General features: G+C 60.6%; 53 protein-coding genes and 3 tRNA genes. 27 read left to right on the top strand and 29 right to left on the bottom strand.

The features are described 5' to 3' along the window. The 8 genes from AMM33_RS15795 to AMM33_RS15760 all read right to left on the bottom strand — a co-directional run. The coding region (locus AMM33_RS15795; RefSeq protein ID WP_194945497.1) for a transposase at positions 1–278 on the bottom strand (278 nt) is incomplete at its 3' end. A gap of 73 nt (positions 279–351) precedes the next feature. After that, on the bottom strand, positions 352–615 hold the full coding sequence (locus AMM33_RS22500) for a transposase domain-containing protein (protein ID WP_228768178.1): 264 nt from the start codon (positions 613–615) through the stop codon (positions 352–354). Between the two features lie 141 nt (positions 616–756). After that, the gene (locus AMM33_RS15785) at positions 757–999 is read right to left on the bottom strand and encodes a DUF2442 domain-containing protein (RefSeq protein ID WP_090142255.1); all 243 of its coding nucleotides are present in this window, start codon (positions 997–999) and stop codon (positions 757–759) included. Between the two features lie 11 nt (positions 1,000–1,010). Further along, positions 1,011–1,280 carry a DUF4160 domain-containing protein gene (locus AMM33_RS15780; RefSeq protein WP_090142254.1) on the bottom strand — a complete coding sequence of 90 codons (270 nt, stop codon included), beginning with the start codon at positions 1,278–1,280 and terminating at the stop codon, positions 1,011–1,013. A 213-nt stretch (positions 1,281–1,493) separates the two neighbouring features. Continuing rightward, positions 1,494–2,834: an argininosuccinate synthase gene (argG, locus tag AMM33_RS15775; RefSeq protein WP_090142253.1), complete on the bottom strand. Its 1,341-nt coding sequence runs from the start codon at positions 2,832–2,834 to the stop codon at positions 1,494–1,496. 7 nt (positions 2,835–2,841) lie between these two features. Continuing rightward, positions 2,842–3,159, bottom strand: coding sequence for a pyrimidine/purine nucleoside phosphorylase (locus tag AMM33_RS15770; RefSeq protein WP_090142252.1), 318 nt, complete (start codon positions 3,157–3,159; stop codon positions 2,842–2,844). A 122-nt stretch (positions 3,160–3,281) separates the two neighbouring features. Next, positions 3,282–3,935: a glycine zipper 2TM domain-containing protein gene (locus AMM33_RS15765; RefSeq protein WP_090142251.1), complete on the bottom strand. Its 654-nt coding sequence runs from the start codon at positions 3,933–3,935 to the stop codon at positions 3,282–3,284. A gap of 89 nt (positions 3,936–4,024) precedes the next feature. After that, the gene (locus AMM33_RS15760; RefSeq protein WP_090142261.1) at positions 4,025–4,369 is read right to left on the bottom strand and encodes a Spx/MgsR family RNA polymerase-binding regulatory protein; all 345 of its coding nucleotides are present in this window, start codon (positions 4,367–4,369) and stop codon (positions 4,025–4,027) included. A 51-nt stretch (positions 4,370–4,420) separates the two neighbouring features. Here AMM33_RS15760 and folC point away from each other — a divergent pair, with 51 nt between their 5' ends. The 9 genes from folC to AMM33_RS15715 all read left to right on the top strand — a co-directional run bounded on the left by folC (position 4,421) and on the right by AMM33_RS15715 (position 11,670). Next, complete coding sequence (gene folC, locus AMM33_RS15755; RefSeq protein ID WP_090142250.1) at positions 4,421–5,710, top strand: bifunctional tetrahydrofolate synthase/dihydrofolate synthase; 1,290 nt, start codon at positions 4,421–4,423, stop codon at positions 5,708–5,710. Between the two features lie 10 nt (positions 5,711–5,720). Then, positions 5,721–6,551, top strand: coding sequence for an SPOR domain-containing protein (locus tag AMM33_RS15750; RefSeq protein ID WP_090142249.1), 831 nt, complete (start codon positions 5,721–5,723; stop codon positions 6,549–6,551). Between the two features lie 2 nt (positions 6,552–6,553). Continuing rightward, positions 6,554–7,048, top strand: a complete 495-nt coding sequence (locus AMM33_RS15745) for a CvpA family protein (protein ID WP_369802452.1) — start codon at positions 6,554–6,556, stop codon at positions 7,046–7,048. Between the two features lie 38 nt (positions 7,049–7,086). Continuing rightward, a complete protein-coding gene (gene purF / locus AMM33_RS15740) occupies positions 7,087–8,601 on the top strand; it encodes an amidophosphoribosyltransferase (protein ID WP_090142248.1) in 1,515 nt (504 codons plus the stop codon). An 8-nt stretch (positions 8,602–8,609) separates the two neighbouring features. Continuing rightward, a complete protein-coding gene (locus AMM33_RS15735; protein ID WP_090142247.1) occupies positions 8,610–9,821 on the top strand; it encodes an O-succinylhomoserine sulfhydrylase in 1,212 nt (403 codons plus the stop codon). A 45-nt stretch (positions 9,822–9,866) separates the two neighbouring features. Further along, a complete protein-coding gene (gene gltX, locus AMM33_RS15730) occupies positions 9,867–11,279 on the top strand; it encodes a glutamate--tRNA ligase (RefSeq protein WP_090142246.1) in 1,413 nt (470 codons plus the stop codon). 75 nt (positions 11,280–11,354) lie between these two features. After that, positions 11,355–11,430 (top strand) — tRNA-Ala (locus tag AMM33_RS15725). Between the two features lie 38 nt (positions 11,431–11,468). After that, positions 11,469–11,544: transfer RNA gene (locus AMM33_RS15720), tRNA-Glu, on the top strand. A gap of 49 nt (positions 11,545–11,593) precedes the next feature. Further along, positions 11,594–11,670 (top strand) — tRNA-Asp (locus tag AMM33_RS15715). A 384-nt stretch (positions 11,671–12,054) separates the two neighbouring features. On the opposite strand, the gene AMM33_RS15710 is transcribed toward AMM33_RS15715, so the two are convergent. The 6 genes from AMM33_RS15710 to AMM33_RS15685 form a co-directional block, all read right to left on the bottom strand. Then, positions 12,055–12,900 (bottom strand): phytanoyl-CoA dioxygenase family protein, encoded by an 846-nt coding sequence (locus AMM33_RS15710; protein ID WP_090142245.1) that lies wholly within the window; start codon positions 12,898–12,900, stop codon positions 12,055–12,057. Between the two features lie 5 nt (positions 12,901–12,905). After that, the gene (locus AMM33_RS15705; RefSeq protein WP_090142244.1) at positions 12,906–13,136 is read right to left on the bottom strand and encodes a TA system antitoxin ParD family protein; all 231 of its coding nucleotides are present in this window, start codon (positions 13,134–13,136) and stop codon (positions 12,906–12,908) included. A gap of 93 nt (positions 13,137–13,229) precedes the next feature. After that, the gene (locus AMM33_RS15700; protein WP_090142243.1) at positions 13,230–14,495 is read right to left on the bottom strand and encodes a M20 family metallopeptidase; all 1,266 of its coding nucleotides are present in this window, start codon (positions 14,493–14,495) and stop codon (positions 13,230–13,232) included. Continuing rightward, a complete protein-coding gene (uraD, locus tag AMM33_RS15695; RefSeq protein ID WP_090142242.1) occupies positions 14,492–16,267 on the bottom strand; it encodes a 2-oxo-4-hydroxy-4-carboxy-5-ureidoimidazoline decarboxylase in 1,776 nt (591 codons plus the stop codon). Before uraD ends, AMM33_RS15700 begins: the two co-directional genes overlap by 4 nt. Before the next feature lie 2 nt (positions 16,268–16,269). Beyond that, complete coding sequence (gene puuE, locus AMM33_RS15690) at positions 16,270–17,220, bottom strand: allantoinase PuuE (protein ID WP_090142241.1); 951 nt, start codon at positions 17,218–17,220, stop codon at positions 16,270–16,272. A gap of 19 nt (positions 17,221–17,239) precedes the next feature. Beyond that, positions 17,240–17,905 (bottom strand): GntR family transcriptional regulator, encoded by a 666-nt coding sequence (locus tag AMM33_RS15685; RefSeq protein ID WP_090142259.1) that lies wholly within the window; start codon positions 17,903–17,905, stop codon positions 17,240–17,242. A gap of 170 nt (positions 17,906–18,075) precedes the next feature. Between AMM33_RS15685 and uraH the strand changes: the two genes are divergently transcribed. From uraH to AMM33_RS15635, 10 genes are all read left to right on the top strand, one after another. After that, entirely contained in the window at positions 18,076–18,429 is a 354-nt protein-coding gene (uraH, locus tag AMM33_RS15680; RefSeq protein WP_089952974.1) for a hydroxyisourate hydrolase, read from the top strand. A 60-nt stretch (positions 18,430–18,489) separates the two neighbouring features. Continuing rightward, the gene (locus tag AMM33_RS15675; protein WP_090142240.1) at positions 18,490–18,741 is read left to right on the top strand and encodes a DUF2442 domain-containing protein; all 252 of its coding nucleotides are present in this window, start codon (positions 18,490–18,492) and stop codon (positions 18,739–18,741) included. A gap of 79 nt (positions 18,742–18,820) precedes the next feature. Beyond that, positions 18,821–19,396: a thermonuclease family protein gene (locus AMM33_RS15670; RefSeq protein WP_090142239.1), complete on the top strand. Its 576-nt coding sequence runs from the start codon at positions 18,821–18,823 to the stop codon at positions 19,394–19,396. A 98-nt stretch (positions 19,397–19,494) separates the two neighbouring features. Beyond that, positions 19,495–20,967, top strand: coding sequence for a xanthine dehydrogenase small subunit (gene xdhA / locus AMM33_RS15665; protein WP_090142238.1), 1,473 nt, complete (start codon positions 19,495–19,497; stop codon positions 20,965–20,967). After that, a complete protein-coding gene (gene xdhB, locus AMM33_RS15660) occupies positions 20,968–23,328 on the top strand; it encodes a xanthine dehydrogenase molybdopterin binding subunit (protein WP_090142237.1) in 2,361 nt (786 codons plus the stop codon). A 75-nt stretch (positions 23,329–23,403) separates the two neighbouring features. Then, positions 23,404–23,586: a hypothetical protein gene (locus AMM33_RS15655; protein ID WP_090142236.1), complete on the top strand. Its 183-nt coding sequence runs from the start codon at positions 23,404–23,406 to the stop codon at positions 23,584–23,586. A 78-nt stretch (positions 23,587–23,664) separates the two neighbouring features. After that, positions 23,665–24,948 (top strand): MFS transporter, encoded by a 1,284-nt coding sequence (locus AMM33_RS15650; RefSeq protein ID WP_228768177.1) that lies wholly within the window; start codon positions 23,665–23,667, stop codon positions 24,946–24,948. Positions 24,949–25,060: 112 nt separating this feature from the next. Then, positions 25,061–26,287 (top strand): MFS transporter, encoded by a 1,227-nt coding sequence (locus AMM33_RS15645; protein ID WP_228768176.1) that lies wholly within the window; start codon positions 25,061–25,063, stop codon positions 26,285–26,287. A 213-nt stretch (positions 26,288–26,500) separates the two neighbouring features. After that, a complete protein-coding gene (locus AMM33_RS15640; protein WP_090142235.1) occupies positions 26,501–28,264 on the top strand; it encodes an AMP-binding protein in 1,764 nt (587 codons plus the stop codon). 20 nt (positions 28,265–28,284) lie between these two features. Further along, positions 28,285–29,196: a bile acid:sodium symporter family protein gene (locus tag AMM33_RS15635; protein ID WP_090142234.1), complete on the top strand. Its 912-nt coding sequence runs from the start codon at positions 28,285–28,287 to the stop codon at positions 29,194–29,196. A 55-nt stretch (positions 29,197–29,251) separates the two neighbouring features. Here the strand turns inward: AMM33_RS15635 and AMM33_RS15630 are convergent, their stop codons facing one another. Beyond that, positions 29,252–29,791, bottom strand: coding sequence for a hypothetical protein (locus AMM33_RS15630; RefSeq protein WP_228768175.1), 540 nt, complete (start codon positions 29,789–29,791; stop codon positions 29,252–29,254). Positions 29,792–29,906: 115 nt separating this feature from the next. On the opposite strand from AMM33_RS15630, the gene xdhC reads away from it, so the two are divergent. Together xdhC and AMM33_RS15620 are read left to right on the top strand one after the other, a co-directional pair. Next, positions 29,907–30,704: a xanthine dehydrogenase accessory protein XdhC gene (gene xdhC, locus AMM33_RS15625; protein ID WP_228768174.1), complete on the top strand. Its 798-nt coding sequence runs from the start codon at positions 29,907–29,909 to the stop codon at positions 30,702–30,704. A 175-nt stretch (positions 30,705–30,879) separates the two neighbouring features. Next, positions 30,880–32,091 carry a urate hydroxylase PuuD gene (locus AMM33_RS15620; protein ID WP_090142232.1) on the top strand — a complete coding sequence of 404 codons (1,212 nt, stop codon included), beginning with the start codon at positions 30,880–30,882 and terminating at the stop codon, positions 32,089–32,091. A gap of 84 nt (positions 32,092–32,175) precedes the next feature. On the opposite strand, the gene AMM33_RS15615 is transcribed toward AMM33_RS15620, so the two are convergent. The 7 genes from AMM33_RS15615 to AMM33_RS15585 form a co-directional block, all read right to left on the bottom strand. Next, positions 32,176–32,778 carry a lysophospholipid acyltransferase family protein gene (locus AMM33_RS15615; protein WP_090142231.1) on the bottom strand — a complete coding sequence of 201 codons (603 nt, stop codon included), beginning with the start codon at positions 32,776–32,778 and terminating at the stop codon, positions 32,176–32,178. Between the two features lie 121 nt (positions 32,779–32,899). Continuing rightward, complete coding sequence (locus AMM33_RS15610) at positions 32,900–33,628, bottom strand: LrgB family protein (protein ID WP_090142230.1); 729 nt, start codon at positions 33,626–33,628, stop codon at positions 32,900–32,902. Next, entirely contained in the window at positions 33,625–33,972 is a 348-nt protein-coding gene (locus tag AMM33_RS15605; protein ID WP_090142229.1) for a CidA/LrgA family protein, read from the bottom strand. The genes AMM33_RS15610 and AMM33_RS15605 overlap by 4 nt, the downstream gene beginning before the upstream one ends. 57 nt (positions 33,973–34,029) lie before the next feature. Next, on the bottom strand, positions 34,030–35,763 hold the full coding sequence (locus tag AMM33_RS15600; protein WP_090142228.1) for an aldehyde dehydrogenase family protein: 1,734 nt from the start codon (positions 35,761–35,763) through the stop codon (positions 34,030–34,032). Positions 35,764–35,802: 39 nt separating this feature from the next. Continuing rightward, complete coding sequence (locus AMM33_RS15595) at positions 35,803–36,849, bottom strand: alpha/beta fold hydrolase (RefSeq protein WP_090142227.1); 1,047 nt, start codon at positions 36,847–36,849, stop codon at positions 35,803–35,805. 14 nt (positions 36,850–36,863) lie between these two features. Continuing rightward, positions 36,864–38,504 (bottom strand): AMP-binding protein, encoded by a 1,641-nt coding sequence (locus tag AMM33_RS15590; RefSeq protein ID WP_090142226.1) that lies wholly within the window; start codon positions 38,502–38,504, stop codon positions 36,864–36,866. Positions 38,505–38,580: 76 nt separating this feature from the next. Next, complete coding sequence (locus tag AMM33_RS15585; RefSeq protein WP_090142225.1) at positions 38,581–40,182, bottom strand: GMC family oxidoreductase; 1,602 nt, start codon at positions 40,180–40,182, stop codon at positions 38,581–38,583. A 162-nt stretch (positions 40,183–40,344) separates the two neighbouring features. On the opposite strand from AMM33_RS15585, the gene AMM33_RS15580 reads away from it, so the two are divergent. The 4 genes from AMM33_RS15580 to AMM33_RS15565 all read left to right on the top strand — a co-directional run bounded on the left by AMM33_RS15580 (position 40,345) and on the right by AMM33_RS15565 (position 43,889). Beyond that, entirely contained in the window at positions 40,345–41,292 is a 948-nt protein-coding gene (locus tag AMM33_RS15580; RefSeq protein WP_090142224.1) for a helix-turn-helix transcriptional regulator, read from the top strand. Between the two features lie 181 nt (positions 41,293–41,473). Then, positions 41,474–42,313 (top strand): oxidoreductase, encoded by an 840-nt coding sequence (locus AMM33_RS15575; RefSeq protein WP_090142223.1) that lies wholly within the window; start codon positions 41,474–41,476, stop codon positions 42,311–42,313. A 37-nt stretch (positions 42,314–42,350) separates the two neighbouring features. Next, positions 42,351–43,367 carry a helix-turn-helix transcriptional regulator gene (locus AMM33_RS15570; RefSeq protein WP_090142222.1) on the top strand — a complete coding sequence of 339 codons (1,017 nt, stop codon included), beginning with the start codon at positions 42,351–42,353 and terminating at the stop codon, positions 43,365–43,367. A 12-nt stretch (positions 43,368–43,379) separates the two neighbouring features. Then, positions 43,380–43,889, top strand: a complete 510-nt coding sequence (locus AMM33_RS15565) for a hypothetical protein (RefSeq protein WP_090142221.1) — start codon at positions 43,380–43,382, stop codon at positions 43,887–43,889. Between the two features lie 185 nt (positions 43,890–44,074). Here AMM33_RS15565 and AMM33_RS15560 read toward each other — a convergent pair whose 3' ends face one another. From AMM33_RS15560 to modA, 5 genes are all read right to left on the bottom strand, one after another. Then, complete coding sequence (locus AMM33_RS15560) at positions 44,075–45,505, bottom strand: 8-oxoguanine deaminase (protein WP_090142220.1); 1,431 nt, start codon at positions 45,503–45,505, stop codon at positions 44,075–44,077. Between the two features lie 139 nt (positions 45,506–45,644). Further along, positions 45,645–46,838 (bottom strand): M20 aminoacylase family protein, encoded by a 1,194-nt coding sequence (locus AMM33_RS15555; RefSeq protein ID WP_090142219.1) that lies wholly within the window; start codon positions 46,836–46,838, stop codon positions 45,645–45,647. Between the two features lie 149 nt (positions 46,839–46,987). Then, on the bottom strand, positions 46,988–48,073 hold the full coding sequence (modC, locus tag AMM33_RS15550; protein ID WP_090142218.1) for a molybdenum ABC transporter ATP-binding protein: 1,086 nt from the start codon (positions 48,071–48,073) through the stop codon (positions 46,988–46,990). Beyond that, positions 48,070–48,759, bottom strand: a complete 690-nt coding sequence (gene modB / locus AMM33_RS15545; protein WP_090142217.1) for a molybdate ABC transporter permease subunit — start codon at positions 48,757–48,759, stop codon at positions 48,070–48,072. Before modB ends, modC begins: the two co-directional genes overlap by 4 nt. Further along, positions 48,756–49,496 (bottom strand): molybdate ABC transporter substrate-binding protein, encoded by a 741-nt coding sequence (gene modA / locus AMM33_RS15540; protein ID WP_369802454.1) that lies wholly within the window; start codon positions 49,494–49,496, stop codon positions 48,756–48,758. Before modA ends, modB begins: the two co-directional genes overlap by 4 nt. Before the next feature lie 134 nt (positions 49,497–49,630). Here modA and AMM33_RS15535 point away from each other — a divergent pair, with 134 nt between their 5' ends. Next, positions 49,631–50,401 (top strand): TOBE domain-containing protein, encoded by a 771-nt coding sequence (locus AMM33_RS15535; protein WP_090142215.1) that lies wholly within the window; start codon positions 49,631–49,633, stop codon positions 50,399–50,401. Positions 50,402–50,443: 42 nt separating this feature from the next. Here the strand turns inward: AMM33_RS15535 and AMM33_RS15530 are convergent, their stop codons facing one another. Together AMM33_RS15530 and AMM33_RS15525 are read right to left on the bottom strand one after the other, a co-directional pair. Beyond that, complete coding sequence (locus AMM33_RS15530; protein ID WP_090142214.1) at positions 50,444–51,520, bottom strand: XdhC family protein; 1,077 nt, start codon at positions 51,518–51,520, stop codon at positions 50,444–50,446. Between the two features lie 16 nt (positions 51,521–51,536). Next, the gene (locus tag AMM33_RS15525; RefSeq protein ID WP_090142213.1) at positions 51,537–52,106 is read right to left on the bottom strand and encodes a CoxG family protein; all 570 of its coding nucleotides are present in this window, start codon (positions 52,104–52,106) and stop codon (positions 51,537–51,539) included. 149 nt (positions 52,107–52,255) lie between these two features. Between AMM33_RS15525 and AMM33_RS15520 the strand changes: the two genes are divergently transcribed. After that, positions 52,256–52,759, top strand: a 504-nt coding sequence (locus AMM33_RS15520) for a transposase family protein (RefSeq protein ID WP_194945496.1), incomplete at its 3' end; no start/stop codon positions are given.

Here is a 52,759-nt window from a genome sequence, read left to right as displayed (position 1 = left end):
AAGAGCATGTTGTACTGAATTTGCTCCATGAGCATGCGCTCCGAGCGCACGCTGTAGAGCACCTGCAGCAGCATGGCGCGCAATAGCTTCTCGGGGGCAACGCTAGGGCGACCGCCTTTGATGTCAGCTTCATACATGTCCGCAAACAAGCCGTCCATGGCCACCAGTGCTTTATTGACCATCTCACGGATGGCTCGCAAAGGGTGTCCAGCAGGTACGAAATCATCCAGCCGTTTCATCAGAAACAAGCTCTCGGTAAAGGTGTCTGCGCCGCGCATGTCAAACTGTTTTTTTGTGATGCCTGAATTCTCGAACGCGCAGCTGAATTGACGCTTTCAGTGAGTCAGTATTTCAGCAGCCTGTTAAGGGTTGATTGTGCAACGTCAATTGCAGCTGCCTGGCCACGTCCCAGATGGGCTGATTGCGAAAAAGAGCCAATCCGATGACCAGCCAAATAACGTGTTCGGCAGGCAGCTTGCGTCGTCGTATGGAGGCTTTGCCTGTGGTGCTCAGGACTTGGGTAATCCACTGAGGGTCGATAAGGCTGCTGAGTTGATCCAGCCGCTTGGGGGTGCGTTGAAGTGTTTGGGAAAGATCGTTTTGCAGCCAGCTCATGAAAAAGGGAACCGTGTTTGAACAGGGTTCCCTTTTTAAATTAAAACCGGTCAGCTCTTAACTGACTGGCATTAGCCCGAGGGCCGTTTTTTATTGATGCAACATAAACGTCATTCTTGTCGCTTTCAATGACTGCTCACGTTAGGCAGCCACAGATCGTTCATATAAGGTTTCTGGGGCAATGTCGATGTTGCCAGGCCAGTTCACCGTGCCCGCAAACACATAAACTTGTTCAAAAACATGCCATTGCTGTAACGGTTCAAAGGGCTTTTTGGTCAGCAGGGGTTTGACATCGAACAAACGGTTTTCGCCATTTTCAAATGACAAGGCCAACCAATAGCCTTGCATGGGCTTGACCAAGATCACGTCCAACAAGTCTTGCATGGTCCTGCTCCTCAACGCAAAGGGTCAATCGGATAGGGCTGCTCACCAGCCTTGGCAAGTTCCCAGTCGGCCAGCAGTTCATCTTTGTGGATTTCGATCCAAGCTTGAACCATTTTCAATTGCTTGGGTGGAAAGCCTCCAGCCAACACGCGGCCATCGTCAATAGCAATGGCCGCTTTATCGCCTGCGTAGCGCACATGGATGTGGGCGAGGTGATGCCTGTCCGTGTCCTCAAAGAACATGGAGACCAGGATTCCGTAAAACATGCTGATGGTGGGCATGGGCGGATTGTATGGGTTGAATTGCAGTTGGTCACGATGAATGCGTCAGCAACGCAGCCTTGGCGCGGGCGCCTGCCGGACTCGCCGATTTGGCGAGCGAAGCGAGTTATGAGGCGAGCCGGCAGGCGCCCGCACCGGGGCGGAAAACACCACCAAACCAAGCAAGACAACAAAAAACGGCCCGAAGGCCGTTTTCACTGAAGCATCAAAGCATCATTTCTTACCGCTGCCATCCAACTTGTAGATGTGCGGGCCTTCGCCCACTGACAACAAGCCTGTGTGGGCGTAGATGCCCAGCTTGGCGCGGGTGTCCACGATGTCGAGGTTGCGCATGGTCAGCTGTCCGATGCGGTCCAGAGGGCTGAACGGCGCGTCTTCCACTTTTTCCATCGACAAACGCTCTGGGGCGTAAGTCAGGTTGGCCGACTCGGTGTTCAGGATGCTGTAGTCGTTGCCGCGGCGCAGCTCCAGTGTCACAGTGCCCGTCACGGCGCGTGCCACCCAGCGCTGGGCGGTTTCGCGCAGCATGATGGACTGTGGGTCGAACCAGCGGCCTTGGTACAACAGGCGGCCCAAGCGCAGGCCGTTGATGCGGTACTGCTCGATGGTGTCTTCGTTGTGGATGCCGGTGACCAAACGCTCGTAGGCGATGTGCAGCAGCGCCATGCCGGGGGCTTCGTAGATGCCGCGGCTCTTGGCTTCGATGATGCGGTTTTCGATCTGGTCGCTCATGCCCAGGCCGTGGCGGCCACCGATTTCGTTGGCTTTGAGGAACAGCTCGACCGGGTCGGCGTATTCCACGCCGTTCAGGGCCACGGGCATGCCTTCTTCAAAGCGCACGCTCACTTCTTCGGCCTTGACCTCGACTTCGGGCTTCCAGAACGCCACGCCCATGATGGGGTTGACGATCTTCATGCCGCTTTGCAGGCTTTCCAGGTCTTTGGCTTCGTGGGTCGCGCCCAGCATGTTGCTGTCAGTGGAGTAGGCCTTTTCGGCGCTCATCTTGTAGCCAAAACCGTTGGCGGTCATGAAGGCGCTCATCTCGGCGCGGCCACCCAACTCATCAATGAACAGCTGGTCCAGCCAAGGCTTGTAAATCTTGAGGCTCGGGTTGGTCAGCAAACCGTAGCGGTAAAAACGCTCGATGTCGTTGCCCTTGAAAGTGCTGCCGTCGCCCCAGATGTTGACGTCGTCTTCCTTCATGGCGGCCACCAGCATGGTGCCGGTCACTGCGCGGCCCAGCGGGGTGGTGTTGAAGTAGGTGATGCCGCCTGTGGAGATGTGGAAAGCGCCGCTCTGGATGGCGGCGATGCCTTCGTGGGCCAGCTGGGTGCGGCAGTCGACCAGACGGGCTTTTTCAGCGCCGTACTCCATCGCTTTGCGGGGAATCTCGTTGTAGTCCGACTCGTCAGGCTGGCCCAGGTTGGCGGTGTAGGCGTAGGGCAGGGCGCCCTTTTGCTTCATCCACAACAGGGCGGCAGAGGTGTCCAGACCGCCCGAGAAGGCGATACCGACTTTTTGCCCTTTGGGCAGGTTTTGCAGGATGGTGCTCATGGCGGGTTCAACCGAAGTGGCAGATGTAGTGGTAGGGCTCGGTCACGCGTATCTCGAACTTGGAGTTGCCGGGGATGCTGAACTCTTCGCCCGCGCTGGACTTGACCCATTCGCTGCTCCCGTCGAGCTTGTATTCGCAGGAGCCGCCCACGCATTCCATGATCTCGGGTGCGCCGGTGTTGAAGGTCAGGGTGGCGGGCAAGATCACGCCCACCGACAGTTTGGTGCCATCGGGCAGGGTCAGACCGTGGCTGACGCATTTGCCGTCAAAGTAAACATTGGCTTGGGTGTTGACGGAGACGCCGTCGATGGTTTGGGTGGTCATGGTGTGCTGGATAAAGCGTAGGGGGCTGCAAATGAAACAGGGGCCTGATGTGGCCCCTGCGCTTGGGTCAAACAAACAACCCGCGATTTTAGGTCAGTTGAGGGGCTTTGCCCCTGCTGTGCTCAGCGCCAGTGGCCATGGCGGTGACCACTGCTCCAGCCCCAGCCCAGGTTGACGTGGGTGTAAACGGGCGGGTAAATGGTCGGATAAGTGCGGTAAACCGGAGCTGGGACATACACCACAGGGGCTTGTGTGTAAACGGTGGTTGTAGGCGCACTGACCACGGTTGGCCCGACAACGGGTGCATCTGACCGTGGAGCACTCAGGGGCGTGACTTGCAACTGGATAGTGGGGCCGGGGTCTTGCGGCAATTGCACGTTGTATTGTTTGCCCGCATATTCATATACCACGTTGTAGCCCACCAAGCGGTTTTCATACACGTTTTGTGTGGTGCAAGTGGTCTGGTTTTGCAGTTGGCTGCCAGGGTTTTCGATTTTGTCACCCATCACGGCGCCACCAATGAAGCCCACCATGGTGGCCAGGGCCTGGCCAGATCCGCCGCCAAATTGGCTGCCAACAGCCCCCCCGGCAATGGCGCCCATCAGGGCACCTGCACCGGAGGACGGGTTTTGCACGGCCACCTGGGCCTGGCTGCAGGTCTGACGCGGGACGGCCACTTGTTGGTAAACCGCTGTGCGCGATATCACTTGGCCGACCTCCTGAGCTTGTGCCCAGGAGGCGGTGACCAGCAAAAGGGTGCTTGCCCAGGTTTTCATGATGAGGATCTCCGTCAAATCTGGCCGAAGTTTAACTGGGGCTTCGGCGCTGGCGCATGACGGGCAGGTAAAGATCCGTTACAAAAAATTCATGCGGGCCATTGGTCAGGAACGTGACCGACGGTGACGCGCCCCGAGGGCCAGGCGATCACCGGGCGTTTGATGGTGCTGGCGTGTTCCTGCATCACTTGCTGGGCGCTGGTGCTGTCGGTCACGCCGCTTTGCACCGAAGCGTCGAGTTTGCGCCAGGTCGTGCCTTTACGGTTGAGCACGGTTTCCCAGCCCGCAGCAGCCACCCAGGCGGCCAGTTCGGCAGCGGGAACGCCTTGTTTTTTGAAATCGTGGAAGGTGTAGCTCAGGCCGTGGTCGGTGAGCCAGGTGCGTGCTTTTTTCACGCTGTCGCAGTTGGGGATGCCGTAAACAGTCAGTTCCATGGGGGCTTTGTTCAAGATGAAAGTATCGGGAGTGGGCGACAATCGCCGCCTATGAAGACTCTACAGGAATGGCTCGACTGGTGCGAGCAACTACACCCCGTGGCCATCGACATGGGGCTGGACCGCGTGAAAACCGTGGCCGACCGCATGGCTTTGAAGTTCGAGTGCCCGGTCATCACCGTGGCGGGCACCAACGGCAAGGGCTCGACTTGCGCCATGCTTGAAGCCATATTGTTGCAAGCGGGTTACCGCACGGGCGTCTACACCTCGCCGCATTTGGTGCATTTTGAAGAGCGTTGCCGCTTGCACGGCGAGTCCGCGTCTGCCCAGGCGCTGGCTGAGGCTTTTGCGGCAGTCGATGCGGTGCGTGGCAATGTCAGCCTGACTTATTTCGAGTTCAGCACCCTGGCCATCTTGCATCTCATGGCCCGCTCCCATCTGGATGTGGCCATTTTGGAAGTGGGTCTGGGTGGGCGTCTGGATGCGGTCAATATCATCGACGCCGATTGCGCGGTGATCACCAGCATCGACATTGACCACACCGCCATTTTGGGCAAAGACCGCGAAAGCATTGGTTTTGAGAAGGCCGGCATCATGCGCACCGGGCGCCCCGTGGTGGTCAGCGACCCGGTGCCGCCGCAAAGCGTGCTGGACCATGCCGCGGCTATGGGTGCTGATCTGTGGCGTTTTGGGCAGGATTTCAATTTCTCGGGTGACAAGTTGCAATGGTCTTGGGCCGGGCGCGGGCGTCGGTACAGCGGCATGGCTTATCCGGCCTTGCGCGGGGCCAACCAGCTGGTCAATGCCTCAGGCGTGCTGGCGGCGCTGGACGCCCTGCGCCCGCGCATTCCCGTCACGGCCCAGGCCGTGCGCAACGGGTTGGCCATGGTCGAGTTGCCCGGGCGCTTTCAGATCGTGCCTGGTGAGCCGGTACTGGTGCTGGATGTGGCGCACAACCCCCATTCGGTGGCGGCGCTGGCCGTCAATCTGGACGCCATGGGTTTTTATCCCACGACCCATGCGGTGGTGGGGGCCATGGCCGACAAGGACTTGCTGCCGATGTTGCAGCGGGTCAATCCCATGATTGACCGCTGGTATTTCACCGACTTGCCCTTGCCCAGGGCGGCCAAGGCGGTCGATTTGCAGCAGATCTGGGGGGCGCAAAACCAGCGTGCGGATGCCTCGTCCAGCGTTCATCCGGACCCCATGACAGCACTGCGATCGGCCATGGAGGCAGCCAACCCGGCTGATAGAATCGTCGTCTTTGGCTCCTTCTATACCGTGGGCGGTGTTTTGCAAGAGGGAATTCCCCGTCTTCAAGCCAAACACCTCAGCCCCTGAGCACACAGCCATGGCCTTTTTCAAGTTCCGTTTGCCCGGTCAAGCCGCTTCTGCTTCGGTCGATGCGGTTCCCTCCGGGCCGAGTCAAAACATCGACATCGTTCGCAGGCGTGCACGGCATCGCCTGATGGGCGCCGTGGTGCTGGTGTTGGTGGCGGTGGTGGGCTTTCCCTTGTTGTTTGACACCCAGCCCAGGCCGGTGGCGGTGGACACGCCCATCGTGATTCCTGATCGCCAGACGGCCTCGCCTTTGACCAGCCCTCAAGCGGTGCCCTCTGCTCAAGCCCCGGCCAAACCGCTGTTGCCTGCGTCTGATTCTGTGCCTGCCCATGCCAGCCTCGATGCGCGTGAGGAAGTCGTCTTGCCGGTGCCTGAGCCTGCTGCCGTGATGGCGCAAGCGGGCAAGCCCGCCGCCCCTAAAGCACAGTCCACGGTGCCCGCCGCCGAGGTGCCTGCCGACAAGGCCAAAGACGCAGCGTCCAAGCCAGAGCTCAAATCCGCCGACCCTGCAAAAGCCGACAAACCTGCCCCGGCACCTGTGGCCAAGCCACAGGATGATGGCAGCAAGGCGCATGCCTTGCTGGAGGGTAAGCCCGTCAAGCCAGCAGTTGAGCGGGTGGTCATTCAAGTCGGGGCCTTCACCGATGCTGACAAAGTGCACGATGCGCGCCGCAAACTGGAGCAGTCCGGCTTCAAGACTTACACCCAGGTGGTGGATGGCAAAGAGGGCAAGAAAACCACGCGTGTTCGCGTGGGCCCTTTTGACAACCGTGACGATGCAGAGAAGGCGGCTGCCCGCATTCGCAAACTTGACTTTACGCCTTCGATTCTGAAGATTTGACGATGGAGATGGTGCTCACCGACTGGATGCTGCTGGGCGTGCTGGCCCTGTCCATGGTGCTTGGGTTTTGGCGGGGCTTTGTGTTTGAGATTTTGTCCCTGGCGGGCTGGGTGGCGGCGTTTGTGGGGGCGCAGTGGCTGGCCGTTGATGTGATTGACTGGTTGCCTTTTGTCCAAGGTGCGCCCGGCGCGGTGCAATACGCCGTGGCCTTTGTGGTGGTTTTTGTGCTCATTTTGCTGGCTGTGGGTGTGCTGACCTGGTTGATCAAAAAACTGGTGGAAAGTGTGGGTTTGCGCCCTGTTGACCGCGCATTGGGGGCCGGTTTTGGTTTGGCCCGTGGCGTGGTGCTGTTGCTGGCGTTGACCGTGGTGGTGCAACTGACCGGGCTGTCGCGGGGGGATTGGTGGCAGTCTGCCAGGGGGCCGGCCTGGCTGGACATGACGCTGGTGGGCCTGAAGCCTTTGTTGCCCGCAGCCTTTGTGAAATATTTGCCCTGAGTGTTTCGGGGTGGTTCGATTTTTGAACGGAAGTAAGTATGTGTGGAATTGTTGGCGTTGTGAGCAGCGCACCGGTCAATCAGCTGATTTATGACGCTTTGCTGCTTTTGCAGCATCGCGGGCAGGATGCGGCAGGCATCGTCACCCAGCTGGACCGCAAGTTTTTCATGCACAAGGCCAAAGGCATGGTGCGTGACGTGTTTCGCACCCGCAACATGCGGGCGCTGCCCGGCAACTGCGGCCTGGGTCAGGTGCGTTACCCCACATCGGGCAATGCCTTCAGCGAAGAAGAGGCGCAGCCTTTTTATGTGAACGCCCCATTTGGCCTGGTGCTGGTGCACAACGGCAACTTGACCAATGCGCATGCGCTCAAGGCCGAGTTGTTTTCCAACGACCACCGCCACATCAACACCGAGAGCGACTCCGAGGTGCTGCTCAACGTGCTGGCGCACGAGCTTGAAAAAACCACGCGTGGTTTGCCTCTGAAGCCCAGCGATGTGTTTGAAGCGGTGCGCGGTGTGAACCGCCGCGTCAAAGGCTCTTATGCCGTGATCGCCCTGATTGCAGGGCACGGACTGTTGGCGTTTCGTGACCCTCACGGCATCCGCCCTCTGTGTCTGGGCCGAGGCGCTGACGGCAGCATCATGCTGGCCAGCGAGTCGGTGGCGCTTGACGGCACCACGCACCAGTTTGAGCGAGACGTGGCCCCGGGCGAAGCGATTTTTGTGGACCTGCAAGGCCAGTTGCACAGCCAAGCCTGTTCGGACAAGGCGCAGTTGAGCCCCTGCATTTTTGAATACGTGTACCTGGCCCGCCCAGACTCGACCATGGACGGCATTTCGGTTTATCAGGCCCGTCTGAATCTGGGCGAGACACTGGCCAAGCGCGTGATCTCCACCGTGCCGCCCAACGACATCGATGTGGTGATCCCGATCCCCGAGTCCAGCCGCCCCAGTGCCACGCAATTGGCGCATCTGCTGGGCATCCCGTACCGTGAAGGCTTTGTGAAAAACCGTTACGTGGGCCGCACCTTCATCATGCCGGGCCAGTCAGTGCGCAAAAAGTCTGTGCGCCAGAAGCTCAACACCATCGTCAGTGAGTTCAAGGGTCGCAATGTCTTGTTGGTGGATGACTCCATCGTGCGTGGCACCACCAGCCGCGAAATCGTGCAAATGGCGCGTGACGCCGGTGCACGCAAGGTCTACATGGCCAGCGCTGCGCCGCCTGTGCGTTACCCCAATGTGTACGGCATCGACATGCCCACCAAGGAAGAGCTGGTGGCCCATGGCCGCAGCATCGAAGAAATTCGTCAGATCATTGGCTGCGACGCCCTGATTTATCAGGACGTGGATGCGATGAAAGCAGCCGTGGCCCAGGCCCGTTTCTCGGGTGCCGGTGCTTTGTCGGCCTTTGATGCCTCGTGTTTTGACGGCGTGTATGTGACCGGCGACATCTCGGCGGACGACATCAGCCGTCTGAACGAGTCGCGCCCGCAGACCGAAGAGGGCGCCGAAGACAATTCGCGTTTGGCTTTGCCCAACGCCAGCGAGTGAGGACCCGCATGACCGCAAACACACGATTGGACGATCTGCACATTGAAACCCTGGCTGTGCGCGCCGCTGTGGAGCGCAGCCAATACGGCGAAAACTCCGAAGCCCTGTACCTGACCAGCGGTTATGTGCAACCCACAGCCGCCGCCGCCGCTGCCCGCTTTGCAGGCGATGAAGAAGGCTACACCTACGGCCGCTATGGCAACCCCACCGTGAGCAGCATGGAAATGCGCCTGGCCGCACTTGAAGGCACCGAAGCCGCCATGGGCACGGCGTCGGGCATGTCCGCCATCTTGATGATGTGCATGGGCCTCTTGAAGGCGGGCGACCATGTGGTCTGCTCGCGCTCCATGTTCGGCTCGACCATTAAGCTCATTGGCTCTGATCTGGCCAAGTTCGGCGTGGAGTCCAGTTTTGTTTCGCAAACTGACTTGAAAGAATGGCAAACGGCAGTCCGCCCCAACACCCGTTTGCTGTTTGCCGAAACGCCGACAAACCCCCTGACCGAGGTGTGCGACATCCAGGCCTTGGCCGACATTGCCCACAACGCGGGTGCTTTGTTTGCCGTGGACAACTGCTTTGCCACGCCTGCGCTGCAGCGGCCTGCCGTCATGGGAGCCGACATCATCATGCACTCAGGCACCAAATACCTGGACGGGCAGGGCCGCGTGATGGCAGGGGCGCTGTGCGCCTCGCAGCAAATGATCACCGAGAAGTTTTTGCCTGTGCTCAAAAGCGGCGGCATGACGCTCGCGCCTTTCAATGCTTGGGTGGTGCTCAAGGGGCTGGAAACATTGGACTTGCGCATGCGTGCCCAAACGGCCCGTGCGCAAATTTTGGCCGAATGGCTGGAAAAGCACCCCGCCGTGGCGCGTGTGCACTACCCCGGTTTGGCCAGCCACCCGCAGCACGACTTGGCCATGCGCCAGATGTCGGGGCTGGGCGGCGCTGTCTTGTCCTTTGATGTGAAAGCCGAGGGCCCCGAGCAATCGCGCCAACGTGCTTTCCATGTGATGGACCAAATGCAAATGCTGTCCCTGGCCACCAACCTGGGTGACACCAAAACCATGGTGGCGCACCCGGCCAGCACCTCTCACGGCCGACTGACAGAGGCGCAGCGCCAAGCCGCTGGCATTGGGCAAGGCCTGATCCGCGTGGCCGTGGGTCTGGAGTACCCGCAAGACGTCCAGGCCGATCTGGCCCGTGGCCTCGACACTTTTTAATATCCGAATAAGGGGCCGTTGGCGTCCCCTTCCTGAGCTGAAACCATGACCAAAATCCGCACCCGCATCGCCCCGTCCCCCACGGGGTTTCTGCATTTGGGCACCGCCCGCACCGCTTTGTATTCCTGGGCCTACGCTCGCCACTACGGCGGCGAGTTCGTGCTGCGCATTGAAGACACCGATGTGGCCCGCTCCACACAAGACTCGGTCGATCAGATTCTTCAATCCATGCATTGGCTGGGCCTGAACTACGACGAAGGCCCGATCTACCAAATGCAGCGCCTGGACCGCTACCAGGCTGTGATTGATCAGATGCTGGCCGCAGGCACGGCTTACCGCTGCTATTGCACGCCCGAAGACCTGGAGGCCATGAAAGCCGCGCAGGAAGCGCGCGGTGAAAAACGTTTGTACGACCGCACCTGGCGCCCCGCACCGGGCAAGGTGCTGCCGCCAGTGCCTGCGGGTGTGAAGCCCGTGATCCGCTTTGCCAACCCGGTCGACGGCGTCGTGAGCTGGGACGATCTGGTCAAAGGCCCGATCAGCATCAGCAACACAGAAATCGACGACCTGATCATCCAGCGTGCGCCGGAAGAGGGGGCTCCTGAAGGTTCGTTCGGCGTACCCACCTACAACTTCGCGGTGGTGGTGGACGATTGGGACATGGCCATCAGCCATGTGTTCCGAGGCGACGAGCACATCAACAACACGCCTTGGCAGATCAATATGTACCGCGCTCTGGGCGCTGCGCTGCCGCAGTTCGGTCACCTGCCCGTCATCTTGGGCGACGATGGCCAGAAGCTGTCCAAGCGCCGCGGTGCCGTGGCCGTGTCCAACTACGACGAAGCGGGCTACCTGCCCGAAGCCATGAACAACTACCTGGCCCGCCTGGGCTGGAGCCATGGCGATGACGAGTTGTTCAGCCTCGATCAGATGGTGCAGTGGTTTGACGGCACCCACTTGTCCAAGAGCCCGGCGCAGTGGGATGCGGCTAAGTTGGCCTGGGTCAATGCCCAGCATCTCAAAGGCTTGGACGACGCTGCGCTGGCCACGCGGGTGCAACCCTTTCTGGCAAAGCTCGGTGTAACAGCCGACGAGCGCCTGACGTCCATCTGTGGATTGTTCAAGGATCGCTGTGACACCTTGGTGGTGCTGGCCAAATGGGTCAGTGCTTTCTATACCGATGTGGTGCCCAATGCGGAAGAAAAAGCGCAACATGTGACCGATGCGGTCAAGCCTGCGCTGGCGCTGCTGGCCGACAAGCTGGCCGTATGTGTTTGGGATAAAGCATCCATCTCGGCTGCGATCAAAGAAGTGCTGGCGGCTACCGGCCTCAAAATGCCGCACTTGGCCATGCCTGTGCGCGTGATGGTCATGGGCACAGCCCAAACCCCATCGCTCGATGCGGTACTTTTTTTGAATAAAAGAGAAAAAATTCTGGCCTGTTTGCAAAACGCCTAAAAACCTGTCTATAATTCAAGTCTCGACACCAACGAGGCATAACGGTAAAGCAGAAATGCTAAACGTTGTACCAAAGGGGGTATAGCTCAGCTGGGAGAGCGCTTGCATGGCATGCAAGAGGTCAGCGGTTCGATCCCGCTTACCTCCACCAAAGTGTCGAGAAGATTCGAAAGAATCAGTCCAGGTTATGACCCTATCGTCTAGAGGCCTAGGACATCACCCTTTCACGGTGAGTACCGGGGTTCGAATCCCCGTAGGGTCGCCAAGTTTGTAGCACTTGGCTTTAACGAAAGTTAGAGTAAAGCTATCTACCAGGAGTGGTAGTTCAGTTGGTTAGAATACCGGCCTGTCACGCCGGGGGTCGCGGGTTCGAGTCCCGTCCACTCCGCCAAAAAGTAAAAAACCGCTGTAGGTCTATGACTTGCAGCGGTTTTTTCATGGGCGCTCGGTATTTTGCATTGGCTCTCACTGCCGGTGGTGAATACGGCCCTTTTTGTGTGCTTATTGGTTCGGCCCTGTGAAGTTTTCAATGCTCAAAGATCTTGTAGGTCGGCGGTCGAAGACCCAGACATGGGCCTGCGCCAAAACCCATCAAGTCGGACACTGCGAGTGGCGACCTATGCGATGACATGTCTCACGCATTTCAAACTTCAGCCTGCCGGATCAATAGGCTCCGGGTTTAGTCGTGGAACACGTCCTCCAAAGCATCAATAACTGGAGGCTACAGCTTCCGTTGAAGTGACGAGGTTGAAAGTCACACGAAAAAAATCAAACCTCAGCCCTCGATCAATAAGGGAAACAGCGCATGGTCCATCGGCACTCCGGCGGGCAGTTCCTGGTCCAGCCCGGGAAAGGGCGGCGAGGTGACCCAAGGCCGTGGGGCGTGGGTCATGTCGTCGCCCAAAAAGCGCACCGAGTACACGCGCCTGCGCTGCGTGCCGTCCACCCCGGCTGAGGCGTGCAGGCTGAGCATGTGAAAACACACCAAATCGCCCGGCTGCAAGTCCCATCCGAGGATGGGGAAATCTTCGCGGTGGTTGTCGATGTCGGGCAACTCGGCCAGCGAGCCTTCGGGGAACCATTTGGCCTGGTTCGTCATGAAGGTGCGCGGCATGAGCCAGGGGCCACGGTGAGAGCCCGCGACGAACTCCAGCGTGGAGGGGCGAGACACCGGGTCCACCGGAATCCAGAAGCTGATGTTTTGCAGGCCGTCCACGTTGTAATAAGGCTGGTCTTGGTGCCAGGGCGTGCGCTGGCGCGTGCCGGGCTCCTTGACCAACAGGTGGTCGTGGTACAGGCGCACAGTCTGGCTTTGCATGAGGCGCTGGGCTAGGGCGGCCAGGGGCGTGTCGAAGATGAAGCGCTTGTACTGCGGGATGTCTTGCCAGTTGCAAAAGTCCTCAAAAAAGCGCCCCGGATCGTCCGGCCGGCTGGCCACCATGCCGCGTGGGCTGGGGTGGGCCAGGTTGGCCTCGATGCCGTCCCGCAGCAGAGCCACTTCTTCGGGCGTGAACAAGTTGCGGATGCACACCGCGCCGTCGCGCTGGTAGTCGGCCACGTCCTGGTCGGTGGTGCAGGCCTGCACGCGCTGGCGCAGGGTGTCAAGGTCAGGTGCGGTCATAACGTTCAAGCTCGGACCTTGGCGGCGGGCACAAACGGCGAAGCCAACTCAGAATTTTGCCTGCGTGCAACGATGAGATCGCGAACAAAAGCAGTTGGTAAATCTGGGTTGTCGAGCCCAGCTTTACCTACCATGGCCCAGAGATTGATCTGTTCAGCGATGGTTTGACGCTCAGCCACGGCATAGTCCTTGGCTTGGCTGTAAAGCCCATCGTGGATGTTCACTGGTTTGTCCATGGCGTTCACCTTGAAATGAATTTCAAAAAATGGCGTGGCGCTGAAGTTGAAAAGTTAAGCGTGTTTTCTCAAGGTGCGTAAGCACCTTCAGATTCAAGCCAACAAATCCAGCAGCGTCCGCGCCACCACCTTGGTCGCGCGGCGCAGGTCATCGAGCTGCACATGCTCATCGGCGCGTTTGGCGTTGGACTCGAGCACGGTGCGCGGCCCTGCGCCGTAGATCACGCCGGGGATGCCGCGCTCCACGTAAAGGCGCACGTCGGTGTAGAGCGGGGTGCCCAAGGCAGGGATGGCTTCTCCGAAGACTTGTTCGCCGTGTTTCTGGATGGCGCTCACCAGCGGTTGGTTGCCCGCCAGTGGTTTCATGGCGTTGGCCAGCAGCATGCGGCGCACATCCACTTTCAGCACATGGCCACCGCGTGGGGGCTTGAAGCTGGCAGCGGCGTCGGCAATGGTTTGGCGGATGCTGGCTTCCACTTCGGCCGGGTTCTCTTCGGGGATCATGCGGCGGTCGAGCTTGAAGCTGACTTTGCCGGGCACCACGTTGGTGTTGGTGCCGCCTTCGATCAGGCCCACGTTCAGATAGGGGTGGGTGATGCCCTCGACCTTGGACGTGACCTTCAGGTATTGCGTGTTGAGCGAGAGCAGGGCGCTCAGAATGTGCACCGCGCCTTGCAGTGCGTCGGTGCCACTGTCGGGGATGGCGGCGTGCGACATCTCGCCTTGCACGGTGACTTCCATTTGCAGGCAGCCGTTGTGTGCGGTGACGACCTGGTAGCTGAAGCCTGCCGCGATCATCAGGTCGGGCTTGGTCAGGCCCTTGGCCAGCAGCCAGCCGGGACCCATTTCGCCGCCAAACTCTTCGTCGTAGGTGAAGTGCAGTTCCACGCCGCCTTTGAGCGGAGCCTTGAGTGATTCGAGCGCACGCGTGGCAAAGGTGAAAGTGGAAAAGTCGCACTTGCTCACGGCGGTGGCGCGGCCGTACATGGCGCCCCCATGGATTTCGCCGCCGTAGGGTGGGTGTGTCCAGCCTTCGCCGGGGGGCACCACGTCGCCGTGGGCGTTCAGGGCAATGGTTTTGCCTTCGCCGTATTTGCGGCGCACGATCAGGTTGGTGATCGACTCCAGACCATAGGCCTTGACTTCGGAAGCAGGCACAGGGTGTTTTTCAGCCTCAAAGCCCATGGGTGCGAGCAGCTCGGCAGTGCGCTCGGCGTGCGGCGCATTGTTGCCCGGTGGCGTGTCGGTGGGCACTTGCACCAGAGCCTGCAAAAACTTGACCTGTTCGTCAAAGTGCGCATCGATCCAGGCGTCGAGTTGTTGGTATTGTTGTTCGTGGTTGACGTGGGTAGCGCTCATGACAATTCCTGAGAGAGTTGGTTCAAAACATGGGTGAAAGCGTCGACGCACAGCTGCATGTCGTCGCTGGTGGTGGATTCGCGTGGGTTGTGGCTGATGCCCCCGTTTTCGCCGCGCACAAACAGCATGGCTTGTGGCATGACTTCGTGCAGCTTCATGGCGTCGTGGCCTGCGCCGCTGGGCAATTTGAAGAGCGGCACACCCAAGGCGCTCACGGCGCGTTCCCAGCGGGCTTGCCACTCGGGGGCGCTGGGCGCGGCGGCGGCGCTCATGGTGAGTTCGGCTTTGACGCGCACACCTCGGCGCTCGGCAATTTGGTCGAGTTGCGCCATCACGTCGGCCACCAGCGCGTCGCGCTGCGCATCGGTGGGCGCACGCATGTCCAGGCTGAACAGGCAGCGCCCGGGCACCACGTTGATGGAGCCGTTGGGCACTTGCAGCTGGCCAATCGTCGCCACGCTGTCGCCGTCTTTCGCGGCACGTTGCTCCATGTACAGCGCCAGTTCGGCCACGGCGCAGGCCGCGTCGCGGCGGCGGTCCATGGGTGTGGTGCCCGCGTGGCTGGCCGTGCCCATGACTTCGCACAGGTAGCGCACGCTGCCGTTGATGGAGGTGACCACGCCCAGCGGGATGTTCACTTCGTTGAGCACCGGGCCTTGCTCGATGTGCACTTCGATAAAGCCCAGATACTGCGCCGGGTCGCGCTGGATGTTGGGGATGTCGTCGATGTTCAAGCCCGCGTGCTGCATGGCCGCGCGCATGGTGATGCCGTCGGCGTCTTGCTGGTCCAACCAGGCGGGGTTGAACTGGCCGATGAGTGCGCCAGAGCCCAAGAAGGTGGCTTTGTAGCGCTGGCCTTCTTCTTCGGCAAAGGCCACGACCTCAATGCCAAAGGGCAGTCGTTGGCCGTGTTGGTGCAGCTGCTGCACACAGGCCATGGGCACAAAGATGCCCAAGCGGCCGTCGTACTTGCCGCCGTTGCGCACGGTGTCGTAGTGGCTGCCCGTCATCAGGTATTTGCCGCCTGCGGTAGCCGGGTGGTAACGGCCCACCACGTTGCCCACCGCGTCCGTGTAGACCTCGTCAAAACCGCAGTCGCGCATGTTTTGCGTGATGCGCTGGGCGCAAGCGCGGTGCGCGTCGGTGAGGTATGTGACGGTGAGTTGACCCAGTTCGGCAAAGCCGGGGTCGGAGTGTTGCGCGAGTTGTTCTTGCCAGTCCCAGACCTGGTGGCCCAGCGTGGGTTCCACACCAAACTTGTCGTTCAGCCGGATCTCGACGATGCGGTGGATGTGGCGCAGGCACTCGGCCAACTCCATGTCGGGGTGGCCGAACAGGCGGCGCTCGAAGGCATCGATGATCTGTTTTTTGTTCAAGCCCACGCCACGCGGGCCACGCACCGCCAGGATGAAGGGCCAGCCGAACTTGGCGTTGTAGTCGGCGTTGAGCTTTTGGATCTTGGCGAACTCTTCTGGCGTGCAGTCGGTCAGGCCTGCCTTGGTTTGCTCGTTGGTGGATTCGGCCGTGAGCGACTTGCTCACCATGGCCTTGCCTGCCAATTCGGGGTGGGCGCGGATCAGGCCCAGCTGCGCGTCGCGCCCAGCGTGTGCCAGCACTTCGCACATGGCGTGTTTCAGGTGCGCCAGCGAGGTGAAAGGGCGTTGCGCCAGCGCTTGCTCGGCGATCCAGGGCGAATGCTCGTACAGGCCGTCGAGCATCTGCGCCGCCTCTGCGGCGGATGCGTGGTTGAGTTGGTCGAGGGTCAGGGCCATGTTCAATCCTTGTAGGGGTGTACGGTCTTCCAATGCCGCGCAATGTCGATGCGCCGCGCCACCCAGACCTTGTCGTGCGACTGGATGTGGTCCAAAAAGCGCTGCAGCGCGGTGATGCGGCCCGGGCGTCCCAGCAGGCGGCAGTGCATGCCGATGCTCATCATCTTGGGGGCGTTGTCGCCTTCTGGATTGCCTTCGGCATACAGCGCGTCAAAGGTGTCCTTCATGTACTGAAAGAACGGGTCGGCGTGCGAATAGCCTTGGGGCAGCGCAAAGCGCATGTCGTTGCAGTCCAGCGTGTAGGGCACGATGAGTTGGGGCGCATCGGTGCCGTCTGACTTGCGCACTTTCATCCAGAAGGGCAGGTCGTCGCCGTAGTAGTCGCTGTCGTATTCAAAGCCGCCAAAGTCGGCCACGAGACGGCGCGTGTTGGGGCTGTCGCGCCCTGTGTACCAGCCCAAGGGCCGCTCGCCCGTGAGCTTTTGCAAAATGTCCATCGCTTCGGCCATGTGGGCACGCTCGGTGGCTTCGTCGACATTTTGGTAATGGATCCACTTGAGGCCATGGCAGGCGATGTCGTAGCCCAATTCTTTGAACGCGGCGGTCACATCGTCGTGCTTTTGCAGCGCAGTGGCCACGCCAAACACCGTGAGCGGCAGGCCGCGTTTTTCAAACTCGCGCAACAAGCGCCACACGCCAGCCCGGGAGCCGTATTCATAAATGCCTTCCATGCTGATGTGTCGCTCGGGGTAGGACGCAGGGTTGAACATTTCAGACAAGAACTGCTCGGAGCCCGCATCGCCGTGCAGCACCGAGTTTTCGCCGCCTTCTTCGTAGTTCAAGACAAACTGCACCGCCACCCGGGCGCCGCCGGGCCACTGCGCGTGTGGCACATGGCGGCCGTAACCCTTCAAGTCACGGGGGTAGGGGAGGGTGCTGTCGTAAATGCTCATGGGTCTTGCTCGGTGGTGTTCAGGCCAAGGCCAGGGAAATGTCGTGGGTGGGGACTTTGCGGTCAAAGGTCAGGCTGGCTTCGACGTGCAACAGGTGTTCGTGCATCAGGCGCACGGCCAGGTCCGAGTCCTTCGCCTCCAGAGCGGCCACCAAGGCCACATGCTCGTCGGTGGAGTGCTCGGCCTCGTTGCGCGACTGGTACATCAGCGTGATCAGGGCGCAGCGCGAGATCAACTCGCCCAGCACTTGGGCCAGCACGTCGTTGTTCATGAGCTCGGCCATGCGCACATGGAAGTCGCCCAGCAGCTCGGTGCGCCCCGTGATGTCGCCCTGCGTCACGGCTTCTCGCTCTTGTTTGATGTGTTCTCTCAGTGCCACGATTTGTTCAGGCGTGACCTGCTGTACAAAAGCGCGGGTCATCTCGGCTTCGAGCATGCGGCGCACGGCAAAGACCTGTTGCGCCTCCTCAACCGAGGGGGCGGCCACAAATGCGCCGCGTGCGGGCTCCAGCCGGATCAGGCGGTTTTGCGACAACTGAAACAGCGCCTGGCGCACCAGCGTGCGCGACACGCCAAAGTGGTCGGCCAGCTTTTGCTCAGCCAGTTTGGAGCCGGGCAAAAGCCGGTGCTCCACGATGGCGCGGGTCAGCGATTCGACGATGTGGTGCGTGGTGGAAGTTTCCATGTCTCGCGGTCCCTTGGGGCTCTTGGCCCGGGTGTTTTTGTGTCGGTGGCGCAAATCATAGCCACCAAAAGCAAAATTGTATACACTTCGGTCGACCGGTTTTAAGGGCTTTTGAAAGCCTTGCCAAAACCACCCTTTTTTGACCCACATTCAAGACAAGCGAGCACACCATGGGATTGAGCACACACGTTCTGGACACCATGCACGGCTGCCCCGCGGCAGGCATGCAGGTGGCCCTGTACACCACACAAGGCGATCAGGCCACTTTGGTCAAAAGCTTCACCCTCAACCACGACGGCCGCAACCCCGACGGCATGCTCTACGACCACGCCAGCCTGCGCAAAGGCACCTATCGCCTGGTCTTCAATGTGAGCGACTACTTCAAAGCCAAAGGCGTAGAACTGCCCGAGCCCAACTTCCTGAACAAAGTCAGTCTCGATTTTGGTGTGGCCCATGAAGACCAGCACTACCATGTTCCGTTGCTGGCCAGCCCCTGGAGTTACTCGACTTATCGGGGGTCTTGATTGGATTGGGCCTGTAGATCCCAATTTTTGAACTTGAGTTACACCTGAAGGAAATTCAAGATGCATGGAATCACCACTTCGGCGGCTGAAGTCACCAATGTGTCCAAACATGGCTTTTGGCTGTTGTTGGGCGATGAGGAACTGCTTCTGCCTTTTGATCAATTTCCATGGTTCAAGCAGGCCACCGTTGAGCAGTTGACAACTGTGGAATGGCCAACACCGGACCACTTGTGTTGGCCGCAGCTGGATGTGGACTTGACTGTGAGCTCTATTCGCAGGCCGCAAGATTTTCCATTGGTTTCGCAGCACTAGCCTGCGCAATTCCATTGAAGTTTGGACGAACCGAATTTTGAGGCTTCGTTCCCCCGCCTCGCTCGGCTAAGCTGCTGCCATGATGCGGGTTTTTTTGTTGATTTTGACCTTGGCCCTGTCGGCATGCGGCGGCGGGGACGGTGCGAGTTTTGCGCCTGCAGCGGGCAACACGCTTTGCGGCGTGAGCGTTGGCAAGCAGCGCATCACTGGCACGGTCACATCGGTGCATGATGGCGACACGATCACCGTGGGCGGTGAGTCGATCCGGCTGGCCAGCATCGACGCCCCCGAGTTGGATCAAGCCTATGGCCCATCGTCACGGGCGCATTTGGCCGCCATGGTCTTGGGCCAGAGCGTCACCGTCACCTACGCGCAAACAGACCGGTACGAACGGGTATTGGGAACCGTTTTCAAGCCCGATTGCAGCCCAGTCAATTTGAACCAGGTTGCGGCAGGTGCGGCTTGGTATTACGAGGCCTACCAATGCGAAATCGACATCCGGCAACGCCAGGCCTATGCAGCAGCTCACGCATCGGCCCGCACCGCCAAAAAAGGTTTGTGGGCCAACGCTGCCGTGGCCCCTTGGGTGCACCGCAACGGGGTGGAGGCCAAAGTGCCCGCTTCTTGCCCCAATGGGGATGCGGCTTCGGATTAATTGGGATCTGACCCCAATTAATCCGTCGAAAAAGCCAGCCATGCTGGCGATGCTTATTTAGAATCGCAGTCTTACCGTTTATTTACCTCCCCCGCACCATGACCCAAGTCACCAACACCGTGCGCTTTGTGCTCGACGGCCGCATCGTCGAAGCCCAAGGCGAGCGCCGCACCACCACTGTTCTGGACTATTTGCGTGAGCAAATGCACCGCACCGGCACCAAAGAGGGCTGCGCTGAAGGCGATTGCGGCGCTTGTGTGGTCATGGTGGGTGAGCTCAATGCCGCAGGCACGGGCGTGGACTACGTGGCCACCAATGCCTGCATCCAGTTGCTGCCTTCGCTGGACGGCAAATCGGTCAAGACGGTCGAGAGCCTGAAAAAAGCCGACGGCACGCTGCACCCGGTGCAGGAAGAAATGATCAAGTGCCACGGTTCGCAGTGCGGCTTCTGCACGCCCGGCATCGTGATGAGCCTGGTGAACCTGGTGCAGGTTTTGCCCATGCCCAACCGCCAGCAGATCACCGATTCGCTCAGCGGTAACCTGTGCCGCTGCACCGGCTACAAGCCGATCATCGATTCGGCCACCAAGGCTTGCGCCAAGCCCGAGGCCTTGAAGCTGGACGACAGCGCCGATGTGCCTTTGCTCAAAGAAATCAAACGCGCCAGCGTGCCCACACTGAGCTTGGACGGTGACATCATCGTGCAGCCCGTGGTGCGCACCCGCAAAGGCAACGAGTTTGTGTCGCCCGCCACCATCGCCGAGGTGGCCGACTATTTGGTCAAAAACCCCACCACCACCCTGTTGGCAGGCAGTACCGAAATCGGTCTGCAGGTGAACAAGCAGTTCTCACGCCCAGATCACATCATGTATTTGGGCAACGTCAAAGAACTGCGCCAAGTGACCGAGACCGCCAGCGCCTGGCGCATTGGCGCGGCCGTGTCGCTCACGCAGGTCGAAGCGCTCGTGGCCCAGGCTTACCCCGACTTCACCGAAGTGCTGCGCCGCTTTGGCTCGCCCCCCATCCGCTCGACGGCCACGTTGGCGGGCAACATCGCCAACGGCTCGCCGATTGGCGACACCATGCCTTGCCTGATGGCGCTGGGTGCCAGCTTGGTGCTGCGCCGTGGCGACAAGACCCGCAAGGTGCTGCTGGACAACTTCTACACGGGCATGAAGAAAAACGTGATGGAGCCCGGTGAGTTCATCGAAGCTGTCGAATTGCCCAAGCCCGTGGCCGGCCAGGTGTTCCGCGCCCACAAGGTGAGCAAGCGTTTTGAACAAGACATCTCGGCCACTTGCGCCGCCATCAGCTACACGCTGCAAGGCGGCAAGCTGAGCGGCGTGAAACTGGCCTACAACGGCCTGGCCCCATCGCCTTGCCGCGCCCCCAAGCTCGAAGCCGTGCTGGAGGGCCGTACGCCTGCCGACGTGAAATCGGCCGACCTGGACGCCGCCATTGCCGCCAGCTTCACCGCCCGCGACGGTCTGCGTGCCACTTGGGCCTACCGCGCCCTGGTCGCCCGCAACCTGGTGCTCGAATTCATTGAAGAACAGAAAGAGGTGGCTTGAATGAACGCTCCTACCCCCATCAAAAACCTGTTGCCCGCATCGGGCGTTCAGCAAGGCACCGACATCGTTCACGAATCGGCGCACCTGCACGTCACGGGTTCGGCCACCTACATCGACGACATCCCTGAGCACGCGGGCACTTTGTATGCTGCGCTCATCTTGTCGCCCGTGGCGCATGGCGAGTTGATTGGTGACGGCATCGACCGCGCAGCCATCCTCAAGGAGCACGGCGTTGTCGCGGTTTACACCGCCAAAGACATTCCCGGCGAAAACAACTGCGGCCCCATCATCCACGACGATCCATTCCTGGCCGCAGGCAAGGTCGAGTTTGTGGGCCAGGCCGTGGCCGTGGTTGTGGCGCGTGAAATGCTCTACGCCCGCGAAGCCGCCAAAAAAGCCAAGGTGCTGGTGAAAGAACTCACGCCCATCTTGACCATCGAAGAAGCGATGGCGGCGGGCAGCTTCATCATGCCGCCCAAAGGCATCACGCGTGGTGACGCCGCTTCGGCAATTGCCAACGCGCCCCACAAAATCAAGGGCAGCACCAACACCGGTCAGCAAGAACAGTTCTATCTGGAAGGCCAGATCACTTACGCGGTGCCCAAGGAAGACGGTCAGCTGACGCTGTACGTGTCGACCCAGCACCCTGACGGCAACCAGCGCGAAGCCGCGCACGCCCTGAACCTGCACACCAACGATGTGGAGGTGATTTGCCGCCGCATGGGTGGCGGCTTTGGCGGCAAAGAGGGCAACGCCAGCATCTTCAGCCAAAGCGCCGCGCTGGCTGCGCACAAGCTGCAAAAGCCCGTCAAGCTGCGTGTGAACCGCGACGACGATATGACCATCACCGGCAAGCGCCACGACTTCCGCATCGACTACGAAGTGGGCTTTGACGACAATGGCCGCGTGCTGGGTGCCAACATCACGCTCATGTCGCGCTGCGGTTACAGCACCGATTACTCCGGCCCCGTGAACGACCGTGCTTGCCTGCACATCGACAACACCTACCACCTGCCCGCGCTCAAGTTGGTCAGCCACCGCTGCAAAACCAACACCCAAAGCGCGACCGCTTTCCGGGGTTTCGGCGGCCCACAAGGCATGTTCGGCATCGAGACGGTGATGGACGAGATCGCCATGACTTTGGGCAAAGACCCCTTGGAAGTGCGCAAGCTCAACCTTTACAAAGACCCGGCCATCAGCGGCACGCCCGACACCATGACCACCCAATACAACCAGCTCATTGAAGACTGGGTGGGTGACAAGGTCATCGACCAGGTGGAGCAGGAATCCAAATACGCCGAGCGCCGTGCCGCCGTGCATGCTTTCAACGCCAAGAGCAAAACCCGCAAGCGTGGTTTGGCCTTGGTGCCCCTGAAGTTCGGCATCAGCTTCACCGCCACGCACCTGAACCAGGGCGGCGCATTGCTGGTGGTCTACATGGACGGCTCGGTCAGCTGCAACCATGGCGGCACCGAAATGGGCCAGGGCCTCAACACCAAGATGGCGCAGGTGTGTGCCGATGGTTTAGGCATCAGCGTGGACCATGTGCGCATCACCGCGACCGACTCGCAAAAAGTGCCCAACGCGTCGGCCACCTCCGCTTCGAGTGGTGCCGACATCAACGGCGCGGCCATCATGAACGCCACAGCGCAAATGCGCGAACGCTTGAAGCCCGTGGCGGCCCGCATGCTCGGTTGCACCGCCGAAGAGGTGAGCTTCTCCAACAACGAGCTGCACGGCGGCGGCAAGTCCGTCAAGTGGGCCGATGTGACCAAGCAAGCGTACATGGAACGTGTGGGCTTGTCGGTAACGGGCTTTTATATGACGCCCGAAATCAAATACGACTTCGCGACCCTCAATGGCCGTGCGTTCTATTACTACTGCTATGGCGCTGCTGTGAGCGAAGTGGAAATCGACACCCGCACCGGCGAGTGGTGGCTGAAAGCCGTGGACATCGTGCACGACGTGGGCCGCAGCATCAACCCCGCATTGGACAAAGGCCAAATCGAAGGCGCCTATGTGCAAGGCATGGGCTGGCTGACCATGGAAGAGTGCATTTGGGACAAGAAGGGCAAGCTGCTCACACACGGCCCGAGCACCTACAAAATCCCGGTGGCGGGCGACATCCCAGAGCACTTCAAGGTGTCCTTGTTCGACAACGCCAACATCAAACCCACGCCTTTCAACAGCAAGGCCACAGGCGAGCCGCCTTTGATGCTGGGCTTGTCGGCCTTCTTTGCCTTGCGCGATGCGGTGGCCGCCAGTGCCAACCACAAGGCGGTGGTCTACATGGACGCTCCGGCGACGCCCGAGCGCATCCTGATGGCGTGCGAAAAAGCCAAGGCCACAGCGGGCCTGTGATGGCTTGAGCCGGATGCCTGAAATGGTTTCAGGCATCCTGTCACTTTGATTCCAACAGCCCACAGGAGCAGGCCCATGTCAGACGATCCACGGTGCTGCGGCACCGGCACTTGCATCATCAACGCCGAAGGCCTGTGCTGGTGCGGCCAGCGCTGGGACGGCGAGAAGATGTGTTTCATGCCAGAGCCTGCGGCGCAGCCAGACCGCCTTGCCAAAAACGACGCCACCCCGCAGTCGCCTCGCGCCGGGCAGGATTGAGCGCATGAGCGCCATGCGCCCGCGCCCTTGCCGCCGTGCGCTGTTTCCCCTCACTTTGCGCTGCACAGGACCACGGCCATGAGCCAGGGGGTGCCGACGGCTGACACAACACCCGCCATGCACTGGCGCGACCCGTTTCGGGTCAGGAGTTTCCGCTTTCAGTGGCCGGCCGATCTGGCCACCTCCTGGGCCTTCGAGATGGAGTCCATCGTGCTGGGCTGGTTCATCCTGGTTGAGTCGGGCTCGGTGATGATGCTGGTGGTGTTTGGCTCTTTGCAGTACCTGGGTTCTTTGGTCTCGCCCATGTTTGGCGTGGTGGGTGACCGTTTGGGGTATCGGCGCATGCTGGTCCTGTCGCGAGCGCTCTATGCAGCGCTGGCCGCCACCTTCATGCTGCTGGCCTGGCTGCAAGCGCTCACGCCCTTGATCGTGTTGTGCATGGCGGCTTTGGCGGGCTTGGTGCGGCCGTCGGACATGATGATGCGCAACGCGTTGATCGCCCAGACTTTGCCGCCCCGGCATTTGCTGGGTGCCTTGGGCATTTCGCGCATCACCTCGGATTCGGCCCGCATTGCGGGTGCTTTGGCGGGGGCAGGCGTGGTCGCCTGGCTGGGCATGACCTGGGCTTACGCGCTGATCACCGCGCTCTACACCCTCAGTTTTGTGCTGTCGCGAGGCGTGTCCGATGGGCCTGCGCCAACAGCCAACAAAGATGCGCCACCCCTGTCGTCCGTGTCGCCTGTGCGCGATTTGCAGCTGGCTTTTGGCTATGTGTGGACGCGCCCGGTGCTGATGGCGGCCATGGCCCTCGCCTTCTTGGTCAACCTGCTGGCCTTTCCCTTTTCTTTGGGCTTGCTGCCTTATGTGGCCAAAAACATTTACCTGACCGACCAGACGGGCCTGGGTTGGCTGGGCGCGAGCTTTGCCTTTGGGGGGCTGGTGGGTTCGGTGGTGCTCAGTTCGCACCGTTTTGCGTTTCGCGCAGCGCAAACCATGGTGCTGGCGGGGGCGGTGTGGTTTGCGGTGGATGTGCTGTTCGCCTTCAACACCCATTTGGGGGTGGGCATGGCCTTGCTGTGGGTAGCGGGCCTGGCGCAAAGCCTGAGCATGACGCCGCTGGCGGCCGTGATGCTGCGCGTGACCGAGCCGGCCTATCGCGGCCGTGTGATGGGCATGCGCATGCTGGCCATCTGGGGCCTGCCTTTGGGTTTGCTGCTGTCAGGCCCCATGATTGACCGCTGGGGCTATGCCGCCACGGCGGGGGCGTATTCGACCCTGGGCCTGCTGCTCACGGGGGTCATGGCGGTGTATTGGCGGGCGCACATCCGGGACGCCAAAGCACCGGCCAACGCGCCTTTGTGAGTGCAATGCATCCCCGCTGTGACCAAAGCGACAGCGTTCAAATGGCCTTGGGCGCACAGTGTTGGTGCCTGTTGGTCGAGGTAAACACTTGGCCTGAAAATTGAAATTGACCATGACGACCTTGATCCCTTCTGCCGCCCCCGTGCTCGAACAAGCCGCCGACCACCCCCGCATGGTGCGCGGCCTGCTCAACATCGCGCACGCGCTGGACCATTTGTTTTTGCTGATTTTTGCGGCGGCGGTCAGCACCATCGCCCTTGACATGGGCCTGGCCCAATGGCAAGACCTGATGCCTTACGGTGCGGGTGCGTTTTTCATGTTCGGTCTGGGTTCTCTGCCCGCAGGGCGTTTGGGCGATCTGTGGGGCCGCCGCAGCATGATGCTGGTTTTCTTTTTTGGCATTGGCACGGCCTCCATCCTCACTGCCTTCGCACAAACACCTTGGCAGCTGGCCGGGTGCTTGACGCTGATCGGCGTGTTCGCCTCCATTTACCATCCGGTGGGCATTCCCATGCTGCTCGAGCGCTCCTCCAACCCGGGTGCCACCATTGGCTTCAATGGTCTGTCGGGTAATTTGGGTGTGGCGGTGGCCGCTTTGCTCACGGGGTTTCTGATCCAGTGGCAAGGCTGGCGGGCAGCTTTTATTCTCCCCGGTGTGGCGGCCCTGGTGTGTGGTTGGCTGTTTGCCCGCACTTGCCCGCAAGAGGTCTCCTCGCCCGCCAAACGCAAGGGCGGGGCCAAGGTGAGCCTGCCTGCGCCCCTGCTGATGCGGGCCATGGTGGTCATGACGGCAGCGGCGGTGACCAGCAGTGTGTTGTTCAACTTCACCACCAACGGCAATGGGCCTTTGATCACCGAGCGTTTCAAGGGGGTCATGGAAGACCCAGCCAGTTTGGGCTTGTTGCTGGCTCTGGTCTACGCCGTGGCCTCAGTCGCCCAGGTGGTGGTGGGGCACCTCATCAACCGTTTCCCGCTCAAGCGTTTTTTCATGTTCATGGTCTTGGCGCAGATTCCCATGCTGGTGCTGGCCTCGCAGGCGCAGGGCTGGTGGCTGTTTGCGGCGCTGATCGGGGTGATGGTGTTCATCTTCGGGGCCATCCCGTTCACCGATTTCATGATCGCCCGCTATGTGGACGACCGCTTGCGCTCGCGCGTGTCGGGCATGCGCCTGGGCGTGTCGTTTGCGGTCAGTTCCTTGTCGGTCTGGGCCCTGGGGCCGGTCGTCAAGGCCATGGGCTTTGGCAACTCGCTCTTGCTGCTGGCGGGGTTTTCGGTGGCCACCACGCTCATTTTGACCATGCTGCCCGGCGCAGCCCACGAGCAGCAAACACCTGCTTGACCGAGGGTTTTGGATCAGGGAAAACACCCTTATTTGAGGCGGTGTTTCAGGGTTTTTTCAGTCCGATCACGTCAATAATGGCCGCTCTCTCAGTTCGGCCTTTTTTTGCGGGTGTCGCACCCGTACTCAGTGGCGCATCGAGTCTCTCTCTGCAGCGACCGCTGAACCGCCTTGACCATCCCTACTGTTTCATCTCTGCCCCCAAGGACCTTCATGAGCTTGACTCCAGACCCCACGAGCGCCTTGCGCCCGTGGCAAGCGGTTTACCCCCAAGTGGGCATCGCCCCCGATTTGCCCGCGCCCGAGCACCAGAGCCTGGCGCATTTGATCCACGACCACTGCACCCGCTGGGCGCGTGACAGCCAGGCCAAGGCAGCCTTCACCTGCGTGGTGCCCAACGGCATGAACGGCAGTTTGAGTTTTGCGCAAGTCGATGACTTGTCGGACGCGTTTGCTGGTTACCTGCGCGGTACCTTGGGCCTGGCCCGGGGCGACCGTGTGGCGGTGCAGTTGCCCAACAGCCTGCCCTACCCGGTGGTGGCTTTTGGTGTGCTCAAGGCCGGGTGCGTGCTGGTCAACACCAACCCGCTCTACACCGTGAGCGAAATGGTGCACCAGTTCAACAACTGTCAGGCCAAGGCGCTGGTTGTAATCGACATGTTTGCCGACAAACTGCCCGAGGTGCTGGCGCAAACCGGTGTGAAACACATCGTGCTGGCGGGCGTGCCAGAGTTCTTCCCGGCAATTCCTCGCGGCATCATCCGGGGCGTGCAAAAGGTCTGGAGCAAGGTGCTGCCGCCCGTGACCGTGCCGCATGTGCGCCTGCAGGCTGCGCTGGCCCAGGGCCGGGCCAGCTTGGCCCAGCAGCCCGCCAAAAACTATTGGCAGGACTTGCAGCCCCACGATCTGGCCTTGCTGCAATACACCGGGGGCACCACGGGCGTGAGCAAGGGCGCAATGATCAGCCACGGCAATTTGCTGCACAACGTGCAGCAAATGCTGGCCATGGGCGCGACCCACATGAACCCCGGCCAAGAGTGCGTGCTGACGGCGCTGCCGCTGTACCACATCTTTGCGTTCACGGCCAATTTGCTGGGCTTCCTAGCCATCGGTGCGCACAACATTCTGGTGCCCAGCCCGCGCCCGGTGCAGAACCTGCAACGCGCTGTCGAAAATTACCCGCTCACTTGGATGACGGGCGTGAACACCTTGTTCAATGGCCTGCTCAATGAAGAATGGTTTTTGGCTTACCCGCCCAAGCACCTGAAGGCCTCGATCGCAGGCGGCACCGCTTTGCACAGCGCCGTGGCGCAGCGCTGGCGCGAAGTCACCGGCACCCCCATCGCCGAAGGTTATGGCCTGACCGAAACATCGCCCGTGGTGAGCTTCAACCCACTCAGCGGCGAGCCGCGTGTAGGCAGCATCGGCATCCCGGCCCCCGGCACCGATGTGCGTTTGGTGTCTGAAGCTGGGCAAGACGTGCCTGTGGGCGAGCCTGGTGAGATCTGGGTGCGCGGCCCGCAGGTCATGCAAGGCTATTGGCAAAACGAGGCCGAAACCGCCAACGTGATGCATGACGGCTGGTTCGCCACGGGCGACATCGCGGTGATGGACGCGACCGGCTTTTTGCGCATCGTGGACCGCAAGAAAGACATGGTGCTGGTCTCCGGCTTCAACGTCTACCCCAACGAGGTGGAAGACGTGATCGCGCAGATGGATGCGGTGCTGGAAGTGGCGGTGGTCGGCACCCCCGACGAACGCACAGGCGAGGCGGTACGGGCCTATGTGGTGCCGAACCCCGACCATGCAGGACAGTTGCGCGCCGAAGACGTGCTCGCGCATTGCAAGCAACACCTGGCTGCTTACAAGCGGCCCAGTTCGGTGGTGCTGCGCGACGAGCTGCCCAAGTCACCGATTGGCAAGGTGCTGCGCAAGGACCTGAAAGCCGAAGTCAAAAATGAATTCAAACGCGCTTGAGCGCCACAGCGGAGTTAGATATGGTCACCGAATTTGAAACCAAACTGCTGGGCGTGATGATGATGGTCATCATGATGGGCATGGGCGCATCGCTCACCTGGCGCGACTTTTTGATCGCCTTTCGCAAGCCCAAGGGTGTGCTGGTGGGCGTGCTGTGCCAGTACGGCATCATGCCCTTCCTGGGCTTTGCCATGGCCATGCTGCTGGACTTGCCACCCGCGTTGGCGGTGGGCCTGATCCTGATGGCCTGCATGCCCGGCGGCACCACCTCCAACATCTTTGCCTACTTCAGCAAAGGGGTGCTGGCGCTGTCCATCATGATGACCAGTGTGTCCACCTTGGTGGCGCTGGTCATGGTGCCCGCCTTGCTGGAGTTTTATTCGCAAGCCGCTGGCATCGGCGGTGACTTCAAGATCCCGGCCAGCAACGTGGCGCAGGTTTTGGTGGTGCTTTTGGTGCCCACCTTAATTGGCATGGCGCTGCGCAAAATGAGCCCCAACATCGGCGCCACCATCGAGTTGCTGGGCGGCTTTTTGGGCATTCTGGTGATTTTGTTTTTGGTGGTGACCTGGATCCCGCGCAACCACCAGCTGCTGGCCACCACACCGTTGACGGTGTATTTCGCGGCCATTGGCCTGGGCCTCATCGGCATGCTTTTGGGTTACGGCCTGTCTCGACTGCTGCGCCAGGACGCCAATCGCAGCCGCACCATCGCGCTGGAGACCGGCATTCAGAACGGCCCCTTGGCGGTGCTGATCGTGACGCTCAGCTTTGCCGGGGCCATGCAGCAAGACATCTTGCTGATCCCGGTGCTGTACTCGCTGTTCATCGTGATCAGCAGCAGCTTTGTGACGCTGGTCTTTCGCCGCCGCAGTGACCGCGAGGCCTTGGCTCGCGACAAGGCCAAGGCGGGGCAGTTGGTTTCGGCTTGAGGCACTCTTGAAATGGGGGGCAGCGCCCCCCTGAGGGGTGACCGGTTTGGGCCGTTCAGTCCTGACCTTCTGTCAAAGTGTCGAGCTGGAATTTGCCGCTTTGGTGCCACAGCCACACATCGGTGTAGGTGACCTGGCTCATGTTTTTTGGGGTGGGGTAGGGTGCGGCGGCTTTGACCATGCGTTCAATCTCGGCCATGACTTGCGGTGCATGCTTGGGGGCACGTTTCCACTGGAGTGCTTTGACCTTGCCTTGTGGGTCAATGTCCACATCCAGCACCCCCACGGCCAACAGCATGGGGGGCAGTCGACCTTTGTAAATGCGTTGCTTGTTCAGCCCATACAAATGACTGGCGGCGTCCACTCGGTATGCTTTGGCGCTGTGGGCAACCGACGATACAGCTGCGCCCGATGGCAGAGTGTCTCGTTCTTGCGCAGCGCTGGTTGGCGTTTGGGCGGGCGCGTGTGGCTCAGACTTGGGTGTGGGCGCCACACAGGCGCTCAGCCAGGACAAGGCACCCGCCCCTAAAGCCATGCAGCCCAGGCGGTAATGGTTGGACAGCGTGCGGCGCAGAGTTTGCAGAGGTGAATTCATGGCTGGCAAATGGAGCGGTGATTTTCGAAGGCATACTCGGAATTTGCTCGCCATTGTGGCATTGAGATGGGGCAGCGCCCAGCACGCCCTCGCATCAAATCGGAACGGAACAACAGTGAATTGGACAGAACACGCGCTTGAACGTTTGAGTGCAGAAAACGCGGTGGTTGTGAGCGTGCACGCCACCCAGGGCTCGGTGCCGCGTGGGCCGGGCACCCACATGCTGGTGTTTGCGCTCGGTGAAGCGGGCACGATTGGCGGTGGACATCTGGAGTTTCAGGCTTTGGCGCATGCGCGGCGCTTGTTGGCTGGGCAGACCGAGCAAACGACCTTGCGCCAAGTGCTGGGCCCCAGTTTGGGGCAGTGCTGCGGCGGGGTGGTCGAATTGACCATGGAGCGGGTGGACGCGGGCGACGTGGCGCGTTTACGCACCGTGTTGATGCCCCCGCGCACACCGCTGGCGCTGTTTGGCGGCGGCCATGTGGGCCGGGCGATTGTGAACACGCTGGCGCCTTTGCCTTTCGCGGTGCGCTGGATCGACAGCCGCGACGAGATTTTCCCGGACGATGTGCCCCCAGATGTGGATTGCGAGCATTCCAACCCGGTGCAAGCGGCGGTGGCCGATCTGGCCCCGGGCAGCCGGGTGCTGATCATGAGTTTCAGCCACGCCGAAGACCTGGACATTGTGGTGGCCTGCCTCAAACGCCTGCGCACACAAGACGATTTGCCTTTTGTGGGCCTGATCGGCAGCCAGACCAAGTGGGCCACCTTCAGGCACCGACTGGAGGACCGGGGTTTCACGGCCGAAGAGATTGAGCGCATCACCTGCCCGATTGGGGTGCCTGGCATCACGGGCAAAGAGCCCGAAGTCATTGCCGTGGCGGTGGCGGCACAACTCTTGCAAACCCTTTGAAGACGGATGATGGTTTTCCCTAGGCGAACAAGCCCGGGGAAGGCTGGATTCAGAGGGTTAAACTGTATACACTTCAGTGCACTGGTCGCAGCGGCGCAGGTTTCTCCGGGAACATGTTCGCGACCGAATACCCGCTCACAGGGCCCGCGGTGGTGAGCAGGTTGGAGACTCCTTCATGGAAACGTATCTGCTGGAATGGGCCAATTTGTTGCTGCGATGGGTGCATGTCATCACCGCCATCGCCTGGATTGGCTCCTCGTTCTACTTTGTCTTTCTGGACAACAACCTGCAAAAACCCAACTCGCCCGACCTGCTCGAAAAAGGCGTGGGCGGTGCCATGTGGGCTGTGCACGGCGGCGGTTTTTACAACCCCCAAAAATACATGGTGGCCCCTCAAAAGATCCACACCAAGCTCCATTGGTTCTATTGGGAAAGTTACTCCACCTGGCTGAGTGGCTTTGCGCTGTTCACGGTGCTCTACCTCTACAACGCGGGCACCTTCCTGATCGACAAATCGCTCATGGACTGGACCCCCGTGATGGCCGGTTCGGCCGCCGTGGGCATGCTGGTGGCCTTTTGGTTTGTTTACGACCTCATTTGCCGTGTCTTTGGCTTCCGAAAGAATGGTGAGCTGATCGTTGCGGGCCTGATGATCGTGGTGGTGGCGTTTTGTTCCTGGCTGGCCAATGAGCTGTTTGCAGGCCGTGCCGCTTTCTTGCTGGTGGGCGCGATGATCGCCACCGCCATGAGCGCCAACGTGTTTTTCTGGATCATCCCTGGCCAGCGCAAAGTGGTGGCGGCCATGACCAGCGGCGAAACCTATGACGCCAACGCCCTGGCCATCCACGGCAAGCGCGGCAAGCAGCGCAGTGTGCACAACACCTACTTCACGCTGCCCGTCATCTTTGCGATGCTGAGCAACCACTACAGCTTTTTGTACACGCACGAGCAGCGCTGGGTGCTGCTGTTTGTGATGATGCTGGCCGGTGCCCTGATTCGTCAGTTCTTTGTGCAGCGCCACGCCTTTCACCTGGGCCGCGCGGCCAACCCCTGGCCCTTTGCGGCCGTCGGTGTGATGATGATTTTGGGGGTGATTGTGGCCTTGAAGCCTGCCGCGCCCCAAGTGTTGGCTGTGCCTGCTGCGCCTGTGAATTTTGCTCAGGTGCAAAGTCTAGTCAGTCAGCACTGCATCAGCTGCCATGGTTCACAGGTGCAGATGAAGAACGTGCGCCTGGACAGCCCCGAACTGATGAAGCAGCACGCCCAAAACATCTACCAGCAAGTGGTGGTGACCAAGCAAATGCCCATGGGCAACGCCACGGGCCTGAGTGAAGAAGACCGTGCCATGCTGGGGCGCTGGTTCCAGGCGGGTGCCAAGACAGATTGAGTGTGCAGTGGGTGTGGCCCTTAGCGGGTCATGTCGACCAAGCAACCTATGCCCAGGCCGATAAAGGGTGTGAGCTTGTGAGACTTAAGGGTTCTCTGGCGGCGTTTCAAACTGGTCTGCGTTTTTGCCCTTGAAAGGCGCATAAAACGCCTTGATGACCACCATGTCCTTGTTGATGTCGCCAGACGGGACAAACAAAGGGCCCAGACCACTGACCTTGCGTGAATAGTCCATATAGGCCATCACGATGGGCACTTGCGCTTGCAGGGCGATGTAATAAAAGCCGGTTTTCCAGTAACGGGTTTTGCTGCGCGTGCCTTCAGGCGGCACCACCAGGTGCACCGAGCCTTCGGCTTTGACCAATTCTTGCGCGCAAGAGTCCACCAGGTTGGAAGCTTGTGAGCGGTTGACCGCAATGCCGCCCAGCCAGCGCATGACTGGACCAAACGGAAACGAGAAGATGCTGCTTTTGCCCATCCAGTAAATCTGCAAACGCAAGGCAAACGCCACCATCAAGGTGTAGGGCAGATCCCAGTTGCTCGTGTGGGGCGCGGCAATCAGCACGCACTTGGTCATCCCCTCAGGCAGTTGGCCCTCAATTTTCCAGCCCGTGACTTTGAGAAACCACAGCGATATGCCGCGAAGGGTGGTGTTGACTATGGGGGTGTCAAAAATGGTGCGGTGCATGGCGCTGTTCGGTCATCGGAAATCGGCGAGGGCGACACGCTTGCGCGCATGGCTCGGGGGAGCACCGATTATGTCTTTCAAATTAACCTAAATGACTAAATTGCCCAATTTGCCACCGCGCTCAAAACCACCAAGCCACCGCATAGGGAATCAGCATCGCCCCCGAAATGCCATGCAGCCCCATACCCAAGCTGGCATAAGCCCCGGCCTCGGCGTTCACGCTGAATGCGCGTGAGGTGCCAATGCCATGCGCGGCCACGCCCAGGGCAAAGCCGCGTTGCCACCAGGCCGTGACGCGCAGGGCGTCGAGCACATAGCGGCCCAGCACCGCGCCCAGGATGCCGGTGCTGACGGCAAAGATGGCGGTCAGGGTGGGTGAGGCCTGTACGCGTTCGGCAATGCCCATGGCAATGGGCGCGGTGACCGACTTGGCGACCAGGCCACGCACCAGCGCTTCGTCCACCCCCAGCCACCGCGCCACGCCCACGGCCGTCAGCACCGAGGTGATGCCCCCCGCCATGAGCGACAGCAGCAACACCCCCATGCGCCCTTTGAGCGAGGCAAAGCCTTTGTAAATCGGAATGGCCAGCGACACCGTGGCCGTGCCCAGCAAGAAGTGCACAAACTGCGCGCCTTCAAAGTATTGGGCATAGGGCATGTCGATCACGCTGATGCCGATGCACACCACCACCACCGCAATCAGCACCGGGTTGGCCAGCGGGTTGCGTTGGCTGCGTTCGTACACGGTCAGGCCCAACAAGTAAGCGCTGAGTGTCAGCACCAAAGCCAGCAGCGGACTGCCCGAGAGGTAGACCCAAATGTCGGAAATCGGCGGCAGTGTGTTGTTCATGGCGCGCTGTCCTTTTTGGCGAACAGTTTGAGCACCAGGGCGGTCACTGCCACCGTGGCCACCACGCTCAGCACCAGCGCCGCCGTGATGGCCCAGGCGTTGGCCTGCAGCACCGGCAAATACAGCACCACGCCTACCGATGCGGGAATGAACAAGAGCCCCAGGTGCTGCAAGATGCTGCTGCCCACCAAGTCCATGGACGCGGGCACGTGGCCGCGCAAGGCCAAAAACGCCAACAGCAAGACCAGACCCAGCACGGGCCCGGGGATGAAGGGCAGGGCGAACTTGGAAAGCAGTTCGCCCAGAGCCTGGAAGAGGAAGAGTTGAACGAGGCCTTGGATCATGGCCTCAGTTTAGACAACTCGGCGGGCGGATCATCAGCCCCTTGGTCAGTTCTGTTGTTACCCCAACAAGGCATTCCAGAAAATGCGCGGCATCTTCAGCAAGCTGGGGCGGTGCTGAAACGCCACCAGCAACTTGCCCAGAATGGCCCCTTTGCGGTTGGTCACAAACCAGGGTGGGCGTGGCAGCAGGGTGAACGAAAAACTCAGCAGGTTGCGGGGGAAGGGGCGAAACGGGGCTTCGACCACGGCGCGTTCGGTCTTGTCGAACAGCATGGTGTTGTGCACCACGCCGATACCGCTTTGCACATCGTCCAGCGTGTGCCCCGGAAACGCGCCCCAGGGCGACTGCGCCGACAAAAATCCTAAGCCTGTCCAGGCGTTGATGGCGATGGTGCCGTAGCGCAAGTCGGCCAGAATTTCTTCAAACCGCTGGCGTCCTATCTGGGCGATGGTTTGCGGGTGGATCACGATGTTCGCGCCCAAGGTGCCATAGAGCTGGCTGTTGGCCAGTGCAATTGCAGTGGTCAAATAGGTCTCGGCGTCTTGCCCGCCGATTTCGACCACGTTGAGCGCCGGCGCAAACACCTCAGTGTTGCGTGCTTTGGCGTTGCCCAAGTCCAGCGTGGACATGACCAAGTCTTGCGCGCCGGGGCGCTTGACGGTTTTGAAGGTCGGGTTGTTGGTGCAGAACTCGGCCAGGCGCTCGGGTGCGCCGGGGTAGTACAGGCCGCGCGGCAGGGCGTTGCCGATCACGTTTTCCAGCGCCTGCACAAAGGCGGATTTCTGGTCCCAGTCTTTGGGCAAGACCAGCACCTGGCAGGCCACGCAATTGAAGCCCGAGTTGTGCAGCTTTTGTGTGGCCACCTGTTCGGCCTGAAACCGGATGTCGGCCGCTGACCACGGGCCGGGCACCACGATGGTGGGGCACACCGCGCCCAGCTCCGAGGTGATCTGGCGGGTGTTGATGGGCGTTTTGGCCGCTTTGTTGGCCACGCCTTTTTCGCCGGTTCCCCACACGATGGCGTCGTGCGATGCACCCGCGCCCGTGATGTGCAGCGTCTCCACCAACGGGTGATTGCACAGGTATTGCCCCACATCGGTGCCGCCGCGCACGATGCGCACAAAGCCCCGGTCGATCAGCGGCTTGAGCGCGGCATCCAGAAACTCGATCAGGTAATCGTTGACCGGGTTCATCTTGAGCATGGCCACTTCGTTTTCAGCAAACAGCTTGTGGAACACATCGAGCGGCGCGATGGCCGCGATGTTGCCCGCGCCCAGCACGAGCGAGACTTTGCCAGTCTTGTGCTGCGGGATGGCGCTGTCGTAAATGGCGGCCGTGTGCTGGGCCAGGTTGGCGCGGTTCACGCCCGGCTGCATCCACACGTCGAGGGTCACACCGCTCAGCAGCAAGTGGTCCCACAGCGAATGCGGCAGCACGCGTGCGGCCAGTTGCCCATTGGGCAGCTCGCGCAGGGGCAGGCCGCTCAGGTGCAGCTTGCCCTGTACCTTGGACAGCGTGGCCATCATCTGGTTGCAATACGCCATGACGGTGTAGGGCCCGGACAGCCACTCCTCGCCTTCGAGCGGCGAGCCGACTGGAATGCCTTTGTGGCGCGAAGCCGTCTCGGACCAGTTTTTGGCCACAGGCAGCAAAGCATCCTTGATTTCGTTCAGGATGGCGATGCGCTCGGCCACCGAGGTCTGCACCCAGCGGCTGCGGTGCTCGGCCAATGTTTGCAGGTCGTGGTCCAGGCTGGATTGGCACTCGGCCAGGGTAGGGAGTTGGGGCATGGGATTCTTCGTGCTGAAAGGGTTGAAAGGTGAGCGTGATCAGGCCAGGTGGTTCAGGCGCAGAACAGACTCTGCGATGTCTTTGCCGCAATACTCTTCGATGAAATGACCGATGTTCGGATGGCGATGCATGTGTGGGACTGATTGAGGCAAAGCGGTTGTCCACTGCTGGATCACCGATGTTTTGCCGCAGGCGTCCCAATCGCCAAAATGGCCTGCAACGCCAATGGCCTGCGGGCCAGCCCCCCAAACTTGCGGCAGTTTGCTCTGAATGTTTTGGTAAAAAGCATGGTTGTCTTGCACGCCATGGCGGGCGTCGACGTAGCGGTATCCATGACCCCAAAACGGTGTTTGCCTGACAAATCGTTTGGAACTCAAGGCATTGGTTTTGCTGCGAAAAGATTCCGACCAAACGTATTCGGCTTCATCTTTAGAGATCCGTCGCGTGGCATGACGCCACATAAAACGTGCCACGCCCGCGACGAAGGTCGGCAGTGATTGTGGTCGGCCATGAGACACCACATAAGCTGCCAATCCGCCCCAAAGAAAGTTGGGCACGATGCGTGGCGTGATGCACCACGGAAGCACGGGGAAAGGAAAATTTTGATAGGTGTAACCATCGGCAGGCATGGGGAAAACGGTGCTGTTCATCACCACCAAATTTCGTACACGCCAGGGCTCTTCGATGAATGCGCCGACACCAATAGGGCCGCCCCAGTCATGGATGGCCAAGGTGACTTGCTGCAAATCCAGGTGCCGCACCAGTTGCAGCAGGTTGTCAGCATGGTGCATTTCCACCATCTCAAAGTCTGCATCGTCCGAGAGGCCAAAACCGATGTGGTCCATCGCCACAATCCGGATGCAGTGCTTGGATGAACGCAGGTGTTCAATGACGTGGCGGTAGGTGTAAGACGATTCCGGATTGCCGTGAACGAATACCACCGTGGCCTGTGGGGTGCCTGCTCGGGTTTGAAAGTCCAGATAGAAAAGCGACTTGCCTTTGTCGAATCCCTCCTGAATTTCAAACCACTTGGGTGGGCTGCCGTGGCAGTAATCGACAGGAAAATGCGCAACACTTTTTTTCATGGGCTCACCGTGCCTTAATTGGCATCGCGCAATTCACGACGCAAAATTTTGCCGACCGTGGACTTGGGCAGTGCGTCGACAAAGGCCACCAATTTGGGCACTTTGTAAGCGGTCAGGCCCGCGCGGCAGTGGGCGACCAGTTCATCGCTGGTGAGGCTGGCACCCGGTGCTCGGACCACAAACAGCTTCAGGGCTTCGCCTGTTTTTTCGTCGGGCACGCCCACGCATGCGCATTCGGCCACGCCGGGGCAGGCGGTGGCCACGGCCTCGATTTCGTTGGGAAACACATTGAAGCCCGAGACGATGACCATGTCCTTCTTGCGGTCGACGATGCGCAAAAACCCCTCCGGGGTGATCACGCCCACATCGCCCGTGCGGAAGTAACCGTCTGGCGTGAAGGCGGCGGCGTTGGCCTCGGGCTGGTTCCAATACCCTTGCATGACCTGTGGGCCTTTGACGCAGACTTCGCCCGATTCGCCCAACGCCACCGCTTGGCCCGATTCGTCCAGCAGTTTCACGTCCGTGTCCGGCAAGGGCAGGCCTGTGGTGCCGCTGAAATCCTGAATGCTGGCGGGGTTGAAAGACACGACCGGGCTGGTCTCGGACAGGCCGTAGCCTTCGCGGATGAAGGTGCCGGTGATGGCTTTCCAGCGATCAGAGGTGGCCCCCAGCACGGCTGCGCCACCGCCGCCGGACAGGCGCAAATTGGAGAAATCCACCTCGCCAATGCGGGGGTGCATGCTCAGGCCGGCGTACAAGGTGTTCACGCCCATGAAGACGCTGGGCCTTGATTGCTTGAGCACCTCGACAAAACCGTCCATGTCGCGTGGATTGGCCACCAGCCAGTTTTTGGCGCCGACGGTGAAGTAGGTCAGGAAGTTCACCATCAAAGCGAAGATGTGGTACAGCGGAATGGCGGTGACCACCACCTCCTGCCCGGGCCGCACGGCCGAGGGCACGATGGCCTTGTACTGCGCCACGTTGGCCACCAGGTTGCGGTGCGTCAGCGCAGCGCCTTTGGACAGACCCGTGGTGCCTCCGGTGTATTGCAAAAAAAGCAAGTCCTGACCCGTCAAGCTGACGGGCGTGCGTTGCAGGCTGGCGCCTTGGGCGAGGGCATCGGCCAGTGTGATGGTGTGCGTCAAACGCGCATCCACAGCCGGTGAGGGCAGCGCCGCTGGGGTGCCGTCGCCTGGGGACACGGTGACCACGTTGCGGATGTCGGTCGCGCTCAATGCTTCGGCCAGCGTGGGCGTGGCCCCGGTGAAGATGACGATGGTTTCGCTGCCCGAGTCCTTGAGTTGGTGGGCCAGCTCACGCGGCGTGTAGAGCGGGTTGACGTTGACTTGCACCGCCCCGGCCCGCGCAATGCCCAGAAACACAATGGGAAAGGCGATGAAGTTGGGCACCATGACCGCGATGCGGTCGCCTTTTTTGACGTCCAGGTGCTGTTGCAGCCAGGCGGCGAAGGCGGCCGATTGGCGGTCCACATCGGCATAACTCAGGGTCTGGCCAAAGGCGCAGAAGGCGGGCTGATCGGCATATTGCGCCATGGCCTCTTCCATCATGTGCATGACCGAGGGGTAAGCGTCGGCGTTGATGGAGGCGGGGATGTTGTTGGCGGCGTAGGTGGCTAGCCAGGGTTTCGTGCTCATGGGTTCTTGATTTCAGTTTGCGAGAAGCGGATCGCAGGACCGCTTGGCCCTGCGTGCGTGGAGCTGGGCGCTGTGTTCAGGCCTGACGAATCAGATCGGCCCCTTTTTCACCAATCATGATGGTGGGTGCGTTGGTGTTGCCACCACACAGGGTGGGCATGATGGAGGCGTCCACCACGCGCAGGCCTTGCAGGCCGTGCACGCGCAGCTGGGCATCGACCACGGCCATCGGGTCGCTGGCAGGGCCCATCTTGCAGGTGCCCACTGGGTGGTATTGCGTGTCGGCACGGCGGCGGATGTCGGCCGCGATGGCGGCTTTGTCGTTCTTGTCCACCGGGTAGAGCATCTTGCCGCGAATGGCGTCAAAGGGCTTGGACTCGATGATGGTTTGCTGGATCTGAACGCCTTTGACCAGCAGGTCCAGGTCGCGCTCGTCGCCCAGAAAGTTCGGGTCGATCAGCGGCGCGGTGCGCACATCGGGGCCGGCCAGCGTGACGCTGCCCCGGCTGTGCGGGCGGATCACGTCGACGTGGCAAGAAAAGCCGTGCCCCAGGTGCATCTTGCGGCTGTGGTCGTCCACGATGCCGACCACAAACACCAGCTGCAGGTCGGGCGTTTCCACCTCGGGTGAGGACCGGAAAAACGCGCCCGATTCGGCAAAGGTGCTGGTCACCAGGCCCGTGCGCTTTTTCTTCCACTCGCCAATGGCCTTTGTGATTTTGACGGTGCCCGTGGCCGACACGCCAAAGGTCTCGGAGCTGCTGGGTGCGCGCCAGGTCTGCACCTGGTCGATGTGGTCTTGCAGGTTTTTGCCCACGCCTTCGAGCGCGTGCACCACCGGGATGCCGTGGCGCTGCAGCTCGGCCGCAGGCCCCACGCCTGAGACCATGAGCAGCTGCGGCGAGCCAAAGGCTCCCGCCGAGACGATGACCTCTTTGTTCGCACGCAGCTCCTGCGTCTGGCCGCCTTCTTGCACGCGCACCCCCACGGCACGTTTCCCTTCAAACAGGATCTGGCTGGTGATGGTGTTCGTCTTGACCGTGAGGTTGGGGCGCGACAGATGGGGCGTGATGTAGGCCTTGGCCGCGCTGTGGCGCTCGCCGTTTTTGTGGAAGACCTGGTACATGAAGGCGCCAAATTGTTCGGCTCCGTTGTAGTCAGGGTTGTAGGGAATGCCATGCAGGGCGCATGCATCGAGGAACATTTTGTTGACCGCGCTGGGGCTGCGCAGCTCGGCCACGTTTTGTGGGCCGCCCGTGCCGTGGTATTCGCTGTTGGTGTGGGTCTCGTTGTGCTCGGCTTTCTTGAAGTAGGGCAGCACGTCCTGGTAAGACCAGCCGCTGTTGCCCAGCGACGCCCAGTGGTCGTAGTCGTACTGGTGGCCGCGCACATAGAGCATGGCGTTGATCGAGCTGGAGCCGCCCAGCACCTTGCCCCGGGGCTGGTAGCCCTGGCGGCCGTTCAGGCCTTTTTGTGGCACGGTCTTGTACGCCCAGTTGTTGAAAGGGATGGGCAGCATGGTCACCACACCCGCCGGGGCGTGGATGAACACGCTTTTGTCTGGGCCGCCCACTTCGATCAGGCACACGCTCACGCCCGGGTCTTCGCTCAGACGCGAGGCCACCACGCAACCGGCCGAACCGCCACCCACCACGATGTAATCAAATGCTTGGCTCATGTTGTCTCCTTCGTTGTTGTGTTGAATGGGGCCAGTCTAAAAACCGCCCGGCTGGGCGACTATCCAGATTTCTGCAAAGGGGCCTCAGATCCACTAGGGATAACCCTGCGAATTGACAGAGCGCACCCCAAAGGGTTCAATTCCGGGCCAGCATTCATACCCATGCACCCATCCACAGCCACTTCTGCGACTTCGGTCACCCGACTCGACGCCTTCGATCCGCAGGCGCTGGTGTTGGCTTTGCAAGAGGGCTTTTTGGAGCATGTGCAGTTGGAAAAAGGCCGCTTTGGCGGGCAGATCGTGCACAGCGTCAGCCCGCAGTGCCGCACCGATTGGGGGCAGTACAACCTGGCCCTGCTGGCGCAGGGTGACCTCTCGCCCGAGTGGCTTTCGGTGGGCATCTTTTTGCACGGCCAAGGCGTGTGGCGCGTGCAAGGTCAGGCGCTGCGCAACGGCGACCTGGTGGTCTATGCGCCAGGGCGTGACATGTGCATCAGCCTGCCGCCGCAGGCGCAGTGGGTGGGCGTGCAAATGCCGCCGCACAAATTGCAAGCCCTGGGCCTGCACATGGCCCCGGGCGTGAGCGCCTTGCACCTGCCCGGACAACTGCCGCCGCAGGCGCAGCAGCAACTGTTGGATTTGTCGAGCGTGTTGGGCCCCAACCGGCAGCACGACCTGGACGCGGCCTTGGTGGACCAGGCGCACGAGCAGCTGCAGCACATCCTGTGGAGCGAGTTGGCACGGCGCTGGCGACAGCCCAGCAGCAGCGCTGCGCTGAGCCTGCAAACCCGCGAGCGCTTGTTAGAGTCGGTGGACCAGTGGGCCCAGGACAACAGCACCACACCGCTGCGCATCGACGCGCTGTGCGAGGCGCTGGAGGTGCCCATCTGGCAGCTGGAGCGGGCCTTCTTGCAAACCTACGGCATGGCCCCGCAGCGCCTGATCACCCTGCGCCGTCTGGCCAAAGCCCGCCGGGCGCTGCAGCTGCAAACCGGCAGCGTGACCGAAGTCGCCATGGGCCACGGCTTCTGGCACCTGGGGCGCTTTGCAGGGCTGTACAAAAACTACTATGGCGAAAGTCCGTCGGAGACGGTGCGGGCGATGGGGTGAGGTGAGGGGCTTTGGGGTTAAGGGGCCCTTGACTGCAAAACATCGCGCACGGGGTGCGCTCCTGTAATCGCCATCATTGGCATCTTCTGCATGTGCATTGGCGCGATCCGATGGTGACGCTTCGCGCCCCAGCGGCGACCATCACTCTATTCGCAACACAAGCACGAACGGAGTTTTTTTCATGGCATTCACATCCCCCACAAAACAAGTGGCGCTCGTCACCGGCGCATCGTCCGGCATGGGCAAAGAGACGGCCAAGCGGCTGCTGCAAGAGGGCTTGGTGGTTTACGTCGCGGCCCGGCGTATGGCGCAAATGGAAGACCTGCGGGCCATGGGCGCGATACCGCTGCAGATGGACATTTCGGTGGACGCTGACATCGTCGCGGCCGTGAACACCATCACCCAAGGCCATGGCGGAATCGATGTGCTGGTGAACAACGCGGGCTTTGGCATGTACGGCGCGATGGAAGATTCGACCTTGGCCGATGCCCGTTACCAGTTTGAAGTCAACCTGTTTGGCATGGCGCGGCTCACGCAGTTGGCGCTGCCGCACATGCGCCGCCAAGGGGCGGGCAAGGTCATCAACATCTCGTCCATGGGCGGCAAGATGTACACCCCGCTGGGCTCGTGGTACCACGCCACCAAGCACGCGGTGGAAGGCTGGAGCGATTGCTTGCGCCTCGAATTAGCGCCCTTCGGCATTCAGGTGGTGATCATCGAGCCCGGTGTGATTGCCACCGAGTGGGGCGGCGTGATGCTCGAGCCCATGCTGGCGCGTTCGGGCAAAGGCCCTTACCACGCCATGGCCCACGGCATGGCCAAGGCGATGCGCAGCACTTACGCCAAAGCGGGCGCCGCTTCGCCGCCGTCGGTGGTGGCCGATGCCATACTGCAGGCTGTGCGTTCGCGCCGACCCAAAACCCGTTACGTCATCGGCAAAATGGCCAAGCCCCTGATGTTCATCCGCAAGTATTTCGGGGACCGCCTCTTTGACATGGCCATCATGAGCCAAGCCAAATAGTCCTTGTCCACGCCGAATTGCCAGAAAGACCCACACCGTGAAACAGGCCACGCGCTTTGCCGTGCAGATGAGCTGGAAACTGCTCATCCTCGATATGGGTTATGCCCCTGCTGATGTGCTGAGCTTGGCCCGGCTGCCGGGCGACCTGTTTGCGCGCTCGGGTGCGAGTTTGTCACCTTCGCAGTACTTTGACCTCTGGCGTGGACTGGAGCAAGCCGCAGGCCATGACGAACTCGCCCTGAAGCTCGCACAGGCCATGTCGGTGGAGGCTTTTGACCCGGCCCTGTTCGCCTGCCTGTGCAGCCCCGACCTGAACACCGCGCTGCAGCGGCTGGCGCATTACAAACGCTTGATCGGACCCTTGCACATGGCGGTCGACATCCGCGCAGACCGCACGCAGGTCACACTCCGCTGCTACGGGAGCACCGCACCGATTCCCCGCAGTCTGGGTGTCTCGGAGCTGGTGTTCTTTACGCAACTGGCCCGGCTGGCCACGCGCGAGCGGATCGAGCCCTTGGCGGCTTCTGTGCCGGATTTGCCTTTGAAACTTGCACCCTATCAAGCCTATCTGGGCTGCGCCTTGGGGGCCTCTGAACAGATCCAGATCGCCTTTTCAGCGCACGATGCGCGTCGGCCTTTCTTGACCGACAACATGGCCATGTGGGCCGCGTTTGAGCCTGCCCTCAACAGTCGGCTCTCTGAGTTGGATGCACAAGCGAGCCTGCGCGAGCGGGTGCGGGCCGTGTTGCTGGAGACGCTGCCCGCTGGCATCAGCAGCATCGACGCCGTGGCCCAGCGCTTGGCCATCAGCAAACGCTCCTTGCAGCGGCAGTTGGCCGACGAGTCGGTGGGTTTTCAGGAACTGCTGAGTGAGGTGCGCCATGAACTGGCGCGGCATTACCTGAGCCGCACCGACATTTCAGCCGGCGAGATTTCGTGGCTGCTGGGCTTTCAGGAAAGCAACTCCTTCATCCGCGCCTTCAGAAGCTGGACCGGCACCACGCCGGCAGCCTATCGGCAGGGGCGTGCGGGCATGGATGCCCAGTGGCATTGAGGGGCACAGAACATGAACACAGGAGACCTGCAAATGGTGAAAGACATGACGGATTATTTTGTCGGGGAGAAGCAGGAAAGCGTGCTCTTCATCTTGGCGGCCTTGATGGCGATAGGCCTGGCGCTTTGGCTGTGGACCCACGGCCACCGCCTTCGCTGGATGGCGCTGCCTTTGGTGGTGGTGGCGCTGATGCAGCTGGTGGTGGGCGTCACCATTTTTGCGCGCACCGATGCACAACTGGCCAAGCTCAGCACGCAACTCGTGAGCGCACCAGCCGAGTTCAAACAAGCCGAAACCGCGCGCATGCAAACGGTGATGGCCAATTTCAAGCTGTACAAAAGCGTCGAGCTGGCGCTGCTCGTGCTCGGGGCCTGCCTGATCGCGTTCTTCTCCAAATGGGACGCAGCCACCGCAATCGGCATCGGCTTGGTGGTCCAGGCGGGCTTCACGCTGGCGCTGGACTTGTTTGCCGAGGCGCGTGGGGAGGCTTATTTGAGGGCGCTGGCGGGTATGGCCACATAGTTCTATCGCGTACAGGGTACGCTCCCACAAAAAACAATACATCTCCCCTGTAGGAGCCCACCCCGTGGGCGATTGGCGTGGCACACGCCCCCATAAACCATCGCGCACGGGGTGCGCTCCTACTGAGATGAGACCCATGCTGTCACTGACGATGAAATGACAACATCAAACACCATGGCACCGAATCAATGATGTTTCAAAGCCAATTGCAAAGCCAACTGGTTGTGCCGCTCGATCAGCGGCCCCATGTCCACGGTGGTGATCTGGCCTTGCCGCACCACCACGCGGCCATTCACGATGGTGTAGTCGGCGTTGTCGCTGGCGCATAGCAAAAGCGCCCCCACCGGGTCGTGCACCGCGCCGCCCGCCATGCTCAGCGTGTCGGTGCGGAACATCGCGATGTCGGCGCAATAGCCCGCTTTGATCTGCCCCAGCTCGTGGGCGCGGCCCAGCACTTCAGCCCCACCGCGAGTGGCCAGGCGCAGGGCGTCGCGGGGTGTCAAGTCTGACGGACCCAAGTCACAGCCAAACACAGTGCGCCCGTTTTCGACGCGCGGTGGCGCCATCGCTCTGCCCACACGCGCCAACAGCATGGCTTGGCGGGCTTCGTTCAGCAAATGCGCCGCGTCGTTGCTGGCGCTGCCGTCCACACCCAGGCCAATGGGCACACCCGCGTCGAGCATTTTGCGCAGGGGCAAGATGCCGCTGGCCAAGCGCATGTTGCTGCACGGGCAGTGGGCAATGCCGGTGCGGGTTTTGGCGAACAGGTACGTGCCTTCTTCGTCGAGCTTGACGCCGTGGGCGTGCCACACATCGTGGCCCACCCAGCCCAAGTCTTCGGCGTATTGAGCGGGTGTGCAGTTGAACTTCTCGCGGGTGTAAGCGATGTCGTGGTCGTTTTCGGCCAGGTGCGTGTGCAGGCGCACGCCGTGGGCGCGGGCCAGCTTGGCTGATTCCTGCATCAAGTCTTGGCTGACGCTGAAGGGCGAGCAGGGGGCCACGGCCACATGTGTCATCGACCCGTAGCTCGCGTCATGCCAAGTCTCGATCAGGCGCTGGGTTTCTTTCAGGATGGCGGGTTCTTGCTCGACCACGCTGTCGGGCGGCAAGCCGCCTTGGCTTTCGCCCACGCTCATGCTGCCGCGAGTGGCGGTGAAGCGCATGCCGATGGTGTGCGCCGCTTCAATGCTGTCGTCCAGCCGCACGCCGTTGGGATAAATGTAAAGATGGTCACTGCTGGTGGTGCAGCCGCTGAGCAGCAGCTCGGCCATGGCCACCTGGCCCGACACACGCACCATCTCGGGCGTGAGGCCCACCCAGATCGGGTACAGGCCCTGGAGCCAAGAAAACAGCTCGGCGTTTTGCACCGACGGAATCGCCCGCGTAAGCGACTGATACATGTGGTGGTGCGTGTTGATCAGGCCCGGCACCACCACATGGCGGCGGGCGTCGATCACTTCGTCGACTTGCGTGAGCAGTTCGTCGGTGTTTTCGTCAGCCGCAATGATGCGTTCGATGCGGCCGTCGCGGATCAGGAGCGAGGCGCCCTGCAGTTCGGTGTTGGCATCGTCCATAGTGGCGATGCAGCGGGCGCGGTGGATGAGCAGCGTGGTCATGGACTTGTCCTGGGCAAGGGGTGAAACAAGTCGCGGCCGAATCCCCTGGTGTCCGCAAAAAGCGGGGAGGGCGAGCACCACGTTGCCGCGCGTCCCGGGCTGTGCAGTGGGGCGATTTTAAGCAGACGGCTTGATCGCTTCAAACCTTGGCAAGCCAGCGTTCCACCAGTTTGACCCAGTAAGTGGCACCGGTCGACAAAATGCGGTCGTTGAAGTCATAACCTGCGTTGTGCACCATGCAGCCGCCCACACTGCCCACGCCGTTGCCGATGTTGATGAAGCAGCCGGGCACCTTTTCGAGGAAATAGGCGAAGTCTTCGCTGGCAGGTACGGGTTCTGGGTTGGGCACCAGGCCAGTCTCGCCCAGCCAGTCGCGCACCAGGTCCAGACAGAAGGCGGTTTGGGTGGGGTCGTTCATGAGGACCGGGTAGCGGCGCATGTAATTGACCTCGACCATAGCACCGTAAGTTTGTGCCTGGGCAGTGGCGATCTCGTGGATGCGCCGCTCCAGGAGGTCGCGAATTTCGGGTTGCATGGCCCGCACGCTCAGCCGCAGTTCTGCTGTGCCCGGGATCACGTTGGGTGCGTCGCCTGCCAAAAATGCCCCCAAGGAAATGATGCCGGTTTGCAGGGGCGGCACGTTGCGCGAGACCACACTTTGCAAGGCCATGACAATGGCCGAGCCCACGAGGATGGGGTCGACCGCGTTGTGCGGAAAGGCTGCATGGCCGCCCACCCCCTTGACGGTGATGATGCAGGTGTCTGCGCTGGCCATGGCACAACCGGGCACGGCCATGAATTGGCCTTCAGGAATGCCGGGGCCGTTGTGCATGCCAAACATGGCATCGCAGGGAAACAAGTCCAGAAAACCGTCTTCGAGCATCTTGCGGGCACCGCCCATGCCCTCTTCGGCGGGCTGGAACACGGCGTGCACGATGCCGTCGAAGTGGCGGGTGGCCGCCAGATGGCGTGCCGCAGACAGGAGCATGGCGGTGTGGCCGTCATGGCCACAGGCGTGCATCTTGCCAAACACCTTGCTGGCCCAGGCCTTGCCCGAGGTTTCGGCAATCGGCAGGGCGTCCATGTCGGCACGCAGGCCGATGCGGCGTGTGCTGGTGCCCGCACGCAAGGTGCCGACCACACCCGTGCCGCCCAAACCCCGGTGCACCTCCCAGCCCCAGCGTTCAAGCCGTGCGGCCACCAGATCACTGGTGTCGTTTTCTTGAAATCCCAGCTCGGGGTTGGCGTGGATCTGGTGGCGGATGTCCACCATCTCGGCTTCGTGCGCACGGATGGCTTCTAGGGCAGGTGGGAGGAGGGCGGTGTCGTTCATGGCGTGTCCTGGTCGTGGGCATCGGTGAGAGGGTCAGGTGCTACTTTGCCTTGTTCAGAGTTTCGTGGCTGTCATGTTTGCGCCTTGGAGTGCACCACACAGTGGCCATCCATCGAGTCGGCATTGTGTGGGTTGAACCCGACTTTGCCTCAGACAATGAGTGCGACGGATTTCACCTGGCACCAAACCGAAGCACCTTGTCGAAGCGCCAGATGGCGCAGCGATCTGCGTGTGACACGTCCAAGAATCAATGCTTGACCGCAACGCACGCGCACGACAACTTGCGAAGGATGGGCGTCTGAATCTATCGATTCGATGAGGCCCTGCAGACGGTTTTGTATGGTGGAGTCCTCGTGATTGGAGAGTGCGAGGCTGACATCGCGGGCCAGGATGCGGACACGAACGGTTTGACCCACTGCAACGCCCTGGTCGCGCACCCAAAGGATTCCGCCACCCCATTGAATTTGTGCCATCTGGTCCTCTGGGTTGCGCTCCATGACCCGGCCCAAGGTCACCATACCCGCCTCTTCGCCGATGGCCAGGGCCATGTCCTGCGACACCATGGCTTCGGTCATCGGTGCGCAAGATCGGACGTTGCCACCATCGAGCATGACCACTTGATCGGCCAAGCGAGCGAGTTCGTCCACCGAGTGGGTGACATACAGCATCGGGATCTTCAGTTCTGCGTGCAACCTTTCCAGCCAAGGCAAGACTTCTTTGCGCCGAGCGACATCCAGTGAGGCCAGCGGTTCGTCCAGCAAGAGCAGCTGAGGTTGTGTGGCCAAGGCCCTGGCGATTGCCACACGCTGACGCTCACCGCCTGACAGCGTGGTGACGCCACGCTCGAGCAGGTGGCCAATGCCCAGCAGCTCCAACGCCGCGTCAAGAACCTGCGATTGTTTGGTTTTACCAGCCCTGCGCAGACCAAAGTGCAGGTTTTGCTTGACATTCAGGTGTTCAAAAAGGCTGGCTTCCTGAAAGACATAGCCCATTTGACGCTGCCATGTGGGCTTGAAAAGTCGTTTTTCACTGTCTTGCCATATTTCATGGCCGAATGAGATGAGACCCTGGGCCTTCTCCAAACCGGCCACACAGCGCAACAGGGTGGTTTTGCCTGAACCGGACGGCCCAAACAAGACCGTGATGCCGTTGACTGGCAGGGTGAGGTCCACCTTCAGTGCGAAGTCGCTGCGGTCGAGCTGAACTTGGATGCGAAGCTGGGGTGAAGTGGTCATGACAGGACTTTGTCACTGCGTCTTTTCAGTCGCGCCAATGTGATCAAAACGGCAAATGAAAAGACGACCATGCCCGCAGCCAAGCCATGAGCTTGGGCATATTCCATCGCTTCAACATGGCCGTAGATTTGTGTGGACACCACGCGGGTTTGCCCCGGAATGTTGCCGCCGATCATCAGCACCACCCCAAACTCGCCAACCGTGTGCGCAAAGCTCAGCACAGTCGCGGTCAACAGACCGGGCTTTGCCAATGGCAGCGCCACTGAAAAAAAGGCGTCGATGGGTCTGGCCCGCAGTGTGGCTGCAACCTCCATGGGTCTTGTGCCCATGGCTTCAAATGCAGACTGAATGGGCTGCACCGCAAAGGGCAGAGAAAAGATGATCGAGCCGATCAGCAGTCCGGTGAATGAAAACGACAGAAGGCCCCAACCCACCGCTTGTGTGAGCTGTCCCACCCAACCGTGTGGACCCAGCAGCACCAAGATGTAAAACCCCAGCACGGTAGGCGGCAACACCAAGGGGAGCATGACCAAGGCGCTGATCGGGGCGCGCCAGCGCGACGGTGTCTGGTACAACCACCAGGCCAGTGGCGTGGCGATCAACAGCAGCAGAGCCGAGGACAGCGCTGCCAGTTTGAGCGTCAAACCGATGGCCTGCCAAGCTTCAGGGGTGAGGGCACCGTTCATTGGCTTGAGGGCTTCATGGATGATTGAAGTTCGTACCCGAATGAACGGATGACCGCCTTGGCCTGATCGCCCTGGAGGTATTGGAGGAGTGCGGCGGCAGCGGCATTGTTCTTGCCTGGGTTCAGCAAAACAGCATCCTGCTGGATCGGGGCATGCATGGAAGATGGCACCACCCACCCAGAGCCTTCCTTGATCCTGCCGTTTTCGTAAACCTGAGACAGGGCGATGAATCCCAGTTGCGCATTCTCAGACGAGACGAATTGGAAGGTCTGGGTGATGTTGGACCCCTCTGCGATCTTGGGTGCGATGCGCTCGCGCAAGCCCATCTTGTCCAGTGCCGCGATGGCCGCTGCGCCATAAGGAGCAAGTTTGGGGTTGGATATGGCGATTTTGTCGAACCGCCCGCTGCGAAGCACCTCCCCATGGGCATCGACGAATCCCGGCTTTTTGCTCCACAAGACCAACTTGCCAATGGCATAGGTGAACCGCGCGCCTGGCACCCCCAGCCCTTCCTTCTCCAGTTTGAGAGGCGTCGTGTCGTCGGCCGACAGCAGGATCGAAAACGGTGCACCATTCCGGATTTGCGTGTAGAACAGGCCTGTGGCCCCAAATGCCAATGTCAGCTTGTGGCCCGTGTCACGCTCAAAGTCTTGCGCGATCCGCTTCATGGGGGCTGTAAAGTTCGCCGCGACCGCCACACTGGCTTCGGCGGCCAGAAGGGTCACAGGGATGACCATTGCGATCAGGGCGATCACGAGTCGCTCCCATTCTTGTTTTTTCATGATGCCCTTCGCTATGGGAAAATATGAAAGCAATTGCGTTTCGTTATTCTACATAGGAATAGCGGTGCCATCATCTTGAGGGACTGAGCATGTCTGCTCCAAAAATTCAATTTGACGACGTCCTGGGAGCCCCTGCTGTAGACAAGCGCCTGGAAGTGTTGAGATCCATGCACCATGCGGGGTCCATTTCTGAGGCTGCACGAGCCAATGGCGTGAGCTACAAAGCGGCTTGGCAAGCCCTTGAGACGCTGAGTAATCTGGCCGGGGTTCCTCTGGTGGAGAAAGCCGTGGGCGGTTCGGGCGGGGGAGGTGCCAAACTCACGCCTGCCGGCCTTCAGGTGTTGGAGGCTGCTGACCTGCTGAGTTCGGCTCGCGAAAATGCGCTCGCCCAATTTGTTCGCTCTGCCGACGGCTTGGGACTGAATCTGCGCGGTATCGCTGGCATGGGCCTTCGAACCAGCATGCGCAACCAGATGCCGTGTCAGGTTCAGGACATACGTGCGTCAAAAGGCGCAGCAACCGTCGTTCTTGAACTGCCCGATGGGCAAGGATTGACGTCGAAAATCACGCTGGAGAGTCTGCAACTGCTGAGTCTTCAACCCGGGCAGAAGGTGTTGGCCATGTTCAAGGCCACTGCCGTGACGGTGGCACCCACCATCGTGGGCGCTGGGGAAGTCAACCTGCTGCGTGGCAAAGTGGTGCGCCGAGGAACGGGTGCTGCAGGGCTAGAGGTCTCATTGCAACTCACGCCAGGATTGGTCCTGGTGGGGTTCGCTGATGCCGAGTCACCCCTCAAACTTCGGCAAAACGCGATGGCCGCTCTAGAGCCCAATGCGGTGGTGATCGGGCTTGCAGGGTGATGTTTTGAATTCGTCCGGAAAGGAAGAAATCAAAACACCAGGCTATTTTTCAGGCAAAAAGCAAACAGCTTCTGATCGAGGGCTGGGCAGCAGTTGTTCTTTGGCGGGCCCCACTTGCATATCGCGTGGCAGTGCCACCGCATTTTTCACGGCCAGCACTTCCGCCATCACGCTGACTGCAATTTCAGGCGGTGTTTTGCTGCCAATGAAAATGCCAATCGGTCCGCGCAGTGGCGCAAGACTTTCCTGAGTTTGATCAAAGTGTTCAACCATGCGTGAGCGCCTGGCCTCATCGTTGCGTCGAGAGCCAATCGCGCCAACGTACAGTGCATCACAGCTCAAAGCTTCCAACAAGGCCAGATCATCCAGCTTGGGGTCGTGTGTCAAAGCAATCACGCAAGTGCGTTTGTCGACGTGGAAGGCTTTGACCACATCGTCGGGCATGTCAGACAGCAGAGTCACCCCGGCCACCTGCCAGCCACTGCGGTACTCTTCGCGGGGATCACAGACCGTCACTGCAAAGCCGCAGAACAAGGCCATCGTCGCCAAGTATTCCGTCAATTGACCGGCGCCAATCAGCAACATGCGGTATTCAGGGCCGAAACAATTGCAAAGGTCCTTGCCATCGTCACTCAACGCTTGGGGTTGCAACGCCCGCAACAAGGTCACCTTTCCGGTTGACATGTCGGTGCGCCGATGAACCATTTGACCTTGGGTGAGCATGTCCACCAATTGTTGGAGTTCAGCCACTTCGGGATTGAATTCGAGCACAAGCTCCAGCGTTCCGCCACAGGGCAAACCAAAACGGTGCGCTTCATCAGCGCTGACACCGTAGGTCACCCGCTCAGGGGGACTGTCAGGGATCTCATGTGTCAGATTTTCTGAGGGATGGGCAGCGGTCGGCTGACTGATGCGCTTGTAGCGATAAATCAGATCGTCTTCGATGCAACCACCAGAAACAGAGCCCACCACGGACCCGGTTTCACAAAGCGCCATGATGGAGCCCACGGGGCGAGGTGAAGAGCCCCATGTTCGCACCACGGTGGCCAACAATGCTTTTTGGCCCTGTGCACGCCAGCCCAGCAGCTGGTTCAACACCGTGAGGTCGAGATTTTCCATCGTCTGGGGCTGTCAATCAGCGGGTCACCATGACCACCACGGCCAGGGCAACAGCTGCGCCCGCAGCCCACATCCAAACAGGAACGCCAGCGGATGTCTGTGCAGGCGCAGATTCTTGGGGAACCGGTTCTTCGGCGGGCGGGTAGCGTTTTTCGAGTTCAGCTTCAAACCGTTTGAAAAAGTCTTCGGCCATGTTTTTGGCCACGCCATCGATCAAGCGTTGGCCCAACTGTGCGATTTTTCCACCCACCGAGGAGTGCACGGTGAAATGCAATTCGCAGCCCTTTTCCAGTGGCTTGATTTCGACGGAAGACTCCCCTTTGCCAAAACCGGCCACCCCACCTTGGGCATCGAAGTTGAGTTTGTAACTTTGGGGGGCCACGATGTCCGTGAGCTGGACACTGCCATTGAACATGGCCGAGACCGGACCCATTTTGATGCCTGCTGCGACGGCGAATTTTTGATCACCCGAGGGCTCGAATCTTTGACAGCCGGGAATGCAGGCCTTCAGTATGTCGGGGTCATTCAGCGCCTCCCAGGCTTGCTGCTGTGTCACTTGTAAGGTGCGTTGTCCAGTCATGTCCATGATGAGTTTCTCCTGTCAAATGAAATGGGGGAATGGCTTGAACGTTTCATGAGCTTGCTGATGGCTTGTGCAAGGTCTTCAAGTTTGGTTCTCTTGAAATTTGAGTGGGTAAGCTTCTGCCATATTGATCAACTTTTGAGCGTGAATTGATGACTGCCAAGCTGTTTGAATCTGCCCTGGGCATCACTGACCCGTGGTGCGTTGCCTCGGTTGAGTTCGACGAAGGTGCCAAGACCTTGACGATATTGATTGACTTCAAAGTCGGCAGTCGCTTTGCAGTCTCGGGTCACGATGGGCTGCATGGTGTGCACGACACGGTGGCCAAGACGTATCGGCACCTGAACTTCTTTCAACACGAGTGCCATCTGCAAGTTCGCACGCCTCGCGTGAAACTTCCCAACGGTTCGGTGCGGTTGGTCGAGCCTGATTTTGCCGGGCGACTTAATGGCTTCACCTTGCTGTTTGAAGCCTTCATTCTGATGCTGTCTGGCCAGATGCCATTTGCCGCCGTCTCGCGTCTTGTCGGGGAGTCGCCGCACAAGGTTCTGGCCGTGTGCGAAAAGTATGTTGAGATGGCCTGTGGCTTGGCAGATCACTCGGATGTCACGGCACTGGCGATTGATGAGACTTCGCGTGCCAGGGGACACAGCTAC

The sequence above is a fragment of the Limnohabitans sp. DM1 genome (genome assembly GCF_001269385.1).
Classification (GTDB): Bacteria; Pseudomonadota; Gammaproteobacteria; order Burkholderiales; family Burkholderiaceae_C; genus Limnohabitans_A.
This window is presented reverse-complemented; position numbering and strand designations above follow the sequence as displayed.

Coding starts and splice junctions, on each gene's coding strand:
- AMM33_RS22500 (WP_228768178.1), bottom strand. CDS start 615: ATGAGCTGGCTGCAAAACGATCTTTCCCAAACACTTCAACGCACCCCC.
- AMM33_RS15785 (WP_090142255.1), bottom strand. CDS start 999: ATGCAAGACTTGTTGGACGTGATCTTGGTCAAGCCCATGCAAGGCTAT.
- AMM33_RS15780 (WP_090142254.1), bottom strand. CDS start 1,280: ATGCCCACCATCAGCATGTTTTACGGAATCCTGGTCTCCATGTTCTTT.
- argG (WP_090142253.1), bottom strand. CDS start 2,834: ATGAGCACCATCCTGCAAAACCTGCCCAAAGGGCAAAAAGTCGGTATC.
- AMM33_RS15770 (WP_090142252.1), bottom strand. CDS start 3,159: ATGACCACCCAAACCATCGACGGCGTCTCCGTCAACACCCAAGCCAAT.
- AMM33_RS15765 (WP_090142251.1), bottom strand. CDS start 3,935: ATGAAAACCTGGGCAAGCACCCTTTTGCTGGTCACCGCCTCCTGGGCA.
- AMM33_RS15760 (WP_090142261.1), bottom strand. CDS start 4,369: ATGGAACTGACTGTTTACGGCATCCCCAACTGCGACAGCGTGAAAAAA.
- folC (WP_090142250.1), top strand. CDS start 4,421: ATGAAGACTCTACAGGAATGGCTCGACTGGTGCGAGCAACTACACCCC.
- AMM33_RS15750 (WP_090142249.1), top strand. CDS start 5,721: ATGGCCTTTTTCAAGTTCCGTTTGCCCGGTCAAGCCGCTTCTGCTTCG.
- AMM33_RS15745 (WP_369802452.1), top strand. CDS start 6,554: ATGGAGATGGTGCTCACCGACTGGATGCTGCTGGGCGTGCTGGCCCTG.
- purF (WP_090142248.1), top strand. CDS start 7,087: ATGTGTGGAATTGTTGGCGTTGTGAGCAGCGCACCGGTCAATCAGCTG.
- AMM33_RS15735 (WP_090142247.1), top strand. CDS start 8,610: ATGACCGCAAACACACGATTGGACGATCTGCACATTGAAACCCTGGCT.
- gltX (WP_090142246.1), top strand. CDS start 9,867: ATGACCAAAATCCGCACCCGCATCGCCCCGTCCCCCACGGGGTTTCTG.
- AMM33_RS15710 (WP_090142245.1), bottom strand. CDS start 12,900: ATGACCGCACCTGACCTTGACACCCTGCGCCAGCGCGTGCAGGCCTGC.
- AMM33_RS15705 (WP_090142244.1), bottom strand. CDS start 13,136: ATGGACAAACCAGTGAACATCCACGATGGGCTTTACAGCCAAGCCAAG.
- AMM33_RS15700 (WP_090142243.1), bottom strand. CDS start 14,495: ATGAGCGCTACCCACGTCAACCACGAACAACAATACCAACAACTCGAC.
- uraD (WP_090142242.1), bottom strand. CDS start 16,267: ATGGCCCTGACCCTCGACCAACTCAACCACGCATCCGCCGCAGAGGCG.
- puuE (WP_090142241.1), bottom strand. CDS start 17,220: ATGAGCATTTACGACAGCACCCTCCCCTACCCCCGTGACTTGAAGGGT.
- AMM33_RS15685 (WP_090142259.1), bottom strand. CDS start 17,905: ATGGAAACTTCCACCACGCACCACATCGTCGAATCGCTGACCCGCGCC.
- uraH (WP_089952974.1), top strand. CDS start 18,076: ATGGGATTGAGCACACACGTTCTGGACACCATGCACGGCTGCCCCGCG.
- AMM33_RS15675 (WP_090142240.1), top strand. CDS start 18,490: ATGCATGGAATCACCACTTCGGCGGCTGAAGTCACCAATGTGTCCAAA.
- AMM33_RS15670 (WP_090142239.1), top strand. CDS start 18,821: ATGATGCGGGTTTTTTTGTTGATTTTGACCTTGGCCCTGTCGGCATGC.
- xdhA (WP_090142238.1), top strand. CDS start 19,495: ATGACCCAAGTCACCAACACCGTGCGCTTTGTGCTCGACGGCCGCATC.
- xdhB (WP_090142237.1), top strand. CDS start 20,968: ATGAACGCTCCTACCCCCATCAAAAACCTGTTGCCCGCATCGGGCGTT.
- AMM33_RS15655 (WP_090142236.1), top strand. CDS start 23,404: ATGTCAGACGATCCACGGTGCTGCGGCACCGGCACTTGCATCATCAAC.
- AMM33_RS15650 (WP_228768177.1), top strand. CDS start 23,665: ATGAGCCAGGGGGTGCCGACGGCTGACACAACACCCGCCATGCACTGG.
- AMM33_RS15645 (WP_228768176.1), top strand. CDS start 25,061: ATGACGACCTTGATCCCTTCTGCCGCCCCCGTGCTCGAACAAGCCGCC.
- AMM33_RS15640 (WP_090142235.1), top strand. CDS start 26,501: ATGAGCTTGACTCCAGACCCCACGAGCGCCTTGCGCCCGTGGCAAGCG.
- AMM33_RS15635 (WP_090142234.1), top strand. CDS start 28,285: ATGGTCACCGAATTTGAAACCAAACTGCTGGGCGTGATGATGATGGTC.
- AMM33_RS15630 (WP_228768175.1), bottom strand. CDS start 29,791: ATGAATTCACCTCTGCAAACTCTGCGCCGCACGCTGTCCAACCATTAC.
- AMM33_RS15620 (WP_090142232.1), top strand. CDS start 30,880: ATGGAAACGTATCTGCTGGAATGGGCCAATTTGTTGCTGCGATGGGTG.
- AMM33_RS15615 (WP_090142231.1), bottom strand. CDS start 32,778: ATGCACCGCACCATTTTTGACACCCCCATAGTCAACACCACCCTTCGC.
- AMM33_RS15610 (WP_090142230.1), bottom strand. CDS start 33,628: ATGAACAACACACTGCCGCCGATTTCCGACATTTGGGTCTACCTCTCG.
- AMM33_RS15605 (WP_090142229.1), bottom strand. CDS start 33,972: ATGATCCAAGGCCTCGTTCAACTCTTCCTCTTCCAGGCTCTGGGCGAA.
- AMM33_RS15600 (WP_090142228.1), bottom strand. CDS start 35,763: ATGCCCCAACTCCCTACCCTGGCCGAGTGCCAATCCAGCCTGGACCAC.
- AMM33_RS15595 (WP_090142227.1), bottom strand. CDS start 36,849: ATGAAAAAAAGTGTTGCGCATTTTCCTGTCGATTACTGCCACGGCAGC.
- AMM33_RS15590 (WP_090142226.1), bottom strand. CDS start 38,504: ATGAGCACGAAACCCTGGCTAGCCACCTACGCCGCCAACAACATCCCC.
- AMM33_RS15585 (WP_090142225.1), bottom strand. CDS start 40,182: ATGAGCCAAGCATTTGATTACATCGTGGTGGGTGGCGGTTCGGCCGGT.
- AMM33_RS15580 (WP_090142224.1), top strand. CDS start 40,345: ATGCACCCATCCACAGCCACTTCTGCGACTTCGGTCACCCGACTCGAC.
- AMM33_RS15575 (WP_090142223.1), top strand. CDS start 41,474: ATGGCATTCACATCCCCCACAAAACAAGTGGCGCTCGTCACCGGCGCA.
- AMM33_RS15565 (WP_090142221.1), top strand. CDS start 43,380: ATGAACACAGGAGACCTGCAAATGGTGAAAGACATGACGGATTATTTT.
- AMM33_RS15560 (WP_090142220.1), bottom strand. CDS start 45,505: ATGACCACGCTGCTCATCCACCGCGCCCGCTGCATCGCCACTATGGAC.
- AMM33_RS15555 (WP_090142219.1), bottom strand. CDS start 46,838: ATGAACGACACCGCCCTCCTCCCACCTGCCCTAGAAGCCATCCGTGCG.
- modC (WP_090142218.1), bottom strand. CDS start 48,073: ATGACCACTTCACCCCAGCTTCGCATCCAAGTTCAGCTCGACCGCAGC.
- modB (WP_090142217.1), bottom strand. CDS start 48,759: ATGAACGGTGCCCTCACCCCTGAAGCTTGGCAGGCCATCGGTTTGACG.
- modA (WP_369802454.1), bottom strand. CDS start 49,496: ATGGTCATCCCTGTGACCCTTCTGGCCGCCGAAGCCAGTGTGGCGGTC.
- AMM33_RS15535 (WP_090142215.1), top strand. CDS start 49,631: ATGTCTGCTCCAAAAATTCAATTTGACGACGTCCTGGGAGCCCCTGCT.
- AMM33_RS15530 (WP_090142214.1), bottom strand. CDS start 51,520: ATGGAAAATCTCGACCTCACGGTGTTGAACCAGCTGCTGGGCTGGCGT.
- AMM33_RS15525 (WP_090142213.1), bottom strand. CDS start 52,106: ATGGACATGACTGGACAACGCACCTTACAAGTGACACAGCAGCAAGCC.